At 71.4% G+C, this 57,671-nt stretch carries 38 protein-coding genes (2 of these 38 running past the window's edge); 25 read left to right on the forward strand and 13 right to left on the reverse strand.

Translation table 11 applies throughout. The features are described 5' to 3' along the window. On the reverse strand, nucleotides 1-375 hold the 5' portion of the coding sequence (locus IE264_RS16520; RefSeq protein WP_032754388.1) for an ABC transporter substrate-binding protein. The gene continues 639 nt to the left of window position 1, outside the view; 375 of the gene's 1,014 nt are visible here — the first part of the coding sequence; the start codon lies at nucleotides 373-375; its stop codon lies off the left edge, out of view. Between the two features lie 149 nt (nucleotides 376-524). Here IE264_RS16520 and IE264_RS16525 point away from each other — a divergent pair, with 149 nt between their 5' ends. Further along, nucleotides 525-1,316 (forward strand): ABC transporter ATP-binding protein, encoded by a 792-nt coding sequence (locus tag IE264_RS16525; protein ID WP_015606754.1) that lies wholly within the window; start codon nucleotides 525-527, stop codon nucleotides 1,314-1,316. A gap of 90 nt (nucleotides 1,317-1,406) precedes the next feature. Here the strand turns inward: IE264_RS16525 and meaB are convergent, their stop codons facing one another. The 3 genes from meaB to IE264_RS16540 are packed head-to-tail and all read right to left on the reverse strand — an operon-like array spanning nucleotide 1,407 to nucleotide 6,523. Next, a complete protein-coding gene (meaB, locus tag IE264_RS16530) occupies nucleotides 1,407-2,411 on the reverse strand; it encodes a methylmalonyl Co-A mutase-associated GTPase MeaB (RefSeq protein WP_015606753.1) in 1,005 nt (334 codons plus the stop codon). A gap of 12 nt (nucleotides 2,412-2,423) precedes the next feature. Further along, the gene (scpA, locus tag IE264_RS16535; RefSeq protein WP_032754403.1) at nucleotides 2,424-4,661 is read right to left on the reverse strand and encodes a methylmalonyl-CoA mutase; all 2,238 of its coding nucleotides are present in this window, start codon (nucleotides 4,659-4,661) and stop codon (nucleotides 2,424-2,426) included. Beyond that, the gene (locus IE264_RS16540; protein WP_032754405.1) at nucleotides 4,661-6,523 is read right to left on the reverse strand and encodes a methylmalonyl-CoA mutase family protein; all 1,863 of its coding nucleotides are present in this window, start codon (nucleotides 6,521-6,523) and stop codon (nucleotides 4,661-4,663) included. Before IE264_RS16540 ends, scpA begins: the two co-directional genes overlap by 1 nt. 291 nt (nucleotides 6,524-6,814) lie before the next feature. On the opposite strand from IE264_RS16540, the gene IE264_RS16545 reads away from it, so the two are divergent. The 3 genes from IE264_RS16545 (at nucleotide 6,815) to IE264_RS16555 (ending at nucleotide 8,490) form a co-directional block, all read left to right on the forward strand. Further along, nucleotides 6,815-7,348, forward strand: coding sequence for a DUF6325 family protein (locus IE264_RS16545; protein ID WP_032754407.1), 534 nt, complete (start codon nucleotides 6,815-6,817; stop codon nucleotides 7,346-7,348). A 77-nt stretch (nucleotides 7,349-7,425) separates the two neighbouring features. Further along, on the forward strand, nucleotides 7,426-8,223 hold the full coding sequence (locus tag IE264_RS16550) for a tyrosine-protein phosphatase (RefSeq protein ID WP_032754409.1): 798 nt from the start codon (nucleotides 7,426-7,428) through the stop codon (nucleotides 8,221-8,223). A gap of 105 nt (nucleotides 8,224-8,328) precedes the next feature. Beyond that, complete coding sequence (locus IE264_RS16555; RefSeq protein ID WP_190167654.1) at nucleotides 8,329-8,490, forward strand: hypothetical protein; 162 nt, start codon at nucleotides 8,329-8,331, stop codon at nucleotides 8,488-8,490. 98 nt (nucleotides 8,491-8,588) lie between these two features. Here IE264_RS16555 and IE264_RS16560 read toward each other — a convergent pair whose 3' ends face one another. Beyond that, nucleotides 8,589-9,191: a hypothetical protein gene (locus IE264_RS16560; protein ID WP_032754413.1), complete on the reverse strand. Its 603-nt coding sequence runs from the start codon at nucleotides 9,189-9,191 to the stop codon at nucleotides 8,589-8,591. Further along, nucleotides 9,188-9,769, reverse strand: coding sequence for a hypothetical protein (locus tag IE264_RS16565; RefSeq protein ID WP_015606746.1), 582 nt, complete (start codon nucleotides 9,767-9,769; stop codon nucleotides 9,188-9,190). Before IE264_RS16565 ends, IE264_RS16560 begins: the two co-directional genes overlap by 4 nt. A 201-nt stretch (nucleotides 9,770-9,970) precedes the next feature. Here IE264_RS16565 and IE264_RS16570 point away from each other — a divergent pair, with 201 nt between their 5' ends. Further along, complete coding sequence (locus tag IE264_RS16570) at nucleotides 9,971-10,465, forward strand: GNAT family N-acetyltransferase (protein ID WP_032754416.1); 495 nt, start codon at nucleotides 9,971-9,973, stop codon at nucleotides 10,463-10,465. Nucleotides 10,466-10,474: 9 nt separating this feature from the next. On the opposite strand, the gene IE264_RS16575 is transcribed toward IE264_RS16570, so the two are convergent. Continuing rightward, the gene (locus IE264_RS16575; protein ID WP_032754417.1) at nucleotides 10,475-10,855 is read right to left on the reverse strand and encodes a VOC family protein; all 381 of its coding nucleotides are present in this window, start codon (nucleotides 10,853-10,855) and stop codon (nucleotides 10,475-10,477) included. 227 nt (nucleotides 10,856-11,082) lie between these two features. Here IE264_RS16575 and IE264_RS16580 point away from each other — a divergent pair, with 227 nt between their 5' ends. After that, complete coding sequence (locus IE264_RS16580) at nucleotides 11,083-11,616, forward strand: DUF6328 family protein (RefSeq protein WP_015606743.1); 534 nt, start codon at nucleotides 11,083-11,085, stop codon at nucleotides 11,614-11,616. 5 nt (nucleotides 11,617-11,621) lie between these two features. Here the strand turns inward: IE264_RS16580 and IE264_RS16585 are convergent, their stop codons facing one another. The 3 genes from IE264_RS16585 to IE264_RS16595 all read right to left on the reverse strand — a co-directional run bounded on the left by IE264_RS16585 (nucleotide 11,622) and on the right by IE264_RS16595 (nucleotide 13,852). Further along, nucleotides 11,622-12,446, reverse strand: a complete 825-nt coding sequence (locus tag IE264_RS16585) for a VOC family protein (protein ID WP_015606742.1) — start codon at nucleotides 12,444-12,446, stop codon at nucleotides 11,622-11,624. A 99-nt stretch (nucleotides 12,447-12,545) separates the two neighbouring features. Next, entirely contained in the window at nucleotides 12,546-13,460 is a 915-nt protein-coding gene (locus IE264_RS16590) for a cation diffusion facilitator family transporter (protein WP_032754418.1), read from the reverse strand. Nucleotides 13,461-13,516: 56 nt separating this feature from the next. Further along, nucleotides 13,517-13,852 (reverse strand): DUF6479 family protein, encoded by a 336-nt coding sequence (locus IE264_RS16595; RefSeq protein WP_015606740.1) that lies wholly within the window; start codon nucleotides 13,850-13,852, stop codon nucleotides 13,517-13,519. An 88-nt stretch (nucleotides 13,853-13,940) separates the two neighbouring features. On the opposite strand from IE264_RS16595, the gene IE264_RS16600 reads away from it, so the two are divergent. From IE264_RS16600 to IE264_RS16640, 9 genes are all read left to right on the forward strand, one after another. Then, complete coding sequence (locus IE264_RS16600; RefSeq protein ID WP_015606739.1) at nucleotides 13,941-14,906, forward strand: LLM class F420-dependent oxidoreductase; 966 nt, start codon at nucleotides 13,941-13,943, stop codon at nucleotides 14,904-14,906. A gap of 89 nt (nucleotides 14,907-14,995) precedes the next feature. Further along, nucleotides 14,996-15,385 (forward strand): hypothetical protein, encoded by a 390-nt coding sequence (locus IE264_RS16605; protein WP_015606738.1) that lies wholly within the window; start codon nucleotides 14,996-14,998, stop codon nucleotides 15,383-15,385. Nucleotides 15,386-15,433: 48 nt separating this feature from the next. After that, nucleotides 15,434-15,997 (forward strand): 2Fe-2S iron-sulfur cluster-binding protein, encoded by a 564-nt coding sequence (locus tag IE264_RS16610; RefSeq protein WP_032754420.1) that lies wholly within the window; start codon nucleotides 15,434-15,436, stop codon nucleotides 15,995-15,997. Then, on the forward strand, nucleotides 15,994-17,004 hold the full coding sequence (locus IE264_RS16615) for an FAD binding domain-containing protein (protein ID WP_032754422.1): 1,011 nt from the start codon (nucleotides 15,994-15,996) through the stop codon (nucleotides 17,002-17,004). Before IE264_RS16610 ends, IE264_RS16615 begins: the two co-directional genes overlap by 4 nt. Nucleotides 17,005-17,059: 55 nt before the next feature. Then, entirely contained in the window at nucleotides 17,060-19,156 is a 2,097-nt protein-coding gene (locus IE264_RS16620; RefSeq protein WP_032754424.1) for a xanthine dehydrogenase family protein molybdopterin-binding subunit, read from the forward strand. Between the two features lie 179 nt (nucleotides 19,157-19,335). Further along, nucleotides 19,336-19,794 carry an ATP-binding protein gene (locus IE264_RS16625; protein ID WP_015606734.1) on the forward strand — a complete coding sequence of 153 codons (459 nt, stop codon included), beginning with the start codon at nucleotides 19,336-19,338 and terminating at the stop codon, nucleotides 19,792-19,794. 151 nt (nucleotides 19,795-19,945) lie between these two features. Next, a complete protein-coding gene (locus tag IE264_RS16630) occupies nucleotides 19,946-21,358 on the forward strand; it encodes an NADP-dependent succinic semialdehyde dehydrogenase (protein WP_015606733.1) in 1,413 nt (470 codons plus the stop codon). Nucleotides 21,359-21,425: 67 nt separating this feature from the next. Beyond that, nucleotides 21,426-23,804 (forward strand): phosphoketolase family protein, encoded by a 2,379-nt coding sequence (locus tag IE264_RS16635; RefSeq protein ID WP_032754425.1) that lies wholly within the window; start codon nucleotides 21,426-21,428, stop codon nucleotides 23,802-23,804. 59 nt (nucleotides 23,805-23,863) lie between these two features. After that, nucleotides 23,864-24,823, forward strand: coding sequence for a D-2-hydroxyacid dehydrogenase family protein (locus tag IE264_RS16640; RefSeq protein WP_032754427.1), 960 nt, complete (start codon nucleotides 23,864-23,866; stop codon nucleotides 24,821-24,823). A 52-nt stretch (nucleotides 24,824-24,875) separates the two neighbouring features. On the opposite strand, the gene IE264_RS16645 is transcribed toward IE264_RS16640, so the two are convergent. Beyond that, entirely contained in the window at nucleotides 24,876-25,991 is a 1,116-nt protein-coding gene (locus IE264_RS16645) for a baeRF3 domain-containing protein (RefSeq protein WP_032754429.1), read from the reverse strand. 133 nt (nucleotides 25,992-26,124) lie between these two features. Here IE264_RS16645 and IE264_RS16650 point away from each other — a divergent pair, with 133 nt between their 5' ends. Next, entirely contained in the window at nucleotides 26,125-26,622 is a 498-nt protein-coding gene (locus IE264_RS16650; RefSeq protein WP_031126625.1) for a DUF1269 domain-containing protein, read from the forward strand. Between the two features lie 121 nt (nucleotides 26,623-26,743). Further along, nucleotides 26,744-28,096, forward strand: a complete 1,353-nt coding sequence (gene glsA / locus IE264_RS16655; RefSeq protein ID WP_032754431.1) for a glutaminase A — start codon at nucleotides 26,744-26,746, stop codon at nucleotides 28,094-28,096. A 13-nt stretch (nucleotides 28,097-28,109) separates the two neighbouring features. On the opposite strand, the gene IE264_RS16660 is transcribed toward glsA, so the two are convergent. Both IE264_RS16660 and IE264_RS16665 read right to left on the reverse strand, forming a co-directional pair. Further along, nucleotides 28,110-28,928 carry an endonuclease I family protein gene (locus IE264_RS16660; RefSeq protein ID WP_015606727.1) on the reverse strand — a complete coding sequence of 273 codons (819 nt, stop codon included), beginning with the start codon at nucleotides 28,926-28,928 and terminating at the stop codon, nucleotides 28,110-28,112. Between the two features lie 218 nt (nucleotides 28,929-29,146). Then, nucleotides 29,147-29,701, reverse strand: coding sequence for a GH25 family lysozyme (locus IE264_RS16665; RefSeq protein ID WP_032754433.1), 555 nt, complete (start codon nucleotides 29,699-29,701; stop codon nucleotides 29,147-29,149). Between the two features lie 165 nt (nucleotides 29,702-29,866). On the opposite strand from IE264_RS16665, the gene IE264_RS16670 reads away from it, so the two are divergent. The 8 genes from IE264_RS16670 to fabD form a co-directional block, all read left to right on the forward strand. Beyond that, complete coding sequence (locus tag IE264_RS16670) at nucleotides 29,867-30,079, forward strand: hypothetical protein (protein ID WP_015606725.1); 213 nt, start codon at nucleotides 29,867-29,869, stop codon at nucleotides 30,077-30,079. A 139-nt stretch (nucleotides 30,080-30,218) separates the two neighbouring features. Continuing rightward, nucleotides 30,219-31,373, forward strand: a complete 1,155-nt coding sequence (locus IE264_RS16675) for a methyltransferase (RefSeq protein WP_032754435.1) — start codon at nucleotides 30,219-30,221, stop codon at nucleotides 31,371-31,373. Between the two features lie 102 nt (nucleotides 31,374-31,475). Beyond that, complete coding sequence (locus tag IE264_RS16680; RefSeq protein ID WP_032754437.1) at nucleotides 31,476-32,654, forward strand: acyl-CoA dehydrogenase family protein; 1,179 nt, start codon at nucleotides 31,476-31,478, stop codon at nucleotides 32,652-32,654. A 120-nt stretch (nucleotides 32,655-32,774) separates the two neighbouring features. Further along, nucleotides 32,775-43,496 carry a non-ribosomal peptide synthetase gene (locus tag IE264_RS16685; protein ID WP_032754945.1) on the forward strand — a complete coding sequence of 3,574 codons (10,722 nt, stop codon included), beginning with the start codon at nucleotides 32,775-32,777 and terminating at the stop codon, nucleotides 43,494-43,496. A 24-nt stretch (nucleotides 43,497-43,520) separates the two neighbouring features. Continuing rightward, a complete protein-coding gene (locus IE264_RS16690; RefSeq protein ID WP_032754439.1) occupies nucleotides 43,521-47,960 on the forward strand; it encodes a beta-ketoacyl synthase N-terminal-like domain-containing protein in 4,440 nt (1,479 codons plus the stop codon). After that, the gene (locus tag IE264_RS16695) at nucleotides 47,953-56,343 is read left to right on the forward strand and encodes a type I polyketide synthase (protein ID WP_032754442.1); all 8,391 of its coding nucleotides are present in this window, start codon (nucleotides 47,953-47,955) and stop codon (nucleotides 56,341-56,343) included. The genes IE264_RS16690 and IE264_RS16695 overlap by 8 nt, the downstream gene beginning before the upstream one ends. After that, the gene (locus IE264_RS16700; RefSeq protein WP_032754444.1) at nucleotides 56,340-57,404 is read left to right on the forward strand and encodes a ketoacyl-ACP synthase III family protein; all 1,065 of its coding nucleotides are present in this window, start codon (nucleotides 56,340-56,342) and stop codon (nucleotides 57,402-57,404) included. The genes IE264_RS16695 and IE264_RS16700 overlap by 4 nt, the downstream gene beginning before the upstream one ends. After that, nucleotides 57,404-57,671: the 5' end (the start) of an ACP S-malonyltransferase gene (gene fabD / locus IE264_RS16705; protein WP_032754948.1), read on the forward strand. It continues 977 nt past the right edge of the window; only the first 268 of its 1,245 coding nucleotides appear in the window; it begins with the start codon at nucleotides 57,404-57,406; the stop codon falls past the right edge of the window. The genes IE264_RS16700 and fabD overlap by 1 nt, the downstream gene beginning before the upstream one ends.

Below are 57,671 nucleotides of genomic sequence, written 5' to 3' on the forward strand. Positions count from 1 at the left end.
CAGGTTGCCGACGATGTTGATGCCCTCGACCTTGTCCGCCAGGTAGGCCGGCGGCTTGTCCAGGCCCTGCCCGTTGGTGATGCCGACCGGCTTGATGTCCAGCGCGAGCACCGCGTCCAGGTCCTCCTGGGTGAGCGTCACGATGCGCTTCGGCTCCGCGGGTATCTCCACGGCCGTACCGGTGGCGTCCTTGACGGTCCGCGTCTTGGGCGAGGAGGAGTCCGCCTTGGCGGACTTCTCGCCGGACGGCTTGCTGTCGGCCGAGTCGGAGCCCCCTCCGCAGGCCGTCAGGAGCAGAACCGCTGCCCCGAGCGTGGCGACGGCCTGGGCCGCTCTTCGGGAGGCGGTGGGGACGGGGCGGTGGTGCAGGGTCATCAAGGGCTCCGGAATCAACGGGACATGAAGCGACGAGGGTCTTTCGGCAGCACGGGGGCCACCGACGACCACTCGGCGAGCTAAGGTTAGCCTTACTTTAGTGGTGTCAGGCAAGGTGATGCCCCATTTCTTCGGAAAGGCCGGTCCTCGTGGACATCCGTGTTGAACAGCTCACCGCTGGATACGCCGGTCATACCGCCGTGGACGGTGTCGATCTGACGGTCGGGTCCGGACAGGTGGTGGCGATCGTCGGCCCCAACGGCTGCGGCAAGTCGACCCTGCTGCGCTGCGTGGCCCGCCTCCACCAGCCTCGCTCGGGCAAAGTGTTCGCCGGTGACGCCGACGTCTGGCAGCTGCGCCAGCGGGACGCCGCCCACCGCATCGCCCTGCTGCCCCAGGCCCCGCAGGCCCCCGAGGCGGTGACCGTCGCCGGACTCGTACGGTACGGACGCCACCCGCACCAGGGGCTGTTCCGCCAGTGGTCGCACGAGGATGAGGAAGCCGTCACCCGCGCCCTGGAGGCGACCGGCACGACCGGCTTGGCCGACCGCCGCCTCGACCAGCTCTCCGGTGGTCAGCGCCAGCGGTGCTGGCTCGCCATGGCCCTCGCCCAGGAGACCCCGATCGTCCTGCTCGACGAGCCCACCAGCGCGCTCGACATCGGTCACGCCGTGGAGGTCCTGGACCTGGTGCGCGAGGTCGCGGCACAGGGCCGGACCATCGTCATGGTCGTCCACGACCTGGCCGGGGCCGCCCGGTACGCCGACACCCTGGTCGCCATGCGCGCCGGGCGAATTCTCGCCTCCGGGCCGCCCCGCGAGATCGTCGACGCCGACCTGGTCCGGGAGCTCTACGGCATCGAGGCCGAGATCCTCACCGCGACCTCCGACGGCGCCCCCGTCGTCGTACCGACCGTGAGCGCGCCCCCGGTCGCCGTCTGAGCCCCACCGGGCGGCACCCCCGAAACGCCGATGGGCCCCTCCGTCCAGGGGCCCATCGGTCTGTTCGTGTGCTGCTCGGCATGTGCCGGCTCAGGCAGCGCCGCCCGGCTCGTCGCCGCGGAACACGTGCAGGATCTCCTCGGCGGCGAGCGTCGCCGTCAACGTCCCCTCGCGCACCCGCTGTTCGAGCTCCGGGGCCAGCTTCCGCACCCCCGGATGGCTGCGCAGACTGTCCAGCAGCTCGTCGCGGACCATCGTCCAGGTCCAGTCCACCTGCTGGTCGCGGCGCTTGGCCGCCAGCCGGCCGGAGGATTCCAGGACCCGACGGTGCTGCTCCAGCCGCTCCCACAGCGTGTCGAGCCCGGTCGACTCCCGGGCACTGCACGTGAGCACCGGCGGGGTCCAGGCCGCGTCCACCGGGTGCATCAGCCGCAGTGCACCCGCCAGTTCGCGCGCCGCCGAGCGGGCGTCGCGCTCGTGCGGTCCGTCGGCCTTGTTCACCGCGATGGCGTCCGCCAGCTCCAGGACACCCTTCTTGATGCCCTGCAACTGGTCGCCGGTCCGGGCCAGGGTCAGCAGCAGGAACGTGTCGACCATGTTCGCCACGGCCGTCTCCGACTGCCCGACGCCCACCGTCTCCACGAGCACCACGTCGTACCCCGCCGCCTCCATCACCACGATGGACTCCCGGGTCGCCTTCGCCACCCCGCCCAGCGTGCCCGCCGTGGGGGAGGGGCGGACGAACGCGGCCGGGTCGACGGCGAGGCGTTCCATCCGGGTCTTGTCGCCCAGGATGGAACCGCCCGTACGGCTGGAGGACGGGTCGACGGCGAGCACCGCCACCCGGTGCCCGAGGCCGGTGAGCATCGTGCCGAGCGCGTCGATGAAGGTGGACTTGCCCACCCCCGGCACCCCGCTGATCCCGATCCGCCGGGCCTTCCCGGCATGCGGCAGCAGCTGGCTCAGCAACTGCTGTGCCAGCACCCGGTGTTCGGCGCGCGTCGACTCGACGAGCGTGATGGCGCGCGCCACGAACGCCCGCCTGCCGTCGAGCACTCCCTGCACATAACTGTCGATGTCGATCTTGGCGGCCATCCGGTCAGCGGCTCACAGCTCGTGGCCGAGCGCGGCGGCGAGCCGCGTCACCAGATCGTGGGCCGCGTCCGGGATCACCGTCCCCGGCGGGAAGACCGAGGCCGCGCCCGCCTCGTGCAGAGCCTCGATGTCCTGCGGCGGAATCACCCCGCCCACCACGATCATGATGTCCTCGCGCCCCTCGGCGGCCAGCTCCTCGCGCAGCGCCGGCACCAGGGTCAGATGCCCGGCCGCCAGCGAGGAGACGCCCACGATGTGCACGTCCGCCTCGACGGCCTGCCGCGCCACCTCGCCCGGCGTCTGGAACAGCGGGCCCACGTCCACGTCGAAGCCCAGGTCGGCGAAGGCCGTGGCGATCACCTTCTGGCCCCGGTCGTGGCCGTCCTGGCCCATCTTGGCGACCAGGATGCGCGGACGGCGGCCCTCCGCCTCCTCGAACGCGTCGACCAGCGCGCGGGTGCGGTCCACCGAAGGGGAATCCCCTGCCTCTTTGCGGTACACACCGGAGATCGTACGGATCTGCCCGGCGTGCCGTCCGTACACCTTCTCCAGCGCGTCCGAGATCTCCCCGACCGTGGCCATCGCCCGCGCCGCGTCGACCGCCAGCGCCAGCAGGTTGCCCTCAAGACCCGGGCCCGGGGCGCGCTCGGCGGCAGCCGTCAGCGCCCGCAGCGCCTCCTGGCACGCCACCTCGTCGCGCTCCTCGCGCAGCCGCCGCAGCTTCTCGATCTGCTGGGTGCGCACCGAGGAGTTGTCGACCTTGAGCACGTCGATCTTCTCGTCGGTCTCCACCCGGTACTTGTTCACCCCGATCACCGGCTGCCGCCCGGAGTCGATCCGCGCCTGTGTACGGGCGGCCGCCTCCTCCACCCGGAGTTTGGGGATGCCCGCGTCGATGGCCTTCGCCATCCCGCCGGCCGCCTCGACCTCCTCGATGTGCTGCCAGGCCCGGTCCGCCAGATCGCGGGTCAGCTTCTCCACGTACGCGCTGCCGCCCCACGGGTCGATGACCCGGCAGGTCCCGGACTCCTGCTGGAGCAGGAGCTGGGTGTTACGGGCGATCCGCGCCGAGAAGTCGGTGGGCAGGGCCAGCGCCTCGTCCAGCGCGTTGGTGTGCAGCGACTGGGTGTGCCCCTGCGTCGCGGCCATCGCCTCCACACACGTACGCGTCACGTTGTTGAACACGTCCTGCGCGGTCAGCGACCAGCCCGAGGTCTGCGAATGGGTGCGCAGGGAAAGGGACTTGGCGTTCTTCGGGTCGAACTGCTCGACCAGCCGGGCCCAGAGCAGCCGGGCCGCCCGCAACTTGGCGACCTCCATGAAGAAGTTCATGCCGATCGCCCAGAAGAACGACAGCCGGGGCGCGAACGCGTCGACGTCCAGGCCCGCTTCACGCCCGGCGCGCAGGTACTCCACCCCGTCGGCCAGCGTGTACGCCAGCTCCAGATCGGCCGTCGCACCCGCCTCCTGGATGTGATAGCCGGAGATCGAGATGGAGTTGTAGCGCGGCATCTTCTGCGAGGTGAACGCGAAGATGTCGGAGATGATCCGCATCGACGGGGTCGGCGGATAGATGTAGGTGTTGCGGACCATGAACTCCTTCAGAATGTCGTTCTGAATGGTCCCGGCCAGCTTCTCCGGCGGTACGCCCTGCTCCTCGGCGGCCACGATGTACAGCGCCAGTACCGGGAGTACCGCGCCGTTCATCGTCATCGACACCGACATCCGGTCCAGCGGAATGCCGTCGAACAGCTGACGCATGTCGTAGATCGAGTCGATCGCCACCCCGGCCATACCGACATCGCCGGTCACCCGCGGGTGGTCGCTGTCGTACCCCCGGTGGGTCGGCAGGTCGAAGGCGACGGAGAGACCCTTCTGCCCGGCCGCGAGGTTGCGCCGGTAGAAGGCGTTGGACTCCTCGGCCGTGGAGAACCCGGCGTACTGACGGATCGTCCAGGGCTGGTTGACGTACATCGTCGGGTAGGGCCCGCGCAGGTACGGGGCGATGCCCGGGTAACTGTGCAGCGCGTCCAGACCCTCCAGGTCCTCGCCGGTGTAGAGCGGCTTGACCGCGATGCCCTCGGGGGTCTCCCAGAGCGGGGCCTCGGTCCCGTCGGCCGCCTTGGCCACGGCCGCCTGCCACTCCTCGGCGGAACCGGCCGGGGGAGCGGGGGACTCCAGCGCGACCTCGGAGAAGTCGGGAACGGAGGATTTCCCGGTGGATTTCTGTTCCGTGGGCGATGTCTGCATCACGCCACTCCCATGCGGTCGAGTACGGAGGTGAGAACGGCGACCGTGTCGCAGCCGGCGAAGACGTAGGAGTCGACACCGGCGTACTCGCCGGGGCGTCCGGCCAGGAACACCTGGGCCGCGCCCGCCGACTTCAGCGCCCCGGCCACCTCGTCCGCCTGCTCGGCGTACAGGGCGTCCGACGAACAGATACAGGCGACGTCCGCACCGGATGCGGTCAGGGCCTCGCCCGCAGTCGACGTGTCCACCGACACCGGCTGGTGCACTGCCTCGATCCCGCCCGCCCCGAAGAGGTTGACGGCGAACGAGACCCGCGCGGTGTGCGCGGCGGCCGGTCCCAGCGCGGCGATGAACACCTTGGGCCGCTCGCCGGTCGCCGCGAGGTGTGCGTCCGACCGGGCGCGCAGCGCCTCGAACGCCTCGTCGCGCCGGACCCGGGGCAGCCCGCCCGGAGCACCGGCGTACGGATCGGGCGAAGGCTCGCGCTCCACCGGCCGTTCGGACGGCATCGGGAACTCGCTGACCCCGGTGATGGGCTCCTTGCGGCGGGCCAGCTTCGCGCTGCGCGCCGCCCAGGTGGCGGCGAGCCGCTCCGCGACCATCCCCGAGCGCAGGGCCGCGGGCAGTCCGCCCGCCCGCTCGGTCTCCTGGAAGAACGCCCAAGCGGCCGCCGCGAGTTCGTCGGTGAGCCGCTCCACGTACCAGGAGCCGCCCGCCGGGTCGATGACCCGGGCCAGATGCGACTCCTCCATCAGGATCGTGGAGGTGTTACGGGCGATGCGCCGGGCGAACGCGTCGGGCAGCCCCAGCGCGTGATCGAACGGCAGAACCGTGACGGAGTCGGCGCCGCCGACCCCCGCGCCCAGCGTGGCCAGCGTGGTCCGCAGCATGTTCACCCACGGGTCGCGGCGCGTCATCATCACCGGTGAGGTCACGGCGTGCTGGCGCTGGCCGCCCGCCCCGGGAGCCCCCGCCACCTCGGCGACCCGCGCCCACAGTCGGCGCGCGGCCCGCAGCTTCGCGATCGTCAGGAACTGGTCGGCGGTGGCCGCGTAACGGAACTCCAGCTGCGCGCAGGCCTCCTCCACACCGAGACCGGCCGCCGTCAGCGCCCGCAGATAGGCGACGCCGGTCGCCAGGGAGAGCCCCAGCTCCTCGGCGGCCGAACCGCCGGCCTCGTGGTACGGCAGCGCGTCCACGGCGATCGCCCGCACCCCCGGGTACTCCGCTCCGCAGACCCGGGCCCAGTGGACGGCGGCGGTGAGGTCCGCCTCGATGCCGGTCCTGGCCTCGTGGCCGAGCGGGTCGGCGCCCAGCGTGCCCCGGGCCTCGCCCTTGGCGACGCCGCGTTCCTCGTACAGCCGCAGCAGCTCGGTGGCGGCGGCGTCCAGGTCGGCCGGGGCGTCGAGGACGAGGGGCGCCAGGTCGAGGTAGACGCCGTCCAGCGCACGGGCGAGCGAGCCCACGGGGATGCCCGCCGGGCCGCCCACGGCGAGCCAGAGCGAGGTGACCCCGTTCTCCAGGTCGCCGAGGACCGCCTCGTTGAGCCGGACGGGGTCGCTCAGGGCATGGCGCTGGCGCACGTCCCAGCCGCCCGCCGCGTTCCCCTCGGCCCTGCTGCCCCGGGTGAAGGGCGCGAAGCCGGGGAAACCGGTGTCCGGCGAGGTGTCGTGTGCGGTGTAGAGGGGCCGGGTGGTGAGCCCGTCCTCCAATGTGGTGGACAGCGCTTCCTCGGCGGCCGAGCCCGAGACTTCCTTGCCCGACTTGCGCAGAACGCCTTCGACGAGGCTCTGCCACTGGTCATGGGAGGGGTCGGGGAACACGGCGGCCGGAGAGAGCCCGTCAGCAGGCTGGACCGTCATGCTCAGATGCTAGGCCAGCACGGGGAATGCGCAGCAGGGGCACGTGCTGTGACCTTGCCCTCTCCGGTGTGCACTTGATCCTTTACTTACCGTGGCGTTACCGGCCCGACGTCTGCGCGCAATCGAGGACCGGATCGAGCCGGGCGCAACACGGCCATGGCCGACAACGGGGTGAATTCGGAGGTTGATGCATATTATGTGCGCAGTTTTCCGATTTCTTATGCAATCCCTGGAATGCCCGTATCCACCCCGGAGCCCTCGCGGCCGCCGGGATGCGGAGAGGACGCGACCGTGGCCGTCGGACCTGTGGAACACCTCGTCATCGCCTTTCCCGGCAGCGGCTTCACCGGGGCCGTCGTGCCCGTCCTCGCCGATGCCGTGACCTCCGGCGCCGTACGCGCCCGCGATCTGGCCTTCGTCCGCCGTGCCGAGGGTGGCGGACTGGCCCCGGTGGAGCTGGTCGAGCTGGACCCGGAGGGGGCCGTGCCCGTCGACACGGCGGAGGGCGGGGCGGCCGTGGCACTGGGTGCCGGGGACATCGAGGTGCTGGAACGGACCGTGCCGCAGGGAGTGACGGTCGCCCTCGTCGTCCGGGAGGACCTGTGGACCTCGCAGCTCGCCCGCACCTTCCGGGAGGCGGGCGGCACGTTCGTCGGCCATGAGCGCTTCGGTGCGGCGGAGTCTGCCGCGACCGGTGAGGAAGGCGAGGCCGGGGAGGGGGACGACATCATCACCCGGCTGGAGCGGCTCGCCGAGCTGTGGCGACGGGATGTGCTCACGGACGCCGAGTTCGCGGAGCAGAAGGCGAATCTCCTCGCGGACTGAGTTCCGGCCGATGGGCCGGCGGGCCGTTGGGCCGGTGGGCCCCCAGGCGTTCTCATCAGGGAAAGAGGCAGTTCATCGTGCAGACCGCCCGGACCGTTCCGGCCGCCACCGTTGTCAACCTGCGCGACCTGGGCGGCATCGCCCTGGGCCGTGGCCACCGGGTGCGGCAGGGGGTCCTGTTCCGCTCGGGGCAGCTGAGCGAGCTCGACCCGGACCGCGACCGGGCGGTGGCCGCGCTCGGTATCCGTACGGTCGTCGACCTGCGCACCGCGGACGAACGGCAGTGGGCCCCTGACCGGCTCCCGGACCGGGCCCGGCTCTTCGTCGCCGACGTCCTCGGCGACCACCCCGGTGTGGCGCCGGCCCGGCTCAAGGCGCTGCTCGCCGATCCGGACGAGGCGGAACGCATGCTGGGCGGCGGCCGGGCCGAGGAACTGTTCGCCGAGACCTACCGCAAGATGGTGCTCTCGCCCGGCGCCGCGGCCGCATACCGGGCCTTCCTGGAGACCGCCGCCGACCCCGGTGCACGGCCGGTGCTCTTCCACTGCACGGCGGGCAAGGACCGTACCGGCTGGGCGGCGGCCGTCCTGCTGATGATCCTGGGGGCGTCGCGGGAGACCGTACGGTCGGACTTCCTCGCGGTGAACCCCGCCGTACGGGCCGCCTTCGCCCCGTACGTCCAGAAGTTCCTCGACGGCGGCGGCGATCCGGCGGTCGCGGCGGCCATCGTGGAGGTCCGCCCCCGCTACCTCGAAGTGGCGCTCGACGCGATGGACGAGCGGTGGGGCGGCCTCGACGGTTACGTACGCACCGGGCTGCGCATCCCTGAAACCGCGCTGGACCGGCTGCGCGAGGGACTGGTGATCTCCGGCTGAGCCGCCGTGCCGTACGGAACGGGACGGTCCTCCGGTGTGACATGGATACCCCTAGGGGGTATGTTGGCGTTGTCGGAAACCACCGTCGTCCGCTGGGGGACAGCCATGAACACCGGACTGAGAATCGCGGCCTTCGCCGCCGCGGTCGCCGCCGTCTTCGCCATCGCCTTCGGCGTGGGCAGGGTGGCGGGGCCGGACCCGGAGCCCACTCCCGGGCCCGCGACCCATCAGCCCGCCACCCACCAGGGGGAGACCCACGGAGGGTGAGCGCCGTGAGCATCCGGGCCGCACACCGCAAGGGCCGGTCCCACCGGTACGTACCCGGTGGGACCGGCCCTTGCGGCTGTGCGTCGTGCGGTCACCGCTCAGAGGCGCACGAGGCGTTCCGTCAGATCGCGGTACTGCTGGAGGGCGATCCGCAGATCCTCCGTCCCCGCCTCGGAGTGTTCGCCGTCGCGGTCGGCACGCAGCAGGCGCGACCGGTCGGCGAGGGCCTTGGTGAGCCCGGCGACGACCTCGTCGAAGGTCGCGTCGGCCTCCTGCACCGCCTGGCGCGGGCTCTCCACGAAAGCGGCCACCGCCTGGTGGATACGGGCGTCGAACTTCTCCCGCTCCTCCGGGGCGAACAACGGCCGGCCGTTCGACTTCGCCGGGTCCTTGTCACCGCGGGAGGCCGCCGTGCGACCGGTCTCCCCGCGGTCGGTGGCGCCCGTCGTCCGGCCGGTGTCCCGGTCCCCGTGGGTACGGGCGGGGTCGGCGTGCGTCTTGTCGGCCGCCGGGACGGACGCGCCGGTGGCGGCGCCGGTCGTCGGCGGCGAGCCGGACGGCTTGGCGGCCGTCGGCGGTACGGGCGTGCCGAGCGCGTTGCCGGGAGGCGTCACGGGCGGGACGCGCTCGGCCCCGGTCGACGGTGCGGCCCTGTTCGACGTGGAGCCGGTGTTCCCGGTGCTGTCAGGAGTCTGCGTCATGATGTGCCCCGTCCCTCGGTGAGCTGTCGGTTGCTGTGGTCGCGTGTCGCCGGGCCGTCCGCGAGGAGGGCGTCGAAGAGGCCGCGGGCCTCCACGAAGGCTTCGCGCATCTCCTCGGTGCCGGTGCCGTCGCTCCGCGCGGTGTGCACCCTGCGGTAGCCGTCGACATGGCGGGCGTGATGGACGGAGAGCGCGTCGGTGCGCTCCTCGAAGCTCCCGCCGGCCGGGAAGCCCCGGTCGCGGGAGAGGTCGGCCAGCAGTGCGTCGGCCTCGTTGAGCGCCTGCTGCGGCGACTCGACGAACAGCTCCTGGGTGCGGGCCCAGCGGGCGGTGTAATCCGCGCGGGCCGCCTCGGTCAGCGGTCGCTTCTCCAGGTCTCCGTGGAGCTTCACCCGCTCACCGAGCTCGTGCTCGGCCGCCTTGGTGTCGCCGCCGTGCCGGGCGACCACCCGGTCGTACTCGGGGCCGAAGCGGCCCCGCAGCCCCCGGCCGCCGCCCGAAGCGCCGCGGACCAGGAAGAAGTAGACGGCGGCGGCCGCCACGAGGGCCACGGCGATGATGATGATCACTGTTGTCACGGCTACCACCCCCACCGCTCATCGGCCGGTACGCAGCTCTGTTGTCGCACAGTGGTCAACCCCTTTCGGTCCGGGCCCGGCGGAACGACCACCGGGCGGCGTGCAGGAGTCCGTGTACCCCCGAACGGCCGTTCATGCGGACATGGCCCGTCGGAGTGGTCCGTGTGCTGTGCATGTGCCGCCGTACGTAATACTCGACGCATGAGATCAGGCGTTACGCACCCCGGGCGCGGCCCGCTCCGCCCGGACCCCCTGGTCCGCCGGGCCACGGCGCGTGACGCCCGCCGGCTCACCCGGCTGGTCCGGACGTCACGCGCCTACGAGGGCCCGTACGCCCCGATGGTCGCCGGCTACCGCATCGGACCGGACTACATCGAGACGCACCGGGTCTTCGCCGCCGCCGACCGCGGTGACGACCGGGTCCTCGGCTTCTACTCGCTGATCCTCCGGCCGCCCGAGCTCGACCTGATGTTCGTCGCCGACGAGGCGCAGGGGCTCGGCATCGGGCGGCTGCTCATCGGTCACCTCCGCGAGGAGGCCCGGCGGGCGGGCCTGACCGGTGTCCGGATCGTGGCGCACCCGCCCGCCGAGGGTTTCTACCGAGGTGTGGGCGCCGAACCCACCGGCACGGTCCGTGCGAACCCGCCCGCGGTCATGTGGGACCGCCCCGAGCTCCTGCTCCCGGTCGGGCGCTGAACGCCGCGCTCAGCCGCCGTAGGGGCGGGTGATGAGCTCCATGCCGTGACCGCTCGGATCGGGGAAGTAGACGCCCCGGCCCCCGTCGTTGTGGTTGATCTCGCCGGGGAGCTTCAGATGCGGATCGGCGTAGTACGCGATCCCCAGCTCCCGGAGCCTGCCGAACGCCGCGTCGAACTCCGCCTCCGAGATGAGGAAGGCGTAGTGCTGCGGGGTGATCGACGTTTCGGGAATCGTCGCGAAGTCCAGCGTGACGCCGTTCGCGAGGACGACGGGGATGAACGGGCCCCACTCCGGTCCGATCTCCAGGCCCAGCAGATCCGCCAGGAACTCGGCGGACTCGCGGTTGTCGCGGGAATGAATGATGGTGTGGTTCAACTCGACCGACACGGTGGAATGCCTCCAGCGGGCATCTCACGGGCTACCTCCACGCCTCACCCGGACGGTGACCGACGCGCGATGCCGTGGGAGTGATCCTAAGCGAACGGTGTGATGCGGTCGAGCGAGAAGTACGGGCCGTGCCCGTGGGATTGAGCCGGTGGGGCCGGGGCACCTGTAGTCCCGGATCGAACGGGTGTATCAGTGCTCCCGGTCGCGTCGAGTCGAGGAGAGTGCCCGTGTCAACGACCAATGGCAGAGGCCGCGAGGAGACCGAGGAGGAGCGGGCGGACCGGCAGTGGTCCGAACTGCTCCAGGAACTGCGCGTCGCCCAGACCGGGGTGCAGATCCTCTTCGGCTTCCTCCTCGCCGTGGTGTTCCAGCCGAGGTTCGCCGACCTCTCGGAGGTGGACCGCGACATCTACGTCGTCACGGTGGTGCTCGGCTCGGCGACCGTGGCCGCGCTCATCGGCCCCGTCACCTACCACCGGCTGCTCACCGGCCGCCGGATGAAGCCCGAGACGGTCATCTGGGCCTCGCGCATGACCGTGGTCGGGCTGGTGCTGCTGTTCTTCACGATGTGCTCGACCCTGCTGCTGATCATGCGGGTCGCCCTCCACAACACCTTCGCCCTCTGGCTGGTCGGCGGGATAGCGCTGTGGTTCCTGGCCTGCTGGTTCGTCTTCCCCCTCTGGGCACTGGCCCGGGGCCGCTCCGGACCGAGCACGGACGAGCCGCGCGAAAGTGACTCGTCCGCCGGCGCGCGGGACTGAGCGGCTCAGCCCTCCGCGCCCACCGGGCTGCGCACGTCGGTCACCGTGAACAGCGCGCCGTCGGGGTCCCGCAGGGTGGCCTCCCCGCCGCCGAGGACGGCCCGTTCCTCGATGAGGGAGCCACCCTGCCGTTCGGCCTCCGCGACGGTCGCGGGGACGTCCTCCACCGGGAACTGCACCTGCCAGTGCGGCCGCACCAGCGGATCGACGGCCGCCTCCACCGCCCCGGAGCTGATCCGGGCCAGCGGCCGCCCCTCGCACCGCACGATGACCTCGTCACCCTCGTACGCGACGTCGCAGCATCCGGGGCGTCCGCTCGCCCAGTCGAGTACCTCGCCGTAGAAGATCGCCGCGTCGAAGGCGTTACGGGTCCGAAGCCGCAGCCAGGCGTGCGCGTGGTCGTCGGGGGCCGGCGGCGAGGTGGCGGGCTCGGTGCGCTCCCAGAGGCCGAACGAGGCTCCCTCGCGGTCCGAGGCCAGTACGCCACGCCCCTTGCCGAGCGTCAGCGGCCCCACCGCCACCGTTCCGCTGCGCTCCCGGACCCGGGCGGCGGCCACGTCCGCGTCCGCCACCGCGAAGTACGGCGTCCAGGCCACCGCGACCTGGTACGCGGTCGACACGGCGAAGATCCCGGCCACCGGAATGTCGTTGCGGCGCGCCACGGAGAACTCGGCGCCGAGGTGCCCCGGGCGGAACGACCAGCCCAGGACCCCGGCGTAGAACCGCTGGGCGGCCTGGAGATCCCGGGTCATCAGCGTGACCCAGCACGGGGCCGCCGGGCCCGTCAGGGGCGCCGCGGAGGGAGCTCTGCGGGGATCGCTTCCGGTCATGGTCCACTGCCTTCTCGCGGGTGTGCGGCGCAGGGGCGGCCGCTGCGGTCCAGCACCCACCCTCGGCCGACCCGCGCGGGCGCGCAACGCGGGCCGCGCTCACAGACCGATGCGCGGCGGGGCGTTCGTGATGTCCAGGAAGACCTGGTCGGCCTGCGGCCACCGCTCGCACATGGCCTGCCGGATGCGCATCGAGACCTCCTCCACCCGCTCGCTGTCGATACCGGGAGCCAGGTCGATCCGGGCCGCCACCAGGACGGAGTGCATGCCCAGGCGCATGGTGAGGAGTTCGGCGACGTTGTCGATCTCGCTCTGGCGCATCAGGAAGCCCACGAGTTCGCGGTGCAGCTCCGGATCGACGGACTCCCCGATCAGCTGGTCCCGGGCGTTCCGGCCGAGCCGGAAGGCGACGTAGACCAGGAGCAGCCCGATACCCAGGGAGGCGCCCGCCTCCCAGACCACGCTTCCGGTGGCCAGGTGCAGGGACATGCCCGCGATGGCCAGGCCGACGCCGAGCACCGCCGTGCTGTCCTCCGCGATGACCGTCCGCAGCGCCGGGTCGATGGCCGCGCCCTTCTTGCCCCGCGCCTGGTGCAGGGCCCGGGCCAGCGACGTGCTCTCCGCGACGAGCGCGACGCCGAGCACGATCAGCCCGGCGGTGTAGCCGGTGGGGGACTCGTCGTCGTCGCGCCGCAGTGCGTGGAGCCCCTGGTAGAACGAGAAACAGCCGCCCATCACGAAGATGCCGACCGCCGCGAGGAGCGCCCAGAAGTAGCGTTCCTTGCCGTAGCCGAACGGGTGACGGGCATCGGCGGGGAGGCGGCTGCGCCGGAGGGCGGCGAGCAGGAAGATCTCGTTGAGGCTGTCGGCGACCGAGTGGGCCGCCTCGGACAGCAGCGCGGGCGAGCCGGAGATCAGCCCGCCCACGGTCTTGGCCGCCGCGATCACCAGGTTGGCCGCGAGCGCGACCAGAACGGTGAGGCGGGTCTGTCGGTCGGCGGCCGACCGGCTCATCACAACCTCCGGTGACGAGGGGGCCGGCGGACCCGCCCCCTGATGGGGGGGGCGGGTCAGCTGCGCGGGGGGTCCGTGTCGGGCGGGATCGGCTCGTTGCCGTGGTCGTTCAGTTCGTACGGGGACAGGGAGTGACCGTCCTCGGGAAACCTGCCCGTGGAGTGCGGGTCGCTCCGGTCGATATGGGTGCGCTCCTCCGGCCTGCTCGGCTGCTCGTCGGGGAGCGGCGGCGGCAGTTCGGTGTCCTTCTTCCGCTTGCCGAGCAGAAAACCGCCGATCAGCAGACCCACCACGGCGAGCGCGGCGATGGGGAAGAGGACGGCCGCCAGCGCGCCCGTCCCGTCGGCGAGTGGGGCGGCCAGTGACTGCATGGCTCCGTTCGATACGTCCATGGTTGCCGCATACCCCGGAGGGAGGGAGTCAGTCGGCTGTTCACATCAATTCATGTTTTATGAGTATCTCAGGGGAAAAGCGTTTCGCATGGTGCGAATCGGCTACACGATGATGACCGAACAGACCGGACCGCGAGAGCTCGTACGGGACGTGGTGGCCGCGGAAAAGGCGGGATTCGACTTCTCCGTCACCTCCGACCACTACTTTCCCTGGCTCCAGGAGCAGGGCCACGCCCCGTACGCCTGGGCGGTGCTCGGCGCGGCGGCACAGGCGACCGAGCACATTGGCCTGATGACGTACGTGACCTGTCCGACCACCCGCTACCACCCCGCCGTCGTCGCCCAGAAGGCCGCGACACTCCAGATCCTCGCCGAGGGCCGGTTCCGGCTCGGCCTCGGCTCCGGCGAGAACCTCAACGAACACGTCGTCGGCGGGGGCTGGCCGGCCGCCCACGTACGGCTGGAGATGCTCGAAGAGGCCGTGGAGATCATCGGCGCCCTCTTCGACGGCGGCGACGTCAGCCATCACGGCACCCACTTCGACGTCGAGAACGCCCGGCTGTGGGACCTGCCCGGGACCCGGGTGCCGATCGGCGTCGCGGTCTCCGGCCCGGCCTCCTGCGCCCTCGCGGGCCGCAGCGCCGACCTGGTGATCGCGACCGAGGCGAAGAGCGACCTGCTTGACGGCTTCGACCGGCACGGAGGCACCGGGAAGCCCCGGGTGGGCCAGCTGCCCGTCTGCTACGACCCCGACCGGGACGCAGCCGTGGCCCGCGCCCACGAACAGTTCCGCTGGTCGGTCGGCGGCTGGAAGGTCAACTCCGAACTCCCCGGGCCCGCGAGTTTCGCCCAGGCGACCGAGCTCGTCCGCCCCGAGGACGTCGCGTCGGCGATCCCGTGCGGGCAGGACGTCGAGGAGTTCACCGACGCGGTGCGCGCCTACAGCGAGGCGGGATTCACCGAGATCGCACTGGTCCAGGTGGGCGGGGAACACCAGCAGTCCTTCATCTCGTGGGCGGAGAAGACCCTCCTGCCCGCTCTGCGCGAGCTGTAGCCCTCTTCGGCCCTCCCGTGTCGCCGTCGGCCCGATGCGGGGTCAGCCTGGAGTGGACCCGAAGGCCGACACCCGACGGAAGGAACCCCGTGAACAGCACCCCCGAACGAAGCGGCGACGACTCCACGGCCGGCCAGGAGGTACTGGTGTCGCTGAGCCGGTGCGACCTCGCGGACGCGCGGAGCGTGTTCGGCGTGCTCGGCAGCGCCTTCGACTCCGACCGGGACGCGGGCGACGAACCCGAGGCGACGAGCGGCCCCCGCCCGACCGTCTGGGTCACCACCGTCGACGTCTCCGAGCCGAAGGCGCCCGCCGAACCCGTGACGCTCTCCGCCCCGGTCACGGTGGACGCCCAGGGCGGCTACTGGGCCGTCGACCGGCTGCGTGACCACCTCACCGGCGCGTTCGCCGTGCGCGTCGTCGGCACCGCTGCGGGGGACCAGGAGCAGGAGGTCAGGCTCCGTCTGGAGAACCGCTGACACGCCCTCGTCGCCCCGGCAGGCCCCGTAGTGAAAGGTGTTTCGAGCATGGATTCCCTCGCCCTGGAAACGGTCACCGCACCGGAACCGGTCACGGTGGAACGTTCCACTGTGACCCTGCACGTCAACGGGGAGGAGACCGAGCTGACGCTCGACCACCGCACCACGGTCCTGGACCTGTTGCGGGAACAGCTCGGCCTGACCGGCGCGAAGAAGGGCTGCGACCACGGCCAGTGCGGTGCCTGCACGGTCCTGGTGGACGGCCGCCGCGCCAACAGCTGCCTGCTGCTCGCCGTCGCCCAGGACGGCTCGGCGATCACCACCGTCGAAGGACTCGCCGACGGCGACACCCTCCACCCCGTGCAGCAGGCCTTCATCGAGCGCGACGCCCTGCAGTGCGGCTACTGCACCCCCGGGCAGATCTGTTCGGCCGTCGGCATGCTCAAGGAGGCGGCCGACGGCCACCCCTCCCACGCCACCCCGCCCGACGCCCTGACCGAGGACCCCGCCCCCCTCGGCGCGGACGAGATCCGCGAGCGGATGAGCGGCAACCTGTGCCGGTGCGGGGCCTACCCCCGGATCGTCGAAGCCATCGAGGACGTGACCCCGTGAAACCGTTCGGCTATCAGCGACCCACCACCACCGCCGAAGCCGTACGGCTCTGCGCGGAGGGCCCCGGAGCCCGCTTCCTGGGCGGCGGGACCAACCTCGTCGACCTCATGAAACTCGGCGTCGAGGAACCGGGCCTTCTCATCGACGTCACCAAGCTGCCCCTGGACCGGGTGGTCCGCACCCCGGACGGCGGCCTGCGGATCGGCGCCACCGTCCGCAACAGCGACCTCGCCGCCCACCCCGACGTACGCCGTGACCACCCGGTGCTCACGCAGGCGCTGCTGGCCGGGGCCTCGGGGCAGCTCCGCAACACCGCCACCACCGGCGGCAACCTCCTCCAGCGCACCCGTTGCTCCTACTTCCAGGACGTCTCCAAGCCCTGCAACAAACGGCTCCCCGGCTCCGGCTGCCCCGCCCGCGAAGGCTCCCACCGCGACCTCGCGATCCTCGGGCACTCCCCGGAGTGCGTGGCCACGAACCCGTCCGACATGGCCGTGGCCCTCGCCGCCCTCGACGCGACCGTGCTGCTGCTGGGGCCGGAGGGCGAACGTGCCGTCCCCGTCACCGAGTTCCACCGGCTGCCGGGGGAGAACCCCGACCAGGACACCGTGATCAGGCCCGGCGAGCTCATCACCGAGGTGGTGCTCCCGCCGCCGGCCCCCGGCACGGCCTCCCGCTACCGCAAGGCCCGCGACCGCGCCAGCTACGCCTTCGCCCTGGTCTCCGTCGCCGCCACCCTCCAGGTGGACGCCGGCCGCGTCGAACGGGCCACGCTCGCCTTCGGCGGCGTCGCCCACCGGCCCTGGCGCGCCCGCAGGGCCGAGGCCGAACTGCTGGGCGCCCCCGCCACGCCCGCCGCCTTCCAGCACGCCCTGATCGCCGAACTGGCCGAGGCGCAGCCCCTGCGCGACAACGCCTTCAAGGTCGACCTCGTCCGCCGCGTCGCCCTCGACGTCCTCGGTGAACTCTGCGAGCCGCAAGGCCGTGAGACCGCCCCCGCCACCTGACCCCCGCCCCACCGGCCACCCGACCCCGCCCCACCGACCTGAGGACTCCGCCGCCATGCCCCACGCCCCGCAGCTCACCGGTGCGCCCGTCGTCCGCAGGGAGGCCCGGGACAAGGTCACCGGCACCGCCCGGTACGCGGCCGAACACACCCCGCCCGGCACTCTGTACGCCTGGCCGGTCCCGGCCACCATCGCCGCCGGCCGGGTCACCGCCGTACGGGCGGTCGACGCGCTCGCCGTCCCCGGTGTGCACACCGTGCTCACCCACGACAACGCGCCGGCCCTCGCCGAACCAGAGGACCCGATCCTCGCCGTCCTCCAGAGCGACCGGGTCCCGCACCACGGCTGGCCGATCGCCCTCGTCGTCGCCGACTCCCCGGAGGCCGCCCGGACGGGCGCGGGGCGCCTGCTCGTCGAGTACGAGAGCACCGAGCACGACGTGACCCTCACCGAGGACCACCCGGGCCTCTACACGCCGGAGAAGGCCAACGGGGGCTTCCCCGCCGTCCGCAAGCGGGGCGATTTCGAGCGGTCCTTCGCCGCCGCCCCCGTCCAGGTCGACGCCACCTACCGGCTGACCTCGCTGCACAACCACCCCATGGAGCCGCACGCCGCCACCGCGTGGTGGGTGGACGGACACCTCACCGTCCACGACTCCAGCCAGGGTTCCGACGCCGTGCGCAAGAGCCTCGCCCGGGTCCTCGGCCTCGGCCCCGAACACATCACGGTCGTCTCCGAGCACGTCGGCGGCGGCTTCGGCTCCAAGGGCACCACCCGCCCGCAGGCGATCATGGCCGCCATGGCCGCCCGCCACACCGGCCACCCGGTCAAGATGGTCTTCCCCCGCGCCCAGCTCGCGGAGGTCGTCGGCCACCGGGCCCCCACGATCCAGCGGGTGCGCCTGGGCGCCGACCTCGAAGGCGCCCTGCAGGCCGTCTCGCAGGAGATCGTCACCCACACCTCCACCATCAAGGAGTTCGTCGAGCAGGCCGCCGTACCCGCCCGTGTCATGTACGGATCCCCGGACAGCACGACCACGCACCGGGTGGCCGCCCTGGACGTCCCCAGCCCCTCGTGGATGCGCGCGCCGGGCGAGGCCTCGGGGATGTACGCGCTGGAGTCGGCCATGGACGAACTCGCCTCCGCCCTCGGCATGGACCCGGTCGAACTGCGGCTGCTCAACGACCCGGCCACCGAACCGGACAGCGGCCGCCCCTTCAGCAGCCGGGGCCTGGCCGCCTGCCTGCGCGAGGGAGCGACCCGCTTCGGCTGGCACGGCCGCGACCCCCGCCCCGCCGCCCGCCAGGAGGGCCGCTGGCTCCTCGGTACGGGCGTGGCCTCGGCGACGTACCCCGTCCTCGTCTCCCGGTCCACCGCCCGCGCCCACGCGGCGGCCGACGGCACCTTCCGGATCGAGGTCAACGCCACCGACATCGGCACCGGCGCCCGGACCGTCCTGGCTCAGATCGCCGCCTCGGCCCTCGCCACCGACGCGGACACCGTCGACGTGCGGATCGGCTCCACCGACCTGCCCACCGCCCCGCTGGCCGGCGGCTCCTCCGGCACCGCCTCCTGGGGCTGGGCCGTCCACAAGGCGGCGACCGCTCTGGCCGCCCGTCTCGCCGACCACCGGGGGCCGCTGCCCGCCGAGGGGTTCACGACCACCGGTGACACCGAGGAGGAGACGGCCGCCGAATCCCCCTACGCCCGGCACGCCTTCGGCGCCCACTTCGCCGAGACGGCCGTCGACTCCGTCACCGGAGAGGTCCGGGTGCGCCGGCTCCTCGGGGTGTACGCCGCCGGGCGGATCCTCAACGCCCGCACCGCACGCTCCCAGTTCACCGGCGGCATGGTGATGGGCATCGGCATGGCGCTGACCGAGGGATCCGCCATCGACCCGGTCTTCGGCGACTTCACCGCCAAGGACCTCGCCGCCTACCACGTGCCCGTCAACGCCGACGCCCTCGACATCCAGGCGCACTGGATCGAGGAGGACGACCGCCACCTCAACCCGATGGGCTCCAAGGGCATCGGCGAGATCGGCATCGTCGGCACCGCCGCCGCCATCGGGAACGCGGTCCGCCACGCCACCGGGGCCCGGCTGCGCGAACTGCCGCTCACCCCCGACCGGCTGCTGCCGTACCTCCTGTGACGACTCCTGCGACGTCCGAACGGCCCTCACCAGGGCCAACAGCTCATCTGTTGCGCGGACGGCCCACCCGGGTGACCCTAATGAGTGACCCAGAAGTGATCAGTGCTCACGCTTCGTGTTCGGGGGTTGTTGGTACGACGGGGTGAAGCAGGTGGGCCTCGCGGTGAGGAGCTTCGACGATGACCGTTCCACTCGACCGGCACTATTCGGTCGAACTGCAGGTGTCGGCAGAGCGCGTTTCCCAGGTGCGGCGCATCGTCGCCGCGCACCTTCGTCACTGGAGTCTCGAACTCCACGTCCGGCCGGTGTGCCGGGCCATGGACGAACTCCTGACCAATGTCCACCGGCATGTCGGTGACGCCAACCAGTGCGTCGTCGAACTCCGCTGGACCGGACGGCACGTCACCGTGTCCGTCGCCGACAACAGCGCCCGGATGCCCCGGCTGCTGCCGGCCGGCGGCGGACTGAGCCGGGTGATGGCCCTCAGCGACAGCTGGGGCACCTGCCGGACCACGGACGGCAAGGTGGTCTGGTTCACCCGCTACGCGCAGGCGCAGCAGACCGCGGGACTGCTGCCGTACCCCCCGCTGCCCGGCGTGCGCGAGTCCCGCCGCGCCCCGCTCGCGGCGCTCGTGTAGATCCTCGCAGCCCCGCACACCCGGCCGACGCGGAACGTGCCCCATCCGGCACGCATGATCCGCGTCGGCCGGGTACGTGCGAGAGGGGCCGCGTTGCGCCCGACCACGCGGCGCGGCACCGTCGAAGTACCGATGCAAGGAGGCCACTGCCATGCCCATCGCGACGGTCAACCCCGCGAACGGCGAACTGATCAGGTCCTACGACGCCCTGGGCGAGGAGGAGACCGAGCGCAGGATCACCGCCGCCCACACCACCTTCCAGCAGTACCGCACCACCCCGTTCGAGCAGCGTGCCGTCTGGCTGAACCGGGCCGCCGACCTGCTGGACGCGGACCGCGACACCATCGCCCGCACGATGACCCTCGAAATGGGCAAGCCGGTCACCGCGGCCCGTGCCGAGGCGGCCAAGTGCGCCAAGGCGATGCGCTGGTACGCGGCCAACGCGGAGCGCCTGCTCGCCGACGAGCACCCGGACCCCGCCGACGTGACGGACTCCGGTGCCTCCCGGGCCCTGGTCCGCTACCGCCCGCTCGGTGTCGTCCTCGCCGTGATGCCGTGGAACTTCCCGCTCTGGCAGGTGGTGCGCTTCGCCGCCCCCGCGCTGATGGCGGGCAACGTAGGCCTCCTCAAGCACGCGTCGAACGTGCCGCAGACCGCGCTCTACCTGGAGGATCTGTTCCACCGCGCCGGATTCCCGGCGGGGTGTTTCCGTACGCTGCTGATCGGCTCGGGCGCCGTCGAGGCCGTCCTGCGCGATCCCCGGGTCGCGGCGGCCACCCTCACCGGCAGCGAACCGGCGGGCCGCGCCGTCGCCGCCACCGCCGGTGACGAGGTCAAGAAGACCGTGCTGGAGCTCGGCGGCAGCGACCCGTACGTCGTGCTGCCATCGGCCGACGTCGAGAAGGCCGCGGCCACCGCCGTCACCGCCCGCGTCCAGAACAACGGCCAGTCCTGCATCGCCGCCAAGCGGTTCATCGTCCACGCCGACGTGTACGACACGTTCGCCGAGCACTTCACCGCCGGGATGCGCGCCCTCACCGTGGGCGACCCGCTGGAGGAGACCACCGACGTCGGACCGCTTTCCAGCGAGCAGGGGCGCACCGACCTGGAGGAGCTCGTCGACGACGCCGTGGAGCGCGGCGCCACCGTCCTGTGCGGCGGCGGCCGGCCCGACAAGCTCGAAGGCGGCCTGGAGAACGGCTGGTTCTACGCCCCGACCGTGCTCGCCGGGATCACCCCCGCCATGCGCATCCACCGCGAGGAGACCTTCGGCCCGGTCGCCACCCTCTACCGGGTCGCGGACCTCGACGAGGCCGTCCACCTGGCCAACGACACGCCGTTCGGGCTCAGTTCCAACGTCTGGACCCGGGACGCGGGGGAGCAGGAGCGGTGCGCCCGAGACCTGGAGGCGGGCGGGGTCTTCTTCAACGGGATGACCGCCTCGCACCCCGCCCTGCCCTTCGGCGGGATCAAGCGCTCCGGTTACGGGCGCGAGCTGGCCGGGCACGGCATCCGCGAGTTCTGCAACGCCACCACGCTCTGGTACGGCCCCGAGAAGTCCTGACGAGCCCCGGCCTTCCTGAGGCAGCCCCGCCCACCCGTGCGCCGTCACCCATGAGGAGACCTGCTCCGTGAGCGACACCCACACCCCGTCCACCCTCTCCGACCAGGAACTCGCGGCGCTCGACGCGCACTGGCGCGCCGCCAACTACCTCGCCGTGGGCCAGATCTACCTGATGGCCAACCCCCTGCTGACCCGGCCGCTCACCCCCGAGGACATCAAGCCTCGGCTGCTCGGCCACTGGGGTACCTCACCGGGGCTCAACCTCGTCCACACCCACCTCAACCGGGTCGTCAAGGACCGGGGGATCGAGGCCCTCTGCGTCTGGGGCCCCGGCCACGGCGGCCCGGCCGTCCTCGCCAACGCCTGGCTGGAGGGCAGCTACTCCGAGACCTATCCCGATGTGCCCCGCACCACCGAGGGCATGGGTGTGCTCTTCAAACAGTTCTCCTTCCCCGGCGGGGTGCCCAGCCATGTCGCCCCGGAGACGCCCGGCTCCATCCACGAAGGCGGCGAACTCGGCTACGCCCTCACCCACGCCTACGGCGCCGCCTTCGACCACCCCGGTCTGCTGGTGACCTGTGTGGTCGGCGACGGCGAGGCGGAGACCGGACCGCTCGCCGCGTCCTGGCACTCCGACAAGTTCCTCGACCCGGTCCACGACGGGGCCGTCCTGCCGGTCCTCCACCTCAACGGCTACAAGATCGCCAACCCCACGGTCCTGGCCCGGCTGCCCGAGGAGGAGCTCGACCAGCTCCTGCGCGGCTACGGCCACGACCCGCTGTACGTCACCGGCGACGACCCGGCCACCGTCCACCGGGCGATGGCCGCCGCGATGGACACCGCCGTCGAGCGGATCACCGCGTTCCAGCGCGCGGCCCGCGAGGACGGGGCCACCGAGCGCCCCCGTTGGCCCATGATCGTGCTGCGCACCCCCAAGGGCTGGACCGGGCCGAAGGAGGTCGACGGGCTCCCCGTCGAAGGCACCTGGCGCTCCCACCAGGTCCCGCTCTCCGGGGTCCGGGACAACCCGGAGCACCTGCGGCAGCTGGAGGCCTGGCTGCGCTCCTACCGTCCCGAGGAGCTCTTCGACGCGGACGGCCGCCCCACCGATCAGGTGCTCGCCTGTGTCCCCGAGGGCGAGGCGCGGCTCGGCTCGACCCCGTACGCCAACGGCGGTCTGCTCCTGCGCGACCTGCCGGTCCCGCCCCTGGAGGACCACGCCGTACGCGTCGACAAGCCGGGCTCCGCCTCCCACTCGCCCACCCAGGTGCTCGGCGGTCTCCTGGAGGGCGTCATGGCCGCGACGGCCGAGCGCCGGGACTTCCGGGTGGTCGGCCCCGACGAGACGGCGTCCAACCGGCTGCAGGCCCTCTACCGGGCGACCGGCAAGGCCTGGCAGGCAGAGACCCTGCCCACCGACGAACACCTCGCCCGCGACGGCCGGGTGATGGAGGTGCTCTCCGAACACCTCTGCCAGGGCTGGCTGGAGGGGTACCTCCTGACCGGACGCCACGGGCTCTTCTCCAGCTACGAGGCGTTCGCCCACATCGTCGACTCGATGGTCAACCAGCACATCAAGTGGCTGCGCACCTCGCGCCGGCTGCCCTGGCGGCGCCCCATCGCCTCCCTCAACTACCTGCTCACCTCGCACGTCTGGCGCCAGGACCACAACGGCTTCTCGCACCAGGACCCCGGATTCGTCGACCACATCCTGAACAAGAGTCCCGAGGTCGTACGCGTCTATCTGCCGCCGGACGCCAACACCCTGCTCTCGGTCGCCGACCACGCGCTGCGCAGCCGGGACTACGTCAACGTGATCGTCGCGGGCAAGCAGCCGACCTTCGACTGGCTCACCCTGGAGGAGGCCCGTGCGCACTGCGCCCGCGGGGCCGGGGCGTGGGAGTGGGCCGGGACCGAGGACGGCAGCCGCGAGCCGGACGTGGTGCTCGGCTGCGCCGGGGACGTCCCCACCCAGGAGGTCCTGGCCGCCGCCGACCTGCTCCGCCGTCATCTGCCGGAGCTGGCCGTACGGGTGGTCAACGTGGTCGACATCGCCCGCATGCTGCCGCACGAGGAGCACCCGCACGGGATGCCGGACTCCGAGTACGACGCCCTGTTCACCCGCGACAAGCCGGTGATCTTCGCGTACCACGGCTATCCGTGGCTGATCCACCGGCTCGCCTACCGCCGGGCGGGCCACGCCAACCTGCATGTGCGCGGCTACAAGGAGGAGGGCACCACGACCACGCCGTTCGACATGGTGGTCCGCAACGACCTGGACCGCTACCGGCTGGTCATGGACGTCATCGACCGGGTGCCGGGGCTCGGCGTCCGCGCGGTCGCCCTGCGCCAGGCGATGGCCGATGTCCGCACCCGCCACCACGCCTGGATCCGCGAGCACGGAGTCGACCTGCCCGAGGTCGAGGAGTGGAGCTGGAGCGGCTGACCCACTTGGGGCGATCATGGAGGGTGTCCGCCCGACCCCGTCCCGCCGGAGAGCCCCACATGAAGCTGCGCTGCGCCGTGATCGAGGACTTCCAGTCCGCCGCCACCACCGTCGCCGACTGGTCGTCCGTCACCGCCGACGTGGACGTCGTCACCTTTACCGAGCACCTGGGCTCGACGGAGGAAGTGGCCGCCGCCCTCGCGGAGTTCGACATCGTCGTCACCCTGCGCGAACGGGTCCCGTTCCCGGCGGAGGTGTTCGCCCGCCTGCCCCGGCTCCGGCTCCTGATCGCCTCCGGCATGCGCAACTCCGTGATCGACTTCGCCGCCGCCGAGCGGCACGGCGTCACCGTCTGCGGCACCGCCAGCTCCTCCACCCCGCCCGTCGAACTCACCTGGGCCCTGCTGCTCGGCCTCGCCCGCTCCATCGTTCCCGAGGCCAACGGCCTCCGTGCGGACGGGCCCTGGCAGTCCACCGTGGGCGCCGACCTGCACGGCCGCACGCTCGGCCTGCTGGGCCTGGGGAAGATCGGCAGCCGAGTCGCCCAGGTGGGCCGGGCCTTCGGTATGGAGGTGGTGGCCTGGAGCCAGAACCTCACGGAGGAACGCACCCAGGAGGTCGGCACCGCGCTGGCCGCGTCCAAGGAGGAGCTGCTGGAGGCCGGTGACTTCGTCTCCGTACACCTGGCGCTGAGCGATCGCACCCGGGGCCTGATCGGCGCCGCCGAGCTCGCCCGGATGCGCCCCACCGCCTACCTGGTCAACACCTCCCGGGCCGCCATCGTCGACCAGGACGCCCTGCTCGCGGCCCTGCACGCCGGGACCATCGCGGGGGCCGGGCTCGACGTGTTCGACGTCGAGCCCCTCCCGGCCGGCCACCCGATGCGCACCGCCCCGCGGCTGCTGGCCACCCCGCACCTGGGGTACGTCTCCCGCGCCAACTACGCGACGTACTACGGCCAGGCCGTCGAGAACATCCGGGCGTTCCTCGACGGGGAGCCGGTGCGGCGGATCGGCTGAGGGCGCCTCGGCGGGGTATGCCGGGCGCCCTCGTACGGCTGCGCACAGAGACTCAGAACCGCAGCGCCGCCGCGATCCGCCCGTGCCCGGCCAGCGAGTCGTCCTCGACGAACACCACATCGGCCCCGCCGTCCAGCGCCGCCTCGATCAGCTCGTCCACGATGTCCTCGCGGACCTGCTGGTCCTCCGACTGCGTGGTCCCCTCGGGGACCGGCTCCAGGTGTCCGTCGGTCACCCGCACGGTCGTCTGGAAGTGCTCCTCCACCGCGACCAGCCCCACCCGGCCCTCCCGGACGGCGGCCCACACCTCGTCGAGCCCGCCGGCGAACGTGTGGGCGCTGCGGGCGTCGTCGAGACGGGTCCCGACGTCGGCGGTGGCCTGCCGGGCCCCTTCCTCCAGCGCGGGCCGCAGCTCTTTGAGGACATCGGCGGGCGGAAGGTCGGCCGGGGCCCCCTTGGCGACACGTCCGACGGCCCCCTTCGAGCTCTCGCCGACCTCGTCCAGCAGGGCGAGGGCGGGCGGCAGTCCCATCACGTACAGCGGACGCGGATCGGCGGACAGCACGGCACGCAGCTTCTGGTCGACGGTACGGAAGAAGTTCCGCGTGTCCTCGTAGGTGAACGTGCTCGGGGTGTCCCCGATCCGCTCCTCGCGCTGCGGGTTAGGCGCCTCCTTCGGCGCGGTCAGCGGGAAGCCGCCCAGCTCCCGCACCTCGATGGAGCCGTCCGTGCCGTTCCACAGGGTGGCGTGGTCGGCGGCGACGGTGAGCGCCCAGTACGGCCGCGCCTGGGCCTTCGCGGCGACGAGGTTGCGGGTGAGGTAGCTGTCGCTGAGCACCACCCGTTCCGGCGCGGTGCGCGGAAGCTGCCAGATCAGGTGTTCGTCGGCCGTGGCCAGGACGACCAGCGAGTCCAGGGCCCGGCGCGGGTCCACCTCGTCGACGGCCCGGTCCAGCTCGGCCCTGATGGCGGCGGCCGTCTCCCGGCTCACCTGCGGATCGGCGTCCAGGCGGTGGCCCGCCTCCGCCACCAGGTTGCGCAGCCGCACGGGGTCCTGGGCGTTGTCCGGGGCCGTGCGGTGGGTCGGCATGGTCAGGGACAGGGCCGGATAGGGCCGGGTCGCCCGCAGCTCCCGCAACAGGCCGGCGGTCAGGGCGTCCGTGTCCATCGTTCCCTCCCAGGGCTTTCACCCGCTCCCGTAGGAAGCGGATGCGTATGAGGCGGATACGTCAACGAGTCAATTCATACCTTTTGATCCTAATATGAGCGAGTTGGTGATCACTGGCTGCGGGAGGTGCGCGATGTCCACGCTCACGGTGTGGAAGTTCCGGACGGCCGAGGGCGCGGAGGACGTCGAGGAGGCGCTGAAGTCCTTCCAGAAGGAAGGGCTGATCAAGATCCTCGACGCGGCGGTGGTCAGCTGGCCCGCAGACCGGGCGAAGCCCCGGACGAAACAGCTCCTCAACCTCGTCGGCGCGGGCGCTCTCAGCGGCACCTTCTGGGGGATGCTCTTCGGGCTGATCTTCCTGATGCCGCTGCTCGGGGCGGCCATCGGAGCGGCGGCCGGGGCGCTCGGCGGCAAGCTGGCCGATGTCGGCATCGACGACGACTTCATCGCCGAGATCAAGGAGAAGGTGACGCCGGGAACCTCGGCGCTGTTCCTGCTCACCCGGGACGAGGTGCCCGGCCGGATCGGCGCCGAACTGCCCGGTGGCGGCGCCGAGCTGCTCCACAGCAACCTGGACACCGAGCGCGAGGCCAGGCTCCGCGAGATCTTCGGCGACGACACGACCGCGTGAGACCGCCGCCACCGCTTCCCGCTTCTTCTCCCCTCCGATTGGACGGACCGTCCGTGAAAGCGAAACCCTCTCCGCTCCGAGCCCGCGTCCTCGTCCCCGCCGCGGCTGAGGGGCGACGCGGATGAGCGCCGCCGACGCGGTGACCGACTCGCTCAACAGGATGCGCGCCGAATTCGGCGACGCGCCCGGTGGCCGCCCGGCCGACTACATCCCGCAGCTGGGCCTCGCCGACCCGGACGCCTTCGGGCTGGCCCTGGTCAGCATGGACGGGCACAGCTACAGCGCGGGCGAGGCCGATGTCCCCTTCACCATCCAGTCCGTCTCCAAACCGTTCATCTACGCCCTCGCGCTCTCCGTTCTCGGCCTGGACGAGGTGAGCCGGTGGGTGGGCGCCGAGCCGAGCGGCGACGCGTTCAACGCCATCAGCCTCGAACCCGGCACCGGCCGGCCGGCCAACGCGATGGTCAACGCCGGGGCCATCGTCACCACCGCCCTGATCCCCGACACCCCCGGCGAACCCGCCTTCGAACGCATCCTGCGCTGCCTCGGCCGCTTCGCCGGGCGTGAACTGGACGTGGACGAGGAGGTGTTCACCTCGGAGTCGATGACCGGTGACCGCAACCGGGCGCTCGCCTATCTGATCCGCGCCACCGGCACCATGCCCGTCGACCCGGTTCTGGCGGTGGACCGGTACTTCCGCCAGTGCGCGGTGCGCGTCACCGCCCTCGACCTCGCCACGATGGCCGCGACCCTCGCGTACGGGGGGCTCAACCCGGTCACGCGCGAGCAGGTCGTCTCGTCGGAGGTCGCCGCCCAGGTGCTCGCCGTGATGGCCACCTGCGGGATGTACGACGGTTCGGGGGAGTGGCTGCTGCGGGTCGGGCTGCCCGCCAAGAGCGGGGTGTCCGGCGGACTCATCGCGGTCGGCCCCGCCCGCTTCGGCGTCGCCACCTACAGCCCGCCGCTGGACACCGCAGGCAATTCGGTGCGCGGCCAGGCGGCGCTCCGGGCGCTCTCGGAGCGGTACGGGCTCCACCTGATGCTCAACCCCGCGCTGCCCGGATCCACCGTCAGCCTCGTCACCACCGCCGACGACCTGCCGTCCGCGCCCTCGTCCGACCACGAGAGGGTCCTGCACGAGAAGGTCGGCGTGGTCGCCGCGCAGGGCGCCATCGACTTCACGGCCGCCGAGCGCGTGCTGTACGCCCTGGACGAGTCGGGGCCGGACCAGGACAGTGCCGTCGTGCTCGACCTGCACGACGTCACCGCCGTCGACCCCGTCGCCCTGGGGATGCTGCACACCGGTCTCGCCCGGCTCGCCGCCGACGGCCGGCGCGCGGCGATCGTCGACCCGCACGATCTGCTGGGCCCGCCGGACGTCGTGCAGGAGGGCACCGGCCAGGACCTGCCGCGCTACGCCACGCGCGAAGCCGCCGTGGAAGGGAGCGCGCGGGCCCTGGCCGGGGAGGGCTGAGCCGGGACCGGGGCTACCAGATGGCCCCGACCCACTCGGGGTGGTCGATGAACGGGTTCCGGTTGTGCTGGAACTGCTCGAATATCACGTCGTTACGGCGCTTCTCGAAGGCGTCCGGCGGGTCTTCCTGGCTCCACTGCTTCAGCACGGACAGCTTGCCCATCTTCGGGGCGGAGCCGTTGTTCACCTGGTCGTTGGGTTCGAGGTCGGCGAAGGAGTCGGTCCCCTCGTAGCGCACCGCCATGTAGAGGATCATCCGGGCGACGTCGCCCTTGACCGCGTCACGCGGCTCGAAGGAGTCGCCGTCGGTGTAGTTGCCGGGCGCCTCGCCCAGCTGGCTGCCGCCGTTGTCGAAGTCCTTGTTGCCGCGGGAGGAGTTGACCGAGACGTCCTCGGGGCGCAGATGGTGGACGTCGGTGCCCGGGCCCGTGGCCGTACCGAAGTCGCCGTGCGACTTGGCCCAGACGTGCTCACGGTTCCACTGGTCGGCGTTGCCGCCGTTGTCGTTCTTGGACTGGGAGCGCCCGGTGTAGAGGAGGATCACGTTGGAGGAGTTGGCGGGGTCCTCGTCGGTGGCCTTGAGCGCGTCCCACACCTGGCTGTAGGAGAGCTTGGTCTGGTCGCTGATGATCGTGTGCAGGGCGCTCTTGAGCTCGGTGCCGGTCTTGCCGAGGGCGTCCTGGTAGTACGTGTCGTCGAGCGCGGCGGCGAGGGTGGCGGGACGGTCGGGCGGGGTGTCGGCGGGCGCCGCTGCGGCGGTGCCCGCGAGGACGGCGACGGCGGCCGCGGTGGCCAGCAGTGGACGCGCGTAGAACGTATGGCGACGGGACATGTGGGGTGTCCTCTCGAAACACGGGCACCGCGACACCGGCCCTGGGTGGGGGCGCCGGTCGGGGTGGCCGGGTGATGTGTGGTACGGGGGAGCCTTCCACACGCACAGTGGCCCACGTGTGAACGCTGTGTACCTATCATGTGCAGGTCAAGATTGAGGTTCGCCGGACCCTGGACCGCCGGGCCGGGACGCGGGCCCCGGCCCGGCGGTGCGGGCCGCTACCCGGCGGTTGCCCAGTCGCGCAGGGCCTGGACCGAGCCGAAGTCGGCGACGTTCCGGTCGAGGGGGTCGTCGGTGTACTGGTGGATCCGCCAGGAGGCCTCGATCCGGGGCTTGCCCGCGGCGACGTAATCGGCGATCCACAGCCCGTCGCCCGCGTAGCCGCTGGTGTCGTGGGTGCGCCAGAAGGCCCGGTTGCAGTAGAGGAGGACCCGGTGGCCGGGCCGCTCCCGTTTCACCGCGCGCAGGAAGCGGTCCTTGTCCGCGCTGCTCGCGCGCGTCCCGCCGCCGGTCTGCTCCCAGTCGACGGCGAGCAGATCGCCTTCCTTCTCCGGGGTTTTGCTCAGGAAGTACGTGACCTGGTCCTTCACGTCCCCCGGCCACAGGAAGTGGTAGAAGCCGACGACGCACTCGGCGTCCCGGGCCCGTTTCACCTGGGCGTCGAGACGTGGATTGACATAGGTGCGGCCCTCGGTGGACTTGATGAAGACGAAGTCGAGACCGTCCGTGTCGTAGGAGGGCTGATAGGCGCTGACGTCGACGCCGTGGAGCATGGGCACCGCCTCAAGAGGTGAGAAACGACGTTCCGGTTCTGCCCACTCCTCGTACGGCTCAATGACCGGTTCACCCTCCCGGGTGGCCCGCCGGGTCCGGGACCCCTCGGATGCGGCCCGGCCCGTGCGGCGCGAGAATTGCCGCAAGGACCAGGAGGAGGCGGCATGAGCGAAGACCCCGAATCCGTATCCGCGGCCGCGCCCGAGGTGCGGGGCATCACCCCCGACCGGCTTCTGCACACGGGCGCGAGCGACAGGCCGAGCGCGGAGGACCTGGTGCTCGCCTCCGGGCGCGATCTGAACCCCGAGAGCCTGGAATGGGCGCGGCGCAAGCTGGCCGAGGAGGGGCGCGCCGCCCTCGACAAGCAGCTTCCCTGACGGAGTCCGCGGCCCTGCCGCGGGGCCCCCGGGGCGTGCCCGGCGACCGCCCCCGGGGACCGGGCGCCGGGGCGATACGACCGGGGGGCCGGGGAGCGTGTGGGGCGCCCCCGGTTCCCTCGGTTAGCCTGAGTGACATATGAACCGTTTGACGACCTCACAGGGCGCTTTCGAGCTTGCCCGCTTCCCCGAGCACCCGAGCGATCCCTTCCGGGCATGGGACGCCGCCGACGAATACCTGCTCCGGCAGCTGACGGACCCCGAGACCGGGCCCGTCGACCTCGCGGGCACGGTCGCCGTCGTGGGGGACCGGTGGGGAGCCCTGGCCACCGCGCTGGCCGCCCACCGGCCCGTCCAGATCAGCGACTCCTACCTGGCCCGGCGCGCGACCCAGGCCAACCTGGACCGCAACGGTCTGGACCCGGACTCCGTGACGCTGCTGTCCTCGCGCGACACCCCGCCGGACCGGATCGACGTGCTGCTGGTCCGGGTGCCCAAGTCACTGGCCTTCCTGGAGGACCAGCTCCAGCGGATCGCCCCCGCGCTCCACGCCGGCACGGTGGTCATCGGCACCGGCATGGTCAAGGAGATCCACACCTCCACCCTCAAGCTCTTCGAGCGGATCATCGGGCCGACCCGCACCTCCCTCGCGGTGCGCAAGGCGCGGCTCATCTTCAGCACCCCCGACCCCGAGCTGCCGCGTACGCCGAGCCCGTGGCCGTACCGCTACGAGCTCCCCGCCGACGTCGGTCCCGCCTCCGGGCGTACCACCGTCAACCACGCCGGGATCTTCTGCGCCGAGCGCCTGGACGTCGGCACCCGCTTCTTCCTGAAGCACCTGCCCACCCGCGGCGGATCCGTCAAGGTCGCCGACCTGGGCTGCGGCAACGGCGTGCTCGGTCTCTCCGCGGCGCTCGCCAACCCCGACGCGCACGTCACCTTCGTCGACGAGTCCTACGGGGCCGTGGCCTCCGCCGAAGAGACGTTCCGCCTGGGCGCACCGTCGGGTGCCAAGGCGGACTTCCTGGTCGGCGACGGACTCTCCGGCCTCGCCCCCGGCAGCATGGACCTGGTGCTCAACAACCCGCCGTTCCACTCCCACATGGCGACCACCGACGCCACCGCCCGCACGATGTTCGTCGGCGCGCGTACCGCGCTGCGGCAGGGCGGCGAACTCTGGGTGGTGGGCAACCGGCACCTCTCGTACCACACCCACCTGCGCCGGATCTTCGGCAACTGCACCACGGTCGCGGGCGATGCGAAGTTCGTGGTCCTGCGCGCAGTCAAGCGCTGACGGCGAACCGCGGCGTCCCCGGCCCTTCCAGATTCTTGCAACACGTTCTACTGTGTGCGCCGCCGCACACGGGCGACGCAGACGCGAGACTCTGGAGGGGCCGTGCACCTCGAATACACGCCTGAGCAACAGCAGTTGCGTACCGAACTGCGCACCTACTTCGCCGGTCTGGTCCCCGACAACGCCTACGCCCGCTACGCGGAACCCGCCTCGCAGAAGCGCTTCTACCGCGAGACGATCCGCCGGCTGGGCACCGACGGCTGGCTGGGCGTCGGCTGGCCGAAGGAGTACGGCGGCCGGGGGCTGACCCCGATGGAACAGTTCATCTTCTTCGACGAGGCCGCCCAGGCCGGCGTGCCGCTGCCGCTGATGGCGCTGAACACGGTCGGGCCCACGATCATGCAGTTCGGCACCGACCAGCAGAAGACGTACTTCCTGCCGAAGATCCTCGCCGGGGAGATCGACTTCGCGATCGGCTACAGCGAACCGGACGCGGGCACCGACCTCGCCGCCCTCAAGACCCGTGCGGTCCGCGACGGGGACACGTACATCGTCAACGGCCAGAAGATCTGGACCACCAACGGCGACACCGCCGACTGGGTCTGGCTCGCCGTGCGCACCGACCCCGGGGCCCCGCCGCACAAGGGCATCACCATGCTCCTGGTCCCCACGAGCGACCCCGGCTACTCCTGCACCCTGATCAACACGCTCGCCTCGCACGACACCACGGCCAGCTACTACGAGAACGTCCGCGTCCCCCTCACCCACCGCGTCGGCGAGGAGAACAAGGGCTGGCGGCTCATCACCAACCAGCTCAACTACGAGCGCGTCACCCTCGCCGCCCACGGCACCATGGCCGTACGCGCCCTCCACAACGTCCAGCGCTGGGCCGCCGACACCAAGCTCACCGACGGCCGTCGCGTCATCGACCTCGCCTGGGTCCGCACCCTGCTCGCCCGCACCCACACCCGCCTGGACGCCATGAAGCTGCTCAACTGGCAGATGGTCTCAGCCCTCCAGGACGCCACCCTCACCCCCCAGGACGCCTCGGCGGTCAAGGTCTACGGCTCCGAGGCCCGCCGCGACGCCTACGCCTGGCTGATGGAGATCGTCGGCTCGGCGGGCCCGCTGAAGGAGGGCTCCGCCGGCGCGGTACTCCACGGCGAACTGGAGCGCGGCTACCGGTCGGCGGTCATCTTCACCTTCGGCGGCGGCAACAACGAGATCCAGCGCGAGATCATCTCGTGGATCGGGCTGGGGATGCCTCGGGTGCGGCGGTAACTCGACGCGCGGCAGTGGCCTATACCATGTACTCCGCGCTGGCCGACATGTATAAGTGATGTACCTCACAGCGGAACAGACGTGCGAACACGCAACGGTCCGCGGGCCATACTGATCGTCATGAATCTTCGCGCGCTCGCCCGCAGGTATGCCGACGGCGAGATGTCGACGACGGAGGTTCTGGCCGAGCTCGACAAACGCGTGGACATTCCTCTGTCCGAGGGACAGCGCGGCCTGTGGGCACTGGCCAAGATGGAGCCGGAGACGTATGCGTACAACGTTCCCGTGTGCTTCTCGTTTGCGGACGTGGACACTGCGGCGCTTCAGGCCGCATTCCGCGACACGCTTTCCAGGCATCCGCTTCTCTCGGCCGCGGTGCGCGAGACGGATGACGGGCCGCGGCTGTCCCACGGAGATGCGGACGGCTTCTCCGTCGAGCACGTGGACATCTCCGATGTGCCGTCCGGTCGAGTGCTGAACCTTTTGAAGGAAAGGGCGAGGCGGCCGTTCGACCTGGCCGGTGGCCCCTTGGCCAGACTGGCTGTCCTGCGTCGCTCAGCGTCCGAGGCGTACGTTCTGCTGGTCGTTCATCACCTCGTGATCGATGGAGTGTCGGGGCGTCTCGTCATCGACACGTTGTTCCGTTCGTACCGGGCGCGGGTCGAGGGGCGGGACGTGCCGATCGAGGTGGGCTCCGCCTCATTCGGTGAGTTCGTCGCGTGGGAGCGGAACGCACTCGCCGGCGAACGTGCCGAGGAGGACCGCGAGTTCTGGGTGCGGGAGCTCGCCGGCGCGGACGTCCTCACAGGGTTGCCCTCGCAGGTGGCCTTGCCGCCGGACGCGCCTCATGTGGGCGAGGTGCACACCAGCCGGCTGCCGAAAGAGCAGGCCGCCGCCATCGCGGCCTTCGCCGCTTCACACGACATCAGCCCGGGGATCTTCTTCCTGGCGGCCTTCCTGACTCTGCTGCACCGGTACACCGGAAGCGAGGACCTCGTCGTCGGGATGCCGGTGGCCGGGCGCCCCACGGAACACTTCGAGCCGGTCGTCGGCTGCTTCGTCAACACACTGCCCGTACGGAGCAGGCCGAACACCACCGAGGAGTTCACGTCGTTCGCCCGGCGCGTCCGGTCCACGGTGCTCGAAGTACTGGAGCACGGGGCCTACCCGTTCCACCGGATCGTGGGCGATCTCGGTGCCCGGGGCGTGAATCCGCGTTCGCCGCTCTATCAGATCGTGTACAACTACCAGGATTCCGCTCTCTCCGGATACCTGGGCGAGCGGGCCCGCACCACCGGCGAGACGGACTTCGAGCTCGTCGACGGGCTGTACCAGCTTGGTGAGTACGACCTCACGGTGGACGTGGCTCCCGGTGACGGGTTCCTGGTGAACTGGAAGTACCACCCCGATGCCTTCTCGGCCGACGCCGTCGCGGGTATGGCTGAACACTTCGCCACCCTGGTGGACAGCATCCTCGACTCGGACGGGCAGTCGCCGATCGGCATGCTGAACCTGCTCGACGACGAGGAACGGCGCCTCGTCATCGAGGCATGGAACCGCACCGAGGCCGACTTTCCCGCGCAACGGACGTGCTGGGATCTCTTCGCGCAGCAGGTGGAGGCGAACCCGGATGCCCCGGCGGTCACCTGCGGGCAGCCGACTCTCACCTATCGCGAACTCGCGGACCGCAGCTCGGCGCTGGCACAGGCGCTGACGCGTCAAGGCGTCGGCCCCGGGGACGTCGTAGGGGTCTGCTACGAACGGTCACTCGACCTCGTCGTGGCCCTCCTCGCCGTCATGAGGCTCGGCGCGGTGTACCTGCCCCTGGACGACCGACTGCCGGCCGAACGCCTCTCCTACATGGTCGAGGACAGCGGCGCGCAACTCATCATCTGCCATGAGGCGGTGATGGACAGGCTGGCCGCCGTGGGGACACCGAAGGCGAGACTGTACGCGACGGACCGCCAGGATGATCAGGCCGGCCAGGCACGGGCAGCGGCGGCGGAGACGACCGCCGACGCGCCGGACTCGCGAGCCTCGACACCGCCGGCCGCCTACATCATCTACACATCGGGCAGCACGGGTAAGCCCAAGGGCGTCGTCGTCCCGCACACGGCGCTGACCAATTTCCTCCTGGCCATGGCGAACACGCTGGGAGTGACGTCCGACGATCGGCTGCTGGCCGTCACCACGCACAGCTTCGACATCGCCGCCCTGGAGCTCTACCTCCCGCTGATCACCGGCGGCCAGGTCTGCATCGGTGAATCGGCCACGGTCGCCGATGCCACGCTGCTGGCCGAAAAGGTCGCCGACTGGCGGCCCACCATCATGCAGGCCACTCCGGCGACCTGGGCCATGCTGGTGCGCGTCGGGTGGCAGAACACCGAGGGCGTCAAGGTGTTGTGCGGCGGCGAGGCATTACCCGACGGCCTCAAGGACCAACTCGTGGCGCGCGGCGAGGCCTGGAACCTGTACGGGCCGACGGAGACGACCATCTGGTCGGCGGCCAAGCGGCTGCGCCGTGAGGAGCCGGTGACCATCGGCAGCCCCATCGCCAACACCCAGCTGTACGTCCTCGACCAGAACCTGAGTCCCCTTCCTGTCGGTGTGACCGGCGAGCTTCACATCGCAGGCGACGGGGTGGCCCTGGGCTACCACCGGAAGCCGGAGTTGACGGTCGAGCGCTTCCTGGACAACCCGTTCGCGCCCGGACGGCTGTACCGGACCGGCGACCGCGCGCGCCGACTGCCGAACGGCGAGATCGTCGTCCTGGGCCGGATGGACAACCAGGTCAAACTGCGCGGCCATCGCATCGAACCCGGTGAGATCGAGGCGGTGCTCGATGCCCACCCGGAGATCGGCCGAAGCGTCGTCCTGCTCGACCATGCCGGCCTGTCGGACAGGCTCACGGCCTACTACACCGGGAACGGGGACGGGCCGGTCGACGCCGCACTGCTGCGCGCGGAACTCGCCAAGACCCTCCCCGCCTACATGCTGCCCGCCGCATTCGTGGCCCTGGACGACTTTCCGCTCACGGCGCACGGCAAGGTCGACCGGGCGAAGCTGACCGAGACCGCCCGGACGGTGCCGCTGCCGGCCGCCGACAGCCCGGCGGCCGCGCTCGACATCGAGCGGACCGTGCGCGGGATTCTCGAAGAGGTGCTCGGCTCGCGTGATATCGATCGCGCCGCGGGCTTCTTCGACATCGGCGGTGACTCGTTCGCGGCCATCGAGGTGGTGGAGCGGATCAACCGCGAGTTCGGCTGCTCGTTGCGACCCACCAGCCTTTTCGCGCACCCGTCCGTCGCGGCGATGGCCCGGCACCTGACGGGGCTGTTGCCCGCTGGACAGGCAGTTGCTGGGCAGGCACCTGCGGTGCGGTCGGTCGAGCCCGAGCAGCACCCTGATCCGCGCCCCGCCACTCCGGCGGCCGACGACGCCTCGCTCGATGATGCGATCGCGGTGATCGGCATCTCCTGCCGGTTCCCGGGAGCCATGGACCACCGCGCCTTCTGGTCCGCGCTCGCGGAAGGACGCAGCGGCTCCACGTCATGGTCGGCCGAGGAACTGCGTACGCTCGGGGTGCCGGAGGAGCTGATCACCCGACCCGGGTACGTGCCGCAGCGGTCGGTCGTGGACGGCAGGGCGGAGTTCGACGCGGCGTTCTTCGATATCTCGCCCCGCGACGCCGAGTTCATGGACCCACAGGCGCGCTTGCTGTTGCAGCACGCGTGGCAGGCATTGGAGGACGCCGGCTACCGCCCGGAGGACGTTCCCGGGACCAGCGTCACCACGTCCACGAGCACGAACTTCTACCAGGCCCTGCTCCCCGCTCTGATGGCGAACGCGTCGGGCCCGCGGGTCCTGGCGAACTCGGAGACGTACGCCGCATGGCTGTTCGCCCAAGGCGGCACGGTGCCCACCATGATCTCCACGAAGCTGGGCCTGCGTGGCCCCAGCATGGCGGTGAGCACCAACTGCTCCTCGGCGCTGAACGCGGTGCACGTCGCCTGTCAGGGACTCCTGGCCGGCGACGTGGACCAGGCGATCGTCGGCGCGGCCAGCCTGTTCTCCGCGGGGGAACTGGGATACGTGCACCAGCCGGGCCTGAACTTCTCGAGCGACGGGCGCAGTCGCGCGTTCGCCGACGGCGCCGACGGCATGTCCGGCGGTGAAGGCGTCGGCGTGGTCGTCCTCAAGCGCGCCCGTGAGGCGATCGCCGCCGGCGACCACATCTACTGCCTGATCCGCGGCATCGCGGTGAACAACGACGGCGGCGACAAAGCAGGGTTCTACGCGCCGAGTGTGCGCGGCCAGGTCGAGGTGATCCGCAAGGCGCTGGACAAGGCGGGCACGGACCCGTCGACGATCAGCTACGTCGAAGCGCACGGCACGGGCACCCGGCTCGGCGATCCCATCGAGGTCGCGGCTCTGACCGAGGCGTACCGCCACTACACGGCACGCAGCCAGTACTGCGGCATCGGCTCGGTCAAGAGCAACATCGGCCACCTGGACGCGGCCGCGGGGATCGCAGGCCTCATCAAGGTGGCCCTGGCCCTGCAGCACGGCGAGGTTCCGCGGACCCTGCACAGCGACGTGCCGAGCACGGAGATCGACTGGGACGGGTCGCCGTTCTTCGTGGCCGACCGGAATCTGCCGCTGGACGGCGACGAGCCCGCGCGGGCGGGACTGAGCTCCTTCGGCATCGGCGGTACCAACGCGCACGCGGTACTGGAACAGGCGCCGACCGGCGCGCGGTCCGCCGGACGCCCCGGCCCCCAAGCGGTGGTCCTCTCGGCCCGCGACGGGGAGCGGCTCGGCGTCCTCGCGCGGCAGCTTCTGGAGTTCCTGCCGGGCTACCGGGACGCGCACGGCGATCTGGCCTCGCTCGCGTACACGTTGCAGGTCGGGCGGCGGGCGATGGCCGAACGCGTGGTCTTCGTCGCGAACGACGTCGACGGGCTGATCGCAACCCTTCAGGACTACGTCGGGCGCGGGGCGCGCGGAGCGGTGTTCGAAGGTACCGCCCGACGGCCCGAGGACATGCTGCTCGGCCTCTTCGATCGCCCCGGGGAGCTGCGGGACCTGGTCGCCGGATGGCTCGAACGCGGGGAGTGGGACAGGATCGCGCCCCTGTGGGTCAACGGCGTCGACATCGAGTGGCACGTCTGCCACGGCGCGAATCCACCGGTGCGGGTGAGCCTGCCGACCTATCCGTTCGCTGCGAAACGCTACTGGCCGGCTGCCGAGGCGGTGCCGGAGTCCCGGGCCACCGCCCCGCCCGACGCCATGTCAGCTCCCCGGGCCACCGGCCCGCTCGACGCGGCATCGTTGCTCGTGGCCGCGGCCGGGCCCGAGAGTGTCGAGACGTTCCTGGCCGGTCGCATGTCCGCCACAGAAGAGATGGACAGCCTCTCGCGCCCGCTCGTGCTCGCACAGCTCGTGGCGGCGGGACTCTTCGACGCGCCCGTCCGTCGCGACCTGATCGGGCAGAGGACCACACCGTCCTTCGCCCAGTGGCTCGACCACACGGTGACCGTGCTGCTGAGCCACGGAGAACTCGTACGTGAGGGCGAGTTCGTGGCGCCCAGGAAGAGTGCGCCGGGCCTCGAACAGGCGTGGCGCGCCTGGCGTGCGTGGAAGGACGTCCGTGCCGACGATCCGGAGCTGGCGGCCAAGACCGGTCTGACCGAGCGCATGATCGAGGCCTTGCCCGCGATCCTGTCCGGGCGGACGAAGGCCACGGCGGTCATGTTCCCGGGCGGCTCGTTCGAGCTGGTCGAACCGGCGTACCGGGGGAACGCGACGGCCGACTACTTCAACGACGTGACGGCCGGCGCGGTGCGCGCGGAGGCGGACGCCCGCCGCGACGGGATCCGGCTGCTGGAGATCGGGGCGGGCACCGGCAGCACCAGCGAGCGCGTTTTCGCCCAACTGAAGGGCCGCGACCTCGCCGAGTACCGCTATACCGACGTTTCGAAGGCGTTCCTGATCGACGCGGAGCGGCGGTTCGCCGACCACGTGCCGAACGTGTCCTTCACGGCCTTCGACGTGGAGCGGGAGCCCGGCGCACAGGGACTTGCCACGGGCGACTACGACATCGTCATCGCCAACAACGTCCTGCACGCCACCAAGGACATCGTGCAGGCGGTGCGTCATGCCAGAGCACTGCTGCGGCCCGGCGGAGTCCTCGTACTCAACGAACTCGCCCGGAACGACTGGTGGTCGCACCTGACCTTCGGGCTCCTCGACGGGTGGTGGCGGTTCACGGACGGAAGGCGCATCCAGGGCGGACCGGCGCTGTCCCCGGACGCGTGGCGCGAAGTGTTGCGGGAGTGCGGGTTCGACACGGTTGAACCGCTGGCGGAGCCCGCCCGCGAGCTGGGCCAGCAGGTGTTGCTGGCGCGCGCCGGTTCGCCCGTCCCGCGCAGGGAGCCCCGGACTGCCGCGCCCGGTTCGCTGCAGGAGCACGTCCGCGCGACCGTCGAGCGGATCCTCTCCGAAACGCTGAAGCTGACTGCGGACGATCTCGCGGCCGAAAAGCCCTTCGCCGACTACGGACTGGACTCGCTCACCGGCGTCTCCCTGGTGCACCGGCTCAACGAGTCGCTGAGCACCGACCTCGATCCGAGCGTGCTGTTCGAGAACCCGTCGATCAGGCGGCTGACGAGTTTCATCGTCGACGAGGAGGGCGCCGCCATCGTGGCTGCGGTACCCGAGCCGTCAGCCGTACCCGAGGCGACCGCCGTACCCGAACTGTCCGCCGTACCCGGGCCGTCAGCGGTCCGTGAGGCGGCCGCCGTACCCGGGCCGTCCACCGTGTCCGAGCCGTCGGGCGGTGGCCGGGAGCCCGTCGCGATCGTCGGCATGAGCGGCCGGTTCCCGGGCGCCCGGGATGCCGACGAGTTCTGGGACCTGTTGGCTTCCGGGCGGGATGCCGTTTCGAAGGTGGACCGCTGGGACCTCGCGTCGCTGGGCAGCGTCTGCCTGGACGGCGGCCTCCTGGACGGCGTCGAAGAGTTCGACCCGCTCTTCTTCGGGATCTCCGGAGCGGAGGCCCTCTACATGGAGCCGCAGCAGCGGCTGTTCCTCCAGGAGGCGTGGCGGGCGCTCGAGGACGCGGGCCACGCGGGCGAGTCGCTCGACCGCGACCGGTGCGGTATCTACGTGGGCTGCGCCGCTGGCGACTACCTGGATCTGACGGGGCCGTCCGACTACCCGGGCCAGGCGCTGTGGGGCAACATGAACTCGCTCGTGCCGTCCCGCATCGCGTACTACCTGGACCTGCACGGGCCGGCGATCGCGGTCGACACCGCCTGCTCCAGCTCCTTGGTCTCCCTCTACCTGGCGTGTCAGGCGCTGTGGGCGGGCGAGGTCACCACGGCGATCGCGGGCGGGGTCTACGTCCAGAACTCGCCGCGGCTGTATCTGGCGGCGTCGCGGGCCGGGATGCTCTCCCCGACGGGGCGGTGCCGTGCGTTCGACCAGGCGGCCGACGGATTCGTGCCCGCCGAAGGAGTCGGTGCGCTGATCCTCAAACGGCTGTCGGACGCTGAGGCGGACGGCGACCACATCCACGGCGTGATCCGTGGAATCGGGATCAACCACAACGGCACGACGAACGGGATCGCCGCGCCGAACGGGACCTCGCAGGAACGGCTGATCCGGCAGATCTATCAGGACTTCGCCATCGATCCCGCGGGGATCGGGTTGGTCGAGGCACACGGCACCGGAACCAAGCTCGGCGATCCGGTGGAATTCCGGGCGCTCGACCGCGCGTTCCGCGGCTTCACTGACGCCGAACGGTTCTGCTCGCTCGGCTCGACCAAGGCCTCCATCGGCCATGCGCAGGCCGCGGCCGGCGTGATCGGCGTCATCAAGACACTGCTGGCGATGAGGCACGAGGTGCTCCCCGGTCTGCCCCACCACACGGAGACGAACTCCAGCGTCACGTTGGCGGGCAGCCCGTTCTTCGTGCACACGGAGCCGAGGCGGTGGGCCGTGCCCGAAGGCGGCAGGCGGCGCGCCGCGGTCACGTCGCTCGGCGCGAGCGGAACCAACGCCCACGCGGTCATCGAGCAGCCGTCGGAGCCGCCCACGCCGCCGCGGAGCAGGCAGGACGGGGCCCGGTTGATCGCTCTGTCGGCGGCAACGGAGGACGCCTTACGCGAACAGGTGGCCCGGCTCGCGCGCCACTGCCGCGAGCACCCGGACCTCGATCTCGGCGACGTGAGCCACACACTTCTGCTCGGCCGCAGGCACCTGCGGCACCGATGGGCGAGCGTGGTCCGGGATATCGCAGAACTGGAGAGCCGGTGCACTGCCTGGCTCTCCGGGCAGGACATTCCGGCGCGGAGCGCGGACTCCGGGCTGCGGGCACTCGCCCAGCAGTTCCTCGACGGTGACGCACCGGATTTCGCCGAGTTGTTCCGCGACAGCCGCTACCGCCGCGTTCCGCTGCCCGGCTACCCCTTCGAGCGGGAACGCTATGCGCTGCCGAACCGCGCGACGGCGGACGACGGGCCGCTGCGCGATGCGGAAGTCCTCACAGGCGACGAGTTCTACCTGCGTGAACATCAGGTGCGGGGAACCGGGATCGCCCCGGGGTCCATGTATCTGCAGTGGGCCGCAGCAGCGGCGAGGCGGACCGCGAGCGACGCGGTTCGCCTGCACGACATCGTCTTCCTGCGACCCCTCTCGGTGTCGGGGGTGCCGCGCTCACTGCGGGTGGATCTTCGCGCGGACGGCGACGTCACCCGGTTCACGGTGTCCTCCACGGAGTCCGCCGGAGACGAGCCCGTCCTCCATTGCCAGGGCGGGGTGTCCGGCGCGGAGCCGACGGCTGCGCAGGCGCTCGATCTGCCCGCGCTGCTCCGGGATTTCCGGCCCACCGAATTCGACCCCCTGCGGTTCTACGCCGAGTGGCGGGATCGCGGCATCGCCTACGGCCCCACGTTCCAGGGGGTCGTGGCGGTGCACCGCGGCGACAACGCGGTGCTCGCCGAACTGCGGCTGCCCGGCGCGGCGTCGGGAACCGTGGACGGTCCCCTCCCGCACCCGGCGCTGGTGGACGCGGCGATGCAGTGCATGCGACTGCTCGACGGCGACGGCGACAGTCGGGTCGGTTTGGTGTTCACCATCAAGTCGGTGGAAGTCCTCGCCCCCGGCGCGACCACCATGTGGGCCCTGATCCGCCGTGCCGAGGACGCGCGCGGCGCGCCTCGGATCGACATCGACCTCGCGACCGACGACGGCACCGTGTGCCTGCGTCTGCGAGGCATCGCAGGCCGTCGAACCGAGCAGACGCCGGACCCGGCGAGTGCCGAGCAGACGCTGGACCCGGCGGACGGCGTCACCACACTGGTGCCGGTGTGGGATCCCGTACAGCAGACGGAATCCGCTACGTGGCCGCAGAGTTCCGCATCAGTGGGCATCATCGCGTCCCCAGGGCAGGCGCGGGACGTTCTCATCGCGCGCTTTCCCGGCGCGCACGTGGTCGCGGACCCGTCGCAGCGTACGCACGACGACCTGGAGGCGTCCCTCCGGTCGGTCCCGGAACTCGACCATCTGATCTGGGTGGCGCCCGGCGCCGTGGACGACCGGTCCGGTGCGAGCGTCGTCGAGGGCCAGGCAGGCGGCTCGCTGCACGCCTTCCGCACGGTGAAAGCACTTCTGGCCGCAGGGTACGGCGATCGCTCACTGGGCCTGACCCTGATCACCGAGCGCGCGCACGCCGTCCATGAAGCCGAGGCCGTCGACCCGGCGCACGCCGGTGTCGCCGGCCTCGCGGGGTCGACCGCGAAGGAGTACCCCAACTGGCGGGTGCGGGTGGCGGACGTCGAGGACTACGACGTGCCTTCTCTCGCCGCGGTGCTCGACCTGGCCGCAGACCCGGACGGCAACCTGCGTATCCACCGCGACGGCCGGTGGCACGGGCAGCGGCTGATGACCGTTCAGCCGGCCTCGCCGACGTCGTCCCGGCTGCGGCAGGGCGGCACGTACGTCATCATCGGCGGGGCGGGCGGCCTCGGCTCGGTCATCAGCGAGTACCTGGTCCGCCGGTACCGCGCCCAGGTGGTGTGGCTCGGACGCAGGCCGCAGGACGCGCGGGTCGAAGCCGCCATCGCTCGGGCGACCGGCGCGGACGGGCCCGCCCCGCTGTACCTGCGGTGCGACGCCACCGACCTCGCTTCCCTGCGCGCGGCGAAGGACGAGATCGTACGACGGTTCGGCGCGGTGCACGGCGTCATCCACTCGGGCCTCGTGTTCTCGGGGGAGAGCCTGGCCCGGATGAGCGAGGCGCAGTTCGAGGACGTGCTGCGCTCCAAGGTCGACGCGAGCGTCCGGTGCATGCAGGTGTTCGGCGGTGAATCGCTCGACTTCGCACTGTTCCTGTCCTCGATCAACTCCTACCTCAAAGCCATCAAGCAGGCGAACTACGCGGCCGCCTGCACGTTCCTCGACGCGTTCGCACTGACGGTGCAACGCGACTACGGAGCTGAAGGCAAGGTGCTGAACCTGGGCTACTGCTTCAACAACGCACCCACCGAGGGAGAGCGGGGCGCGGTGGTCGGAGCGCAGGCGCCGCTCATCCAGCCGGACGAGCTGACGGCGGCGATCGAACGTTTGTGCGCAGGACCGGTCAGCAGGCTGACGGTGATGAAGTTCAGTCCCGCGCTCAACAACCGGGGCATCGTTCTGGGCGACGACGAAATCATCCTCCCCACGGCCGCGCCGTCGGACGCTGTGCCCGCCGACATCCAGGAACCGGCGGCGGCGCCGGGCGGCGAACTGGAGCGGCTACGCGTCCGCATCGCAGAGCTGACCGCGCTCGCGATCTGATCGCGGCCTTCGAAGGGACTGATCATGAAACAGCTGCTGCTCGACTTTCTCTGGTCCCATCTGCGCACGCTCGGCGCGTTCCGTGAATCCGGGCAGACCCCGGAGGCCGCACGGGAGTCGGCAGGCCTCGCGCCGGGATACGACGCCTGGTTCGACGAGTGCCTGCGCGTCTTCGAGGGGGCCGGCTACCTCGACCGGCGGGACGGCAGGATCCTGCTCGACGATGCCACCCGGTATCGGCCGATCGAGCAGCTGTGGCGCGAGTGGGAGACGGCAAAGCCCGCGTGGCAGGGGAACCCCGACCTCGCGGCCACCCACCTGCTGGTGGAGACCACCTTGCGTGCCTTCCCCGACATCCTCACCGGACGACGCCCGGCCACCGAGGTCATCTTCCCGGGGGGATCGCTGGAGCTGGTGCAGAATGCCTACACGACCAACCCGGCGTCAGCCTTCTTCAACCAGGTGCTGGCCGCCGACCTGGTGGCGCGGTTGCGACGGCGGGCACGGGCCCTGAAGGCGGATGCCCCGCGGATCCTGGAGATCGGCGCCGGTACGGGTGCCACGAGCGCCGTCGTCCTGGAGGCGCTGCGGTCCGCGCGGCTCGATGTGCGCGAGTACTGTTACACCGACATATCAAGGGTCTTCCTGAACCACGCGGAGCGTCTCTTCGGTGCGGAAAATCCTTCGCTGATCTGCGAAATCCTGGACATCGAGCGCCCGGTGGCGGATCAGGGCCTCACTCTCGGCGGGTACGACGTCGTGGTCGCCGCCAACGTCCTGCATGCCACCCGGGACATCCGCCACACCCTGCGCAACGCCAAGGCGCTTCTCCGGCCCGGCGGACTGCTGGTCCTGAACGAGCTGACCGCGAACAACCTGCTCAGCCAGTTCTCGTTCGGCCTCCTCGACGGATGGTGGCGCTACGAGGACCCGCACCTGCGTATCCAGGGCAGCCCGCTGCTCTCCACGGCGCACTGGCGGCACGTCCTGACGCAGGTGGGGTTCCGCGCGATCGCTCTGCCCGCGCGGGATGCCGAGGATCTGGGGCAGCAGATCATCGTGGCCGAGAGCGACGGCGTCATACGGCAGGCGGCGGCCGTACCGCCCCCGTCCACGCCGTACGTGGCGTCGGTGCGCGAGAGTCCGGCGCGGGCTGTGGTCGATCACAGCACGGGGAGCGAGCCCGGAGACCGGCTGCGCGTCCACATCGAGGCGGTGGCGCTCGATGTGCTGGCAGCGGCGTTGGAGATCCCGCGGACGAGGATCGGGCGGGACGAGCCCTTCTCGAACTACGGGCTCGATTCGATCTTCGCGGTGAACGTGGCCCGGACCCTCGGCGGGACGCTCGGCATCGACCTCGACATCACTGTGCTGTTCGAGCACAACACCCTGGCCGAGCTGGGCGAGTTCATCGTCTCCGACTACGCCGAGGAGCTGCGGGATGTGCTTCCGCCGGAGCCCGCACCGCCGGACCGGGCGCCCGATCCTGTAAAGCCGCAACCTCGACCTCAGCCTGAGCTCGACGAGGCCGCGCTCGACGGCATGGCGATCGTCGGCATGTCCGCACGCTTCCCCGGGGCCGACGACGTCGACGAGTTCTGGCGGATCGTCGAGCAGGGCGGACGGTGCATCACCGCACCGCCGGAAAAGCGCGCGGACTGGGCGGGCCACGGCGACGAGGCAGCCGCGCTGAGGGGCGGATTCCTCGACGGGGTGCATGAATTCGATCCTCTCTTCTTCCGGATGTCGATGACCGAGGCGCGCCAGGTGACGCCGGAGCTGCGCCTGCTGCTGATGACGTCGTGGAACGCCGTCGAGGACGCGGGCTATCGGCCGGCCGAGCTACGGAAGCGGCCCACGGGCGTGTTCGTCGCCACGACGCAGAGCGAATACCGGCCGGCGGCCATGGACCTGATGAGCCTGCCGTCGCCCGCGATGGTGCCCAACCGGATCTCGTACCTGCTCGACCTCAACGGCCCCAGCGAGCAGTGCGACACGACGTGCTCGTCCTCGTTCGTGGCCCTGCACCGGGCGATCCGGTCCATCCGTGACGGCGAGTGCGAGCAGGCGCTCGTCGGCGGGGTGAACCTGGTGATGTCGCCCGCGGGTTTCGGCGGGATGCGGGCCGCGGGGATGCTCAGCCCGCACGGCGACGTCCGGCCGTTCCAGCAGGGCGCCGACGGTACAGCGCGCAGCGAGGGCGTCGCCGCCGTACTGATCAAACCACTGAGCCGGGCCCTGGAGGACGGGGACTTCGTCCACTGCGTCGTGCGGGGCACCGGCGTGGCCCACGGCGGCAGGGGTGTGTCCTTCACGGCACCGAACATCAGGGGCATGAAGACAGCCGTCGCGCACGCCTACGCCGACGCCGCGCTCGATCCGGGCGCCGTGGACTACATCGAGACCCACGGCATGAGCTCGTTGCTGGCGGACAGCGCGGAGCTGGCGGCGCTCGGCGCCGGACTCCGCAGCGAGGACGACGACGAAGACGTGACGTATCTGGGCAACGTGAAGCCCTGCATCGGGCACACGGAGGTGGTTTCCGGCCTGGCCGCGCTGGTGAAGACCGCGCAGGCGATGCGGCACGGCGTGATCCCGGCGATCCCGGGCTTCGGGCAGCTGCACCGCGACCTCTCCCTCAAGGGGACCCGGCTGCGCATCGCGGAGCGGAACCTGCCATGGCCCGAGCGCACCGACGACGCCGGCCGGCCGCTGCCGCGCCGCGCGGGCATGCACAGCTTCGGGATCGGCGGCGTGAACGCGCACGTCGTGCTCGAGCAGTACACCGCCCCCGCGAACCTGGACGACGACCCGGGTGCGCAGGTCCTTGTGCTCTCGGCGCAGAGCGTCGACGCCCTGCGCGAGCGGGCGAGCCGGCTGATCCATCGGCTCGCCGAAACGGATCCGAGCTCCTGGGCGGACATCGCGTACACCCTGCAGGTCGGCCGGGAAGCGATGAGCTGCCGGCTGGCGTTCGTGGCGCGGAGCACCGACGAGGCCGCTCGTATTCTGGGCGGCTGGCTCGACGGAGACCCGGACACGCTCGCCCATGTCGCGTTCGCGGACGGCGTCGATCCCGCTGCCGACGCCGAGCACGACGGGAAGCCGACGCAGCTCGACCACGTACCAGAACGCTGGGTTGCGGGCACGTCCATCGACTGGGACCTGATGCATCGCGGCGCTCGACGCAGGCGGATCGCACTGCCCGGATACCCCTTCGCACGTCTGACCTGTTTCGCCGAGCAGGCGCCGAGGTCGGATCAGGCCTCGCACACAGGCGTCGCCCCTCCGGACGGCGAGGACCGCGAAGCCTTCGTCGCCGACCTCGTCGCCTCGGTGCTGGGCCTGCCGCGCCACGAGATCGACGGCACGAGGTCGCTCGCCGACTACGGTCTCAATTCCCTGCTTCTGGTCGCGATGCTGGGCCGGATCAGCAATGTGTTTCCGGGTTTCCGGCCTGAATGGTGGCAGCCGCACGACACGTTGAACGACGTGGTCGCGAGGCTGCCCGAGGCGGAGGCCCGCTCCACGCGCGCGGTCGCCCCTGAGCTGGTGCGCCTCAACGGCGTGACCGAGGGCAGGCCGGTGTTCTGGATCCACGGCGCCCTCGCCGGCGTCGAGTCCTACCGCACGATCGCCGAGCGGATCGACCGCCCGTTCTACGGCATCCAGGCCCGTGGGCTGCTGACCGAGGACGCGCCGATCGAGGGCGTCACGGCCATGGCTGAGTACTACACCGATGTCATCCGCTCGGTGCAGCCCGAGGGGCCGTACGACGTCGGCGGATTCTGCCTCGGCGGCATCGTCGCCTATGAGGTGACCCGTCGGCTGCAGGCGCAGGGCCAGGACGTGGCCTCGCTGACGATGGTGGACTCGCCGGACGAGACCGGCCTGGCGAAGTCGAACGCCAGCGGGTTCCAGTCGGCGCGGAGCGCGGCTCTCCAGGTCGTCAATTCCCTGCTCTGGCCGGCGGGGGAGAAGGACCCGGCGGTCCTGCGTGCCCGTCTCGTCCACCGGGACGAGGTCGCGGATGACCTCGACGAGGAGGCGTTCGTCCTGCGGCTCGCGGAGCTGGCGGCCGAGCGCGGACTCGCCATGAGACCTGCCCGGACCGCGCGGTTCGTCAGGCGCAACATGGCGATCCAGCTCGCCTACCGGCTCGGCGAGCACACCATCAGGCCTCTGCCACGCCCGGAAGCCGTGGTGTGCACCTACTTCCGCAACCGGCGCGGGCTCTTCCTGGGCGAGGTCGAACCCTACTTCCAGCTCACCGGCGAGACCTTCTCCCTCGACCACGTGAACTACCAGCAGGACTGGGTGCGCGAGCTGCCGGGCCTACGCCTGGTGGAGATCGACGCCGCGAACCACATGACGATCCTGAACGACGCGGGGCCGCTCGCCGCGATCGAGGAGACATGCCTGGCGCTCTACGCGCCCGACGAGATCGGGGCTTCCCGTGGCTGACCGGACCACCACCCGGACGTACGACCGCCACGAGCCGGTGGCGATCGTCGGCATCGGTTGCCGACTCCCGGCACTGATCGAGGACCCGACCGCACTCTGGCAGGCTCTGCTCACGGGCGTCGACGCGGTGCGTCAGGTGCCTGCCAACCGATGGAACGCCACCGCATGGGCCGACGCGGAGGCGTCCGGCGGGGCGGCGAACCGTCGGGGTGGATTCCTCGACGACGTCACGGGATTCGACGCGGAGTACTTCGGCATCCCACCGGCCGAGGCACGGCAGATGGACCCGCAGCAGCGGATCGCCCTGGAGGTGGCGTGCGCCGCGGTCGAGGACGCGCGGCGTTCCCCAGCGAGTCTCGCGGGCACCCGCACCGGCGTCTTCATGGGCGCGATGTGGCAGGAGTACCCGCTGTTCACGCAGGGCGCCGCCGAGGCGATCCACGCACACTCGGCCATCGGCTGGGACAACTCGGTGATCCCGTCCCGCATTGCCTACGCGCTGGGGCTGCGCGGCCCCGCGATGGGCGTGGCGACCGCGTCGAGCTCCTCCTTGGTCGCGGTGCACCTCGCCGTGCAGAGCCTGCGCTCCGGCGAGTCGGACTTCGCCCTTGCCGGCGGCGTCAACCTGATGCTGCATCCGAACACCTCGGTGGCCCTGACGAAACTCGGCACACAGAGCCCGGCCGGCCTGAGCCGGGCCTTCGACGGCGACGGCGACGGCTACGCTCGGGGAGAGGGCTGCGCGGTGGTCGTGCTGCGCCGGCTGTCCGACGCGCTCGCCGACGGCGACCGCGTCTACGCGCTGGTGCACGGCAGCGCCGTCAACAACGACGGCGCGACGGACGGACTGACCGCCCCCAGCCACGAGGCGCAGACGGAGGTGCTGCGGTCGGCGTGGGAGAACGCCGGCGTCGCGCCGAGTGCGGTGTCGTACGTCGAGGCGCACGGCACGGGCACGCCCCTGGGCGACGTGACGGAGGCGGGCGCGCTCGGCACCGTGTTCGGGCCCGACCGGCCCGCGCCGTTACGCATCGGCTCGGTGAAGACGAACTTCGGCCACCTCGAACCGGCGGCCGGCGTGCTCGGGCTCGTCAAGGCCGCGCTGGCGGTGCACCACGGCGTCATTCCGCCGAGCCTGCACTTCCGCACACCGAACCCGCGCATCGACTTCCCCGCCGAACGTCTTGAAGTGGTCACCGAGGCAGCCGCGTGGCCGGCCGGGCCGCGGTTCGCGGGGGTGAGCAGCTTCGGATACGGCGGAACCAACGCTCATGTCGCCCTCGGCGAGGCACCCGAGGGCGCCCCGGTACAGGCCACACCGGATGCGGGCGGTCCGGTCTGCCTGGCGGTGTCCGGGACGGACCCGCACGCGCTCGCACGTAACGCCGCACGGCTGGCGAGCCACCTCGGGCAGTCGCCCGGGACGAGGCTGTCCGACGTCGCCCAATCGCTGGCGACGACCCGCACGCACCACCCCACGCGCGGCGCGGTGATCGCCGGCACGACGGACGAGGCGGTGGCCGGTCTGCGGGCGCTCGCCGCGGACGAGAGCCACGACGCGGTGGTGACGGGCGCGGCTGCCGATCGCGGCCGCGTCGCGTTCGTCTTCCCCGGCCAGGGCGCCCAGTGGTGGGGGATGGGCCGGTCGCTGTGGGAGCAGAACGACGCGTTCCGCGAGGCGGTGACGGCCTGCGACGAGGCCCTCGCCCCGCACACCGGGTTCTCGGTCGCCGCGGTCGTGCGCGGGCAGGACGGTCTCGCGCCGCCCTTCACGCGTACGGACGTGGTGCAGCCGGCGTTGTTCGCGATGTACGTCGGTCTCGCCGCGATGTGGCGCGCCTGGGGCGTCGAGCCCTCGGCGGTCGTCGGCCACAGTCAGGGGGAGGTGGCCGCGGCGGTCGTCAGCGGGGCGCTGAGCCTGGCGGACGGCGCTCGCATCGTGGCGTTGCGCGCCCGGGCCGTGCACGATCACGCGCCGGACGGGGCGATGGGCCTCGTGGAGCGCCCGGTGGGCGAAGTCACCGAGGAGCTGGCGGCGTACGGCGAGGCGCTGTCCGTCGCGGTGGTGAACACCGCGCGCTCGACCGTTGTGGCCGGAGACTCCGAGGCGCTGGACCGCTTCCTCGCGCAGATGGAGGCCACCGGCGCCTACTGCCAACGCGTGGACGTGGACTACGCGTCCCACAGCCCGCACATGGAGGTGCTGCTGCCCGCCCTGCGCGAGCAGCTCACGGGCCTTGCCCCTGCGGATCCGGAGATCGCCTTCTATTCGAGCGTGACGGGGGAGCGGGCAGCCGGTCCGGAACTCGACGCGGACTACTGGTGCCGCAACCTGCGCGAGCCGGTGCGCTTCGATCGCGCGCTGGAACGCCTGCGGGCGGACGGCTTCGGGACCTTCGTCGAGGTGAGTCCGCATCCGGTGCTCCAGATAGCCCTGGCGCAGGGAACCGAAGCCGACGGGGCGGCCATCGTGGTGGGCGGCCTGCGCCGCGGTCACGGCGGGATCGAACAGCCGCTGCGGGCGCTGGCGGAGCTGCACACCCAAGGGGTCCCGATCCCATGGCAGCGGGTGTTCGCGGCCTCGGACACGCGCAGGGTGGACCTTCCGACGTACGCGTTCGAACACCGCAGCTACTGGCTGGACGAACACGACGACGCGATCCCGGCCGGCAGCGGCGCTTCGTGGCGCGAGGACGTGATGGCGCTCCCCGAACCCGAGCGTCTTGGTTCATTGGTCGCACTTGTCACGGAGGAGGCCGCGGCCTTGCTCGGCCGGCCCGTGGACGGCGTGCGCCCCGACCTGACGCTGCGCGAACAGGGTTTCGACTCCCTCATGGTGGTCGAGCTGCGCAACCGGCTCAGCGCGCGGACACTGATCCCGCTGCCCACCGTGCTCGCCTTCGACTACCCCACACCGCAGGCGATCGCGACACTGCTGCTGACGCACGCCGGTGCGCAGTACGCGCAGGACGAGGCCCCGGAAGTCCCGCCCGCCGTCGCCGCGGTGTCTCGGCCGCCCGACGATGACGATCCCGTCGTCATCGTGTCCATGGCCTGCCGGCTTCCGGACGGAATCGACACGCCCGAAGCGTTCTGGGACCTGCTCGTCGACGGCCGCGAAGCCTCCTCCCCGTTCCCGCGGCGCTGGGACGGGTGGGATCTCGGCACGATCGAGGAGGCGGAGCGCGCCGCCACCGGCAGGCGCTTCGAGCGCAAGGGCGGCTTCGTACGCGACGTCGAGGACTTCGACGCCGCGTTCTTCGGGCTCAGCCCGCGTGAGGCGCTGTCCCTGGATCCGCAGCAGCGGCTCGTCCTGGAAGTCGTATGGGAGGCGATCGAGCGGGCCGATCTGCGCACCGCGACCCTCGAAGGCAGCAACACGGGCGTCTACATCGGCGCGATGAGTTCGGATTACGACGTCGCCCGGCGCTGGGACGTCGGGAGCAGCGACGGCTACAAGATCACTGGGAACGGGTCGAGCCTGATCTCCGGGCGGGTGGCCTACACATTTGGCCTGTCCGGGCCGGCGCTCACCATCGACACCGCGTGCAGCTCGTCGCTCGTGGCCCTGCGCCTGGCGTGCGAGGCGCTGCGCAGCGGCGAATGCGACCTGGCGCTCGCCGGCGGAGTGACCGTGATGAGCACCCCGCAGATCTTCGTCGAGTTCAGCCGCCTCAACGGGCTCGCGGCCGACGGCCGCTGCAAGAGCTTCGCCGACGACGCCGACGGGACGAGCTGGGCGGAAGGCTGCGGCGTCCTGGTGCTCAAGCGGCTCTCGGACGCGAGGCGCGACGGTGACCGTGTGCTGGCCGTCGTGCGGGGCACCGCCATGAACCAGGACGGCCGCAGCCAGGGGCTCACCGCCCCGAACGGCCTGGCGCAGCAGCGCGTGCTCCGCAGTGCCCTGGCCGACGGCGGACTGGCCCCGGCCGACATCGACGCCGTCGAAGCGCACGCCACGGGCACCGTGCTCGGCGATCCCATCGAGGCCGGCGCCCTTGCCGCAGTGTTCTCGGGCCGCGTACGACCCTTGCACCTGGGATCGGCCAAATCCAACATCGGCCACGCCCAGGCGGCCTCCGGCGTCATCGGCGTCATCAAGATGGTGCTGGCGCTCCAGCACGAGTGGCTGCCCCGCACGCTCCACGCGGAGAAGCCGAACACCCGGATCGACTGGACCGGCGGCGAACTGGAGCTCCTGCGGAAGCCGAGGCGGTGGCCGCGGACACGGCGGGTGCGTCGCGCCGGCATCAGCTCGTTCGGAATCAGTGGCACGAACACGCACGTCATCATTGAAGAAGCACCGGCGACCGTCGTCGCGGACCGGCCCGGCGACGATCTCGTCCACCCGTTGGTGCTCTCGGGCACCGACGCGGCCGCCCTGCGTGCGCAGGCCCAGCACTGGGCCGAGTGGCTCGACGCGCGGCCCGCCGCGTCGATGCGGGACATCGCCTACACCTCCGCCGTCGGCCGTACGCACTTCGACGCGCGCGCCGTGGTCTTCGCGAGCAACACCTTGGATGCTGCCGAAGCCCTGCGGGCGGTGGAGCCCAGCTCCGGCACGGCGCTGGGGGAGATGGCCTTCGTATTCGGCGGTCAGGACGCGCAGCCGCCAGGAATGAACAGTCAACTGCTGGAGCAGAGCGCGGTGTTCCGCGAAACCGTGGCGGAGTGCGACGCGGCCCTCTCGCCGTTGACCGGCTGGTCCGTGCTGAAGGTGCTGCGCGGCGAGGAGGACGTGAGCGGACCGGATGTGCTGCCGTGCACGCTGTTCGCGACCTACCTCGGACTCGCGGCGCTGTGGCGCAGCTGGGGTGTGGAGCCCGCGGCGGTGGTGGGCGACGCGCAGGGCGAGGTCGCCGCCGCCGTGGTGAGCGGGGCGTTGACCTTGGAGGACGGCGCCCGCGTCATCGCCCTTCGGGCTCGCGCGCGCTCGGGGGACGCGGTCGGCGGTGCGATGCCGGGGATTGTCCCTGCCCGGACTTCCATCCCCTTCTACTCTCGCCTGACGGGCGAGGTCGTGCCGGGCCCGGAGCTCGGCGGCGACTACTGGGTCCGCGACCTGCCGGCGCCGGAGCCCAAGGGGCTCGACCGTGCGCTGGAACGGCTGCGCGGTGAGGGCTTCGGAGCGTTCGTCGAGGTCGGCCCGGCCTCCGAAGGCGGCTCGGGCGGCGTGGACCAGCTCTGGCGAACGGCCGCCACGTTGTTCGAGCGGGGCTTCCCCCTGGACTGGGAGCGAGTCCTCGGGTCCCGTGGCGCCGGGAAGGTCGACGTCCCGACGTACGCGTTCCAACGTCGGCGCTTCTGGCTCGGCGAGCTTCCGGCCGGGCCCGTCGCGGTGACGGCTGGTCGGTCTGCGGACGATTACCCGTGGTTCGACGCGGTCACGACTCTCGCCGGCGGCGGCGGTCACCTGTTCACCGGCCGGCTGTCGCTCGACGATGGCCCGTGGCTGGCCGATCATGTCGTCGGCGGGCAGGTCTACGTGCCGGGCGCGGGCTTGGTCGACGCTGCGCTGTTCGCCGCCCGGACCGCAGGAGCCGACGCCGTGGCAGACCTGACGCTGCTGGAGCCGGTCGTCCTCCTTCCGGGCCGCGCGCTGCGGATCCAGGCCACCGTCGGCGATCCGGACGCGCACGGACGACGCCCCTTCGCGTTCTACAGCCAACCCGAGGACACGGACGAGCCGCTGACCTGGCAGCAGCACGTGACCGGAGAGTGCGTGACCCGCGCGCGCGTCGGCGGCGCGTTGCCGCCGGACATCGACAACTGGCCGGTGCCCGAAGCCCGGGCCCTCGACATCGAAGCCTTCTACGGACGCGCCCTCGCGAACGGGCTCGACTACGGCCTGGCTTTCCGAGGACTGCGCGAACTCACCTCCCGCGACGGCGTCTACTACGCGCGGGTATCCCTCCCGGACGCGCTGGATCCGGCCGGCCACGGCCTGCATCCGTCGCTGTTCGACGCGGCACTGCAGGTCGTCGTCGCCGGTCTGATGGAGGCGGGTGCGGCCCCTGGGCCGCTCGTCCCGTTCATCTGGTCGGACGTCGAGCTGTTCCGCGCCGCAGGCAGAGAACTGACGGTGCGCGTGTCGTTCGAATCCGGCGGGAACGAGGACCTCGCGCCTGCCACCGTATGGCTGGCCGATCCGGTAGGCCACCCGGTGGCCCGGATCGGCAGGCTGAAGTTCCAGCGCGGCAGGCGTCGCGGACACCCGTTCGCCGAGCACCTCTACCGCGTCGGCTTCGAACCCGTACACCACGTGGCCGAAACCTCCGATCCTGCGGGCACCCTTGTGGTCGGCGACGCCGAGCTGGCCGCGGGGCTCGGCGCCGACGTCGTACCCGACCTGGACGCCCTCGTGAAGCGGCTCGATGCCCGGGCGGATACGCCTCGACGACTGCTGTTCGCGCTGCCTGACCGCGCGTCCGGTCAGTGGCACGACGCGGAACGGAGCGCCGCCGAAGCGCTGCGGACGCTTCAGGTGTGCCTCGGCGATGCCCGGCTCCAGAGCGCGGAGCTCGTCTGGATCACGCGTGACGCAGTGTCATCGAGCCCTGGTGATCAGGTGGAGAACTGGGCCCATGCCGCCGTGTGGGGCATGGTGCGCACGGCCCGCACGGAACAACCTGAGCGCGTCCTGCGCCTGATCGACCTCGATCCCGGTGCCCCGGACTTCCGGCTCCTGGCCCGCGTGATCGAGACCGGCGGCGAGCCGGAGTGCGTGCTGCGCGGCGAGACCGCCCACGTGCCACGAGCAAGGCCGACCGTCGAGGAGGTCGACGCGCTCGTCCTGCCGGACGAAGGCAGCTGGCACCTGCATCAGCGGGAGGACGATCAGCTGGACGTCATCGCCGCCACGCACGACGAGGGCGCGCCGGAGCCGGTCGCGCCGGGGGAAGTCCGCGTCGAGGTGCGCGCCGCCGGGGTGAGCCCGGGGCACGCACAGGTGCTGGAGTTCGCGGGGATCGTCATGGAGGTCGCCAGCGGCGTCACCTCCGTACACGCGGGCGACCAGGTCATGGGCAGTGCGGCAGCCGCGCTCGGCAACCAGATCGGTGTGGACGCTGCCACCCTCAGGCCGATGCCCACGAACCTCACCTTCGCGCAGGCGGCCGCTGACGCGTCCGCCCCCGATGCGAGGCAGGACAAGGGGTCGTTCACCGCCTTCGACGTACGCGACGCGCCGTACGCCCTGCGCCACGCGCAGCAGAACGCCGCGCACAAGGCTGGGCATAAGACCGTGCTGACCTTGCCACGCGCCCTCGACCCGGACGGCACGGTGCTGATCACCGGCGGTCTCGGCGAGCTCGGTAGCGCGCTCGCCGCACACCTGGTCCGCGCGCACGGAGCGCGGCGGCTCGTGCTGCTGTCGCGGCGCGGTGGCAACACCCCCGAGGCCGGTTCGTTCGTGCGGGAGCTCGAAGCCGCAGGCGCCGAGAGGGTGGACCTGGTCGCGGGCGACGCCGCGGACCGGGCCGCATTGGCCGCGGCACTGGAAGGGATCCACCCGAGCCATCCCCTCACGGCCGTGTTCCACCTCGCCGGCGTGCTCGACGACGGCCTGGTGGAGGGCTTCACCGCAGAGCGGCTGCACCGGGTGATGGCACCCAAGGTCCAGGGCGCGCGCCTGCTGGACGAGTTGACCGAGCGGCTGGACCTGGCCGCGTTCGTCCTCTTCTCCTCGGCGGCCGGAACGCTGGGCACCGCGGGACAGAGCGGGTACGCCGCGGCGAACGCGACGCTGGACGCCCTGGCGGCGAACCGACGCAAGCGGGGCCTTGCCGGACTCAGCCTCGCTTTCGGGCTCTGGGAACAGGCCGGAGTGGGCATGACCGCGCACCTAGGCAAGGCCGAGCTGGGACGCCTGCGGCGTCAGGGGATCGGTGCCCTGACCTTGACCGAGGGCCTGAATGCCCTGGATGTCGCACTCGCGCGGCCCGAGACCCAGCTGCTGCCCGTACGCCTGGAACTGGCATCGTTGCGACACGCGCTCGGCGATGCGGAAGCGCCTCCCTTGCTGCGTGACATGCTGCAGCGCACAACTGAAGGCCACAGAGCCGAAGTTATGGAGCCCGCACAGTCGCTCGATACGCGGATGGCGGACGCCTCCGAAGCCGAACGGCCGGCTCTGCTGCTGGACCTCGTCCGCAGCGAAGTCGCCGACGTGCTCGGCCTGCCCGGACCCGACAGCGTGCCGGCCGACAGAGCACTGCGTTCCCTCGGAATCGACTCGCTCACCATGGTCCAGTTGCGCAAGCGCCTCGCCAAACGGCTGAACACCACGCTGCCCGCCACCCTGGTGTTCGACTACCCGACCGCCGAGGCCATCGCCGGGCTCCTGCTCCACGACGCCACCACCCTGAGAGGGAACGAGAAGTGAAGACAGAGGCCCTGTTCATCGCGGGTACCGCAACCTACCTGCCCCCGGCGACCAAGGTCGAACAGGCCGTCGCCGACGGCCGGTTCGACGCCCAGGACGCCGAGGACACGCAGCTCGAGTCGGTCTGCGAGGCCACGGACGAAGCTCCCCCCGAGATGGCGGTGGCCGCTGCCAGAGAGGCTCTGGAAAGGTCGGGTCACCGGGCCGAGGACATCGCGCTGCTGCTGCACGCCTGCGTGTACTTCCAAGGCCTCGAGCTCTACCCCACGGCTTCCTACATCCACCGCGAAGTGCTCGGGGACCACTCGGCGCTCGCCTTCGAGGTCAAGAACGCCTCCAACGGCTGCATGACCGCGTTGGACATCGCGGCGCGTTCCCTCTCGGCCACCGACGACGTGGCGGCGCTGGTGACCACCGCCGACAAGGTCAGCCGGCCGGCGATCGACCGCTGGAACAGCGACATCGGCATCGTCCCCGGTGACGGTGCGTCGGCGATGGTGCTCAGCAAGAGGTCCGGGTTCGCCCAGTTACTGAGCACCTCCACGGTGTCGGATCCCACCCTTGAGCGCCTGCACCGCGGCGACGCGCCCTTCACGCCCCACCACGACCCCACGCTCCCCATCGACCTGCGTCTGCGCAAACTGCAGTACCTGGGAGACGTGGAGCTCGACGAGTTCACCCGCCGCTTCCGGGCCGGCCTCAGCGACTGCGTCGATCGAGCCCTGCACGACGCGGACATACGTCTGGGCGACGTCGCCCGGTTCGTCGTTCCGCACTTCGGACGCATCGTGCTGCAGCGCGAGGTCCTCACCGCACTCGACATCGGCCTCGATCTCACGACCTGGTCCTGGGGTCGCACCGTCGGTCACCTCGGCGCGGGCGACCAGATCGCCGGACTCGACCACCTCGTGCGGGAGCGCGCCGTGGACGTCGGCGACCTCTGCCTGCTGCTCGGCGTCGGCGCCGGCTTCACCTGGACGTGCGCCGTGGTCCGGATCACCGAGCTTCCCGAATGGCCGGCGCCGCCGGCCGGATTCGGCCTCGGGGGTGGGCGGATCTGATGCGCTGCTACGTGTTCCCGGGGCAGGGCACCCAGAAGAAGGGGATGGGACGAAACCTGTTCGGACGGTTCCCCGACCTCCCTCGCCGGGCCGACCGGGTACTCGGATACCCGATCGAAGAGCTCTGTCTGGGAAATCCGGAACGACGGCTGTCCGAGACCGTGTACGCGCAGCCCGCGATCTATGTCGTCAACGCGCTGCACTGGTCAGCGGCGCAGGAGGACCTGCCACCCGCGGATTTCTTCGCGGGCCACAGCCTCGGCGAGT

Source organism: Streptomyces microflavus (assembly GCF_014650075.1).
GTDB classification, from domain to species: Bacteria; Actinomycetota; Actinomycetes; order Streptomycetales; family Streptomycetaceae; genus Streptomyces; species Streptomyces microflavus.

Bases quoted from the DNA above. Each gene is read 5' to 3' on its own strand.
- meaB (WP_015606753.1), bottom strand. From the start codon at position 2,411: ATGGCCGCCAAGATCGACATCGACAGTTATGTGCAGGGAGTGCTCGAC.
- scpA (WP_032754403.1), bottom strand. From the start codon at position 4,661: ATGCAGACATCGCCCACGGAACAGAAATCCACCGGGAAATCCTCCGTT.
- IE264_RS16540 (WP_032754405.1), bottom strand. From the start codon at position 6,523: ATGACGGTCCAGCCTGCTGACGGGCTCTCTCCGGCCGCCGTGTTCCCC.
- IE264_RS16555 (WP_190167654.1), top strand. From the start codon at position 8,329: ATGAACACCGGACTGAGAATCGCGGCCTTCGCCGCCGCGGTCGCCGCC.
- IE264_RS16560 (WP_032754413.1), bottom strand. From the start codon at position 9,191: ATGACGCAGACTCCTGACAGCACCGGGAACACCGGCTCCACGTCGAAC.
- IE264_RS16570 (WP_032754416.1), top strand. From the start codon at position 9,971: ATGAGATCAGGCGTTACGCACCCCGGGCGCGGCCCGCTCCGCCCGGAC.
- IE264_RS16585 (WP_015606742.1), bottom strand. From the start codon at position 12,446: ATGACCGGAAGCGATCCCCGCAGAGCTCCCTCCGCGGCGCCCCTGACG.
- IE264_RS16590 (WP_032754418.1), bottom strand. From the start codon at position 13,460: ATGAGCCGGTCGGCCGCCGACCGACAGACCCGCCTCACCGTTCTGGTC.
- IE264_RS16595 (WP_015606740.1), bottom strand. From the start codon at position 13,852: ATGGACGTATCGAACGGAGCCATGCAGTCACTGGCCGCCCCACTCGCC.
- IE264_RS16600 (WP_015606739.1), top strand. From the start codon at position 13,941: ATGGTGCGAATCGGCTACACGATGATGACCGAACAGACCGGACCGCGA.
- IE264_RS16610 (WP_032754420.1), top strand. From the start codon at position 15,434: ATGGATTCCCTCGCCCTGGAAACGGTCACCGCACCGGAACCGGTCACG.
- IE264_RS16620 (WP_032754424.1), top strand. From the start codon at position 17,060: ATGCCCCACGCCCCGCAGCTCACCGGTGCGCCCGTCGTCCGCAGGGAG.
- IE264_RS16625 (WP_015606734.1), top strand. From the start codon at position 19,336: ATGACCGTTCCACTCGACCGGCACTATTCGGTCGAACTGCAGGTGTCG.
- IE264_RS16630 (WP_015606733.1), top strand. From the start codon at position 19,946: ATGCCCATCGCGACGGTCAACCCCGCGAACGGCGAACTGATCAGGTCC.
- IE264_RS16640 (WP_032754427.1), top strand. From the start codon at position 23,864: ATGAAGCTGCGCTGCGCCGTGATCGAGGACTTCCAGTCCGCCGCCACC.
- IE264_RS16645 (WP_032754429.1), bottom strand. From the start codon at position 25,991: ATGGACACGGACGCCCTGACCGCCGGCCTGTTGCGGGAGCTGCGGGCG.
- IE264_RS16650 (WP_031126625.1), top strand. From the start codon at position 26,125: ATGTCCACGCTCACGGTGTGGAAGTTCCGGACGGCCGAGGGCGCGGAG.
- glsA (WP_032754431.1), top strand. From the start codon at position 26,744: ATGAGCGCCGCCGACGCGGTGACCGACTCGCTCAACAGGATGCGCGCC.
- IE264_RS16660 (WP_015606727.1), bottom strand. From the start codon at position 28,928: ATGTCCCGTCGCCATACGTTCTACGCGCGTCCACTGCTGGCCACCGCG.
- IE264_RS16665 (WP_032754433.1), bottom strand. From the start codon at position 29,701: ATGCTCCACGGCGTCGACGTCAGCGCCTATCAGCCCTCCTACGACACG.
- IE264_RS16670 (WP_015606725.1), top strand. From the start codon at position 29,867: ATGAGCGAAGACCCCGAATCCGTATCCGCGGCCGCGCCCGAGGTGCGG.
- IE264_RS16675 (WP_032754435.1), top strand. From the start codon at position 30,219: ATGAACCGTTTGACGACCTCACAGGGCGCTTTCGAGCTTGCCCGCTTC.
- IE264_RS16685 (WP_032754945.1), top strand. From the start codon at position 32,775: ATGAATCTTCGCGCGCTCGCCCGCAGGTATGCCGACGGCGAGATGTCG.
- IE264_RS16690 (WP_032754439.1), top strand. From the start codon at position 43,521: ATGAAACAGCTGCTGCTCGACTTTCTCTGGTCCCATCTGCGCACGCTC.